Consider the following 57,671-nt stretch of genomic DNA (forward strand, 5'->3'; position numbering starts at 1 on the left):
CGGGATACAGATCGGCCAGATAGCAGCAAATGGCGGCGGTTTCTGTCACGACCGTATCGCCATGTGTGATGGTCGGCACCTTGCCAAGCGGATTGAGAGCAAGGAATTCCGGGGTTTGTCCATCTCCACCGCCAATGTCGAGAAGTTTGACATCAAACGGAATACCCAATTCGTGCAGCATCCAATGGACGGTGCCGCTGCGTGACGGAATGGCGTGATAAAAGGTCAAGTTCCGGTCTGATGACATTGAAGCTGCTCCTGCGTTTGCGCGTGTCATTCTTGCGATATGGAGCGGCAATTTCCCCTTGTTTCCCAATAATGTAAATCGCACGAAACGCAGGTTCCTGACAGCTATATGGCAGGAGGATGTCAGTCATCCATGCAAGGTGGCCGTATACCTGCAGCCCTTCATTATATTCATTAGAACTTAATAAAATCACCTTTGGGTTGTATAGTGTGTGCCAAAGCGACCCAAGAAAGATCGCTGGCATCACATTACTTACAGGGGCTTCTCATGACCAAACGCAGGCTCATCGTGTTTTTCGACGGCACTTGGCAGGAACCGGCCAATACGCCCCAACCAACCAATGTCGTCAAACTTCTGCGGGCCATTCCCAGCAGCGCCGGGGATGTCTCCCAGGTCGTGTTTTATGATCGTGGTGTTGGCACCGGCAATGTGGTGGATCGTTTGCGCGGCGGTGCATTTGGCAACGGGTTGCTTGAAAACGTTGTTGATGGCTATCGCTTCCTTGGGAACAACTATCAGCCCGGCGACGAGATATTTATATTCGGCTTTTCGCGCGGCGCCTTTACCGCGCGCAGCCTGGCCGGACTGATCGGTCTTTGCGGTCTTTTGAAGCCCCCCTATCTTGGTCATCCGCTTCAGGATGATATTGCAAAAATTGCCAGCTCGGATCTATCGACCGAGGCAAAACGCACCAAAATCTCGACCCTTGATATCGAAGCCCACAAGGACGTGCCGATTGAATGCGTTGGCGTTTGGGACACGGTCGGATCGCTTGGCATTCCCGGCGATTGGGGCCGTCTGGCAATTCCCAAGAACTACCATTTTCATGATGTGCAGCTTGGATCGAACGTGCGGGTTGCCCTGCATGCCATGGCGATTGATGAAAAACGCAGTGCGTTCTCGCCAACATTATGGGTCAAGAGAAAGGGCGCCAAACTGCCCGACAAACAAATTGTTGAACAAGTCTGGTTCCCCGGCGTGCACAGCAATGTCGGCGGGTCTTACGATGACTGCAGACTGTCCGATATCACGCTTGACTGGATGGCAAAGCGCGTAACCAAGCATACCGGCCTTAAACTGGATAACCCGTCACTGAAGGCGCACCTCTCCCCGGCGATTGACGGCCGCGGCTATGAAAGCCGGACGACAATGTACTTTTCGTCCCACGCCTATCCCTATCAGCGGCTTATCAATCAGATCGCGCCCGAAGAGAAAACCCTTCTCGACAAGCTTAGCCTGAAATGTCCAAAATTTGATCGTCGCAACATCATCCCGGCGGGCCTTGAGACCATCAACGAGGCGATCCATGTCAGCGCGCTGGAACGCTGGAACATCAGTACGGGGGTTTTGCATGACAATTCGAGCGAAGGGTCACTCGAACGCGTTCTGTATCGCCCACCGAACCTGAATGCGGTTTTCCACGCGCATTACGCGGGCAAGCACACCCCCAGCATCATCAACTGGAGCGGGGCGACCATGCGCAAAGACATTCCATGGCCCGGTCAATCAACTTTGGAATAGTTAAAGGCGTATCGTCTTCGATCAGAGGATTACTTCATCTCGGTCGCATATTTTGTGCAGTAAGCGGGTACGGTTCCGCCCCCCTCTGTCACATAGTAAGTTTTACCACCAATGACCGTTTTTTGTATTCCCTGACATTCTTCTGGAACACCACCAGTGGAGCAACCAGCCAGAATGACGGTAGCCGCCATGACACACACCACGCTTCTCATACTTTCCCCTGTCCGTTGATGGCGCACAATTTTGGCTCGAAAATATAAACCATACGCAACCTATGAAAGCAGCCCGGTGTTTGACAAGGGGTAATCTTACGGCGCTTGCAACCTGCCGCTATCGTTTATTTGATGTCCTCAGCACGATCCACGCCGCCACAAGTGTCAGCAAGGCCATGCCAAACCATGTCAGCGCATAGGTCAGGTGGTTGTTGGGGAAGCGAATTTTGGTCAGCCCACCAAGCGGCAGTTTCGCCGGGTTTTCAGCCCCGTCACCGTCGATGAAGTATGGGGCGACGTTGGTGGCATCCAAACCACGCTTGGTTGCCATCGCCTTTACATCACGTGAATACCAGCGTTCCTCGGACGGCACGTTATCGCGCATGAAGGTGCCAACCGGTTCGTTGATCCGAAGCAGGCCAGTTACGGTGACTTCGCCCTCGACCATGCCCTCCACCCGGGTATCGGGATTGCGCTTTTCGGTGGGAACGAAACCGCGGTTGATCATGACAATCGTGCCATCATCCCGGATCAACGGGGTCAGAACCCAATAACCCGCACCGTAATCAGTGGCGGTATAGACCTGACTTTCAAGATCGTTGCGATAGGTCCCCGTCACACGGACCTTGCGATATTCATCGCGTGCGCGGGTTACATTTTCCCAGTCATCACGCGCGGGTGCGGCAACCGCATCGCCATACACACGGGCATCAATCCGCTCGATCAGATCAAGCTTCCATGCCCGACGTTCGACCTGCCAATATCCAAGGGCACAGAACCCCGAAAACAGGATAGCGGCCAGCATCAGGACAACAATCCGGGTTGTCATCGAGGGGCCTTTTTTCGGGTTATCGGTTTCTTGAGCGGAAACGAGGTCGTCGGACATGCCGGGTTCTTTCAAATGGCGGTATCTTGGCGTTTAAACAAAAAGGGCGCGATCCCCCTACAGGTATCGCGCCCCCTTCACATATCAAGCAGTCCCTAGCCGAAGCTCGGGATCATGTCGTGATCCATCTGCGGCATCATGTTGGTGTTAAGGTGATACATCACCCACAGCGACCCGGCGATGGCAATCGCCACGATCACGATGGTGAAGATCAGCGCCAGCATGTTCCAGCCGCCTTCGGATTTGGTGTTCATGTGCAGGAAATAGACCATGTGAACCACGATCTGAATCACGCCAAGACCCATTACCCAAAGGGCGGTTGCAACCTTGCTGTCAAGAACACCGTCCATGACAAGCCAGAACGGGATCGCAGTCAGAATGACCGACAGGACGAACCCGATCACATAGCTTTTATAGGTGCCATGTGAGGCCCCACCATCATGATGGTCATCATGTGCGTGTGAATGTGCGCTCATCCCAGAACTCCCAGCAGATAAACAACGGAGAAGACACCGATCCAGACGACGTCAAGGAAGTGCCAGAACATCGACAGGCACATCAGACGGCGCTTGTTCTCAACGATCAGGCCACGCTGGGCGACCTGAACCATCAGGGTCACAAGCCAGATGATGCCAAAGGTCACATGCAAACCGTGGGTCGCCACCAGCGTGTAGAACGCCGAGAGGAAACCACTGCGCATCGGGGTCGCCCCCAGGCTCCAGAGGTGATGGAACTCATAGATTTCCAGCCCCACGAACGCGACGCCAAACAGGCCGGTAATCGCCAGCCAAATCTGCGTTCCCTTGATGCTGCCCTTTTCCATCGCCAGCATGGCAAAGCCATAGGTGATCGAGGAAAACAGCAACATCGACGTGTTGATCGCTACCAGTTCGAGATCAAACAGATCAGCAGGCGAAGGACCTGCGGCATAGTTCTGGCCAATAACGGCATAGGTTGCAAACAGAATCCCAAAGATGAGGCAATCGCTCATCAGATAGATCCAGAAGCCAAGCATCGTCCCGGTTTCCGGGTGATGCTCTTCTTTCAGGTAAAAGACCGGCATTTCGGTCTGTGCGGCAGTGTTATTCGCCATTGTCATTCCCTTACGCCTGCTGTTTTGCCAGAAGGGCAGTACGTTCGTCTTCGGTTTCCACGACTTCAGATGCCGGGATGTGATAATCGCGGTCATAGTTGAAGGTGTGGGCAATTGCACCGACAACCAGGGCAATGAAGCTTGCAATCACCAGCCACCAGATATGCCAGACCAGCGCGAAACCAAGAACAAGCGACAGAGCGGCAAGGATAAAGCCAGCGCCGGTATTTTTCGGCATATGGATATCCAGGAAGCCTTCCGTCGGACGGACATAACCACGTTTCTTCATGTCGGCCCATGCATCAAGATCATGGACAACCGGGGTAAAGGCAAAGTTGTAGGCTGGGGGCGGCGACGAAGTCGACCATTCCAGCGTACGACCATCCCCCCATGGGTCACCGGTTTCATCACGAAGCTTGTCACGTTTGATCACCGCAACAACGATCGACAGAATGAACGAACCGATCCCCCCGGCAATCAGAAGCGCACCAAAGGCGGCAATCACGAACCAGATCTGAAGCGACGGATCGTCAAATTGGCTCATGCGGCGGGTAATCCCCATCAGACCAAGAACATAAAGCGGCATGAAGGCGAAATAGAACCCGACAAGCCAGAGCCAGAAGGACATTTTGCCCCAGAACGGATCAAGCTTGTAGCCGTATGCTTTCGGGAACCAGTAAACGATACCGGCAAACATCCCGAACACCACACCGCCGATAATCACGTTATGGAAGTGCGCAATCAGGAACAGGCTGTTATGCAACACAAAGTCAGCAGGCGGAACGGCCAGCATAACACCCGTCATGCCACCGATCACAAAGGTCAGCATGAAACCAATGGTCCACAGCATCGGGACATCAAAATTGATGCGCCCCTTATACATCGTGAACAGCCAGTTAAAGACTTTCGCACCGGTCGGGATCGAGATGATCATGGTCGCGATACCAAAGAAGGCGTTCACGCTGGCACCCGAGCCCATGGTGAAGAAGTGATGCAACCAGACGACATAGGACAGGATGGTGATAACCACGGTGGCATAAACCATCGAGCTATACCCAAACAGACGCTTGCGCGAGAATGTCGACACAACTTCGGAAAACACACCAAACGCCGGCAGGATCAGGATGTAAACTTCCGGGTGCCCCCAAATCCAGATCAGGTTGATATACATCATGGCGTTACCGCCAAGATCGTTGGTGAAGAAGTTGGTGTCTGCGTAACGGTCAAGCCCAAGCAGAACCAGAACAGCGGTCAGAACCGGGAACGCAGCCACGATCAGAACGTTGGTGCAAAGTGCCGTCCAGGTAAAGACCGGCATTTTCATCATGGACATGCCCGGTGCGCGCATTTTGACGATGGTCACAACCAGATTGACCCCCGAAAGCAACGTCCCGACACCGGCAATCTGCAAGGCCCAGATATAATAATCGACCCCGACCCCCGGACTGTAGACAATGTCAGACAGCGGCGGATAGGCCAGCCAGCCGGTTTTCGCGAACTCACCGACAAACAGCGACACCATGATCAGCGCGGCACCACAGGTGGTCATCCAGAAGCTGAAATTATTCAGGAACGGGAACGCAACGTCACGCGCGCCGATTTGTAGCGGCACGACAAAGTTCATAAGCCCCGTCACCAGCGGCATGGCCACGAAGAAGATCATGATTACGCCGTGGGCGGTGAATATCTGATCGTAATGATCAGGGGGAAGGAAACCTTCCGAGCCGCCAAAAGCCATCGCCTGCTGGGCACGCATCATAAGCGCATCGGAGAAACCACGCAAAAGCATGACAAGCGCCAATATGATGTACATAATGCCGATTTTTTTGTGGTCAATCGACGTGATCCACTCGTTCCAGAGATATCCCCAGAGGCGGAAATAGGTGATACCGCCGACAACAGCGATACCGCCCAGAACCACCGCCGCAAACGTCACCACAAGGATCGGTTCATGGAACGGAAGTGAATCAAGTGACAGCCGGCCAAATATAAAATGTAAAAGGTCCGGATTAGAGAACATCGGATTACTCTTCTTTCAAATGCAGACAGGCATCGTAGCCGATGCCAAAACTGCGAAGGGCCGGTTGGCTTTTACCAACCGGCACTGCTTCAGAACCCTGTTGAAACACCTGACGGCGCAACACTCATGGCACGCGAGACCTGTTCATTGTCAAACAACGGCAGGTTCGCAAGTTCACCAGCCAAGCCACCTTCCGGTGCAGTGCAAAGCGTCGCAACGTAGGACTTGCTTTCGGGCAATGGCTGACTGCCACGCATCTGCGGCACGTCATAGGTCAAGGACATGACGTTATTGATACCGGCCAGACCGCCGCCACCATTTTCGTCAATATGCATCATCTCGTTCATGCACATTTTCGACTGGTCAACGCACATGTTGAGGATCGCGTTGTAAAGTTCCGGATCTACCGAGCTGAAGTACCGAACCGGTTCCTTGATGCTGGGTTTTTCAAGCTCAAGATATTGCGAACGCCCCAAAAGGTTTTCATCGGCCTTCACATTATCGACCCAGGCATCAAACCCGTCTTGGCTCAGCCCGTGGAACTTAAAGCGCATATGAGAGAACCCCTCACCGCTGTAGTTCCCCGAGAACCCGTCAAAAACACCTTCTTCATTGATTACGGCATGGAGTTTTGTTTCCATCCCCGCCATCGAATAAATCTGGCCCGCAAGAGCCGGAATGAAGAACGAGTTCATGATTCCCGAAGAGGTGATTTTGAACTGGATTGGCGTATCGACCGGAGCTGCGAGTTCGTTGACAGTCGCAATGCCCTGTTCCGGATACAGGAACAGCCATTTCCAATCGAGAGAAACGACTTCAATCACCATCGGCTCATGATCTTTTGGCAGTGGACGTTCAGCATCAATACGGTCGAGCGGACGATACGGATCAAGCGTATGGGTCGTAACCCACGTAATCGCGCCAAGGGCAATAATGATCACCAGCGGGGCAGACCAGATGACAACTTCCAATTTGGTGGAATGATGCCATTCGGGATCGTATTCCGCATCCTTGTTTCCCTGCCGGTATTTCCAGGCAAAGAAGACCGTCAATGCCATGACCGGAACAATGATCAGCAGCATCAGGATGGTTGATACGATAATAAGGTCGGCCTGCTGAGAGGCAATATCGCCCGACGGATCGATCACAACAAGGTTGCAACCGGCCAGAAGCGAGAACATTGAGGTCAATGCGACGCCACGTACAAGTTTTGAAAGCATGCGCTTCATACTTCCTCAGTCTCTGGAAGATGTTCTCACAGACAACCATATGCCTGCGAGCCGCATAGCGACCCACCAAAGATCGCCACGCGTCGTACCCTGCCGCACACGCATATAGGAATTATAATTCCAGACATCCACGGAAAGGGCACAAAGAAAGCAATTTTTTTTCAAAAAAATGCCAAATCGGAAATTCGCGGGAATTGCTATAGCTGCGTTGCAGCAATGTCAAGCTACCCGCGGCGCATAGCAGGGTCGTAATGACAATTATCATTCGGATGTAAACCACGCGTTGTGCGGTGCATCACAATAATTGACACTGACGTTTGCAATTCACATGTCTATAATTAGACTCGATCCAAAGTCGTATCGTTCTTCGAACCGGATTTGTGATCCAATCAAAAGCAGTGAGGGCCCAAATGGTCCGACAAGTGAATTAGGGAGAACGGCGTGAACCAAACGACAGAAAACTACGCGACCGCCACCTCTTCGGGTTTGGAACGCGACGCACGGCATCACAATGCCGACGCCACCAACGATCCGGGACAAATCGCGCTTGGCGTGATTATTGGCCGGACATCAGAATTTTTTGACTTTTTCGTCTATTGCATCGCATCGGTGCTGGTCTTCCCGCAATTGCTGTTTCCGGGTGAAACCGCATTGGTGGGGACGATGTATTCCTTTGCCATTTTCTCCTTGGCCTTTATCGCCCGCCCTGTCGGGTCGCTTGTCTTTATGACAGTCGACCGTGCACACGGGCGCGGAGTAAAGCTGACGATTGCCATGTTCCTGCTTGGCGGTTCCACCGCCGCGATGGCCTTCCTGCCAAGCTTTGAGTCCGCTGGCGTTCTTGCCATTTACCTGTTGTGTGCCTTCCGCTTCCTGCAGGGATTGGCATGGGGGGGTGCCTGGGATGGCCTGGCGTCGCTTCTGGCACTGAACGCACCGGATAACCGCAAGGGCTGGTACGCGATGATCCCGCAACTGGGCGCGCCGCTTGGCTTCATGCTGGCATCTTCGCTGTTTGCTTATTTGCTACTCACACTTCATCCCGACGACTTCCTGGCCTTTGGCTGGCGTTATGCATTCTTCGTCGCCTTTGCGATTAACGTGGTTGCGCTGTTTGCCCGCCTGCGTCTGGTGGCAACCTCCGAATTCGGGCATCTGCTTGAAAAGAATGAACTTGAGGCTGCCCGTGTCATCGACACACTCAAACATAACGGTCGTACCGTTGTGCTGGGTGCGCTGGTCCCGATGGTCAGCTACGCACTGTTCCATCTGGTAACCGTCTTTGCGCTGACTTGGGTTTATCTTTATGCCAACGGCAATCCGGGGCAGTTCCTGCTGACCCAGGGTGTTGGCGCGGTACTGTGTGCCTTCGGGATCATTGCATCAGGCTTTATCGCAGATGAACTTGGTCGTCGCAGGCTGCTTGGTTACAGTGCGGGGATCATCCTGTTGGGTGCGATCCTGACCCCGCTGCTGTACACCTATAACATCATCAATGAAGGCATGATTGTTCTGGGTGGCTTTGCGGTTCTTGGCCTGTGCTTTGGTCAGGCGGCCGGAACACTGGCATCCAACTTCAAGCGCGAATATCGCTACACCGGCTCGGCCCTGACCTCGGACCTTGCATGGCTGCTTGGTGCGGGCTTTGCGCCGCTGATCGCACTGTATCTGTGTGACAAGTTCGGTTTGGCCGGTGTTGGCGCGTACCTGCTTTCGGGCGCGATTGTCACGCTTCTGGTGCTGCAGTTCAACAAGCAGTTTGGTGCGAGAACCACCGACTAAGCTGTTTGACAGACCTGATACGCAAAACACCCCGGCTGATATCGCCGGGGTGTTTTTTTTGGGTGGGTGATAACGGCAACCTCAACCAGACGATCCCATCAGGTCAGATCAAAGGCACGTCCCCCAACATGCCGGTGAAACGTCGCACACAAGGTATTGCGGCGAAACCCTCTGGTGAGGTTGCCGCCTCCCTTAGGCGTAATTGGACGGGAACATCGCGCGTTTTGCTTCTTCGTCCATTTCGGTTTTAAAGGCGTGGTCCTTGCCGACATCGCGTGCACTCACCGCTGCGGGCAGGCAATTGATCGCATCAAACCAGCGTTTGATGTTCGGATACTTATCCCAGACATCCGGGTTCTTGTGAACGAACGGTGCCTTGTCGACCCAGCCCCAGGCAGAGATATCAACAATCGTCATCTCATCACCAACGATGAAATCACGACCTTCCAGATGATCTTCAAGCACCTGATAATGGCGGGCGATCTCGTTGCGATAACGGTTTACACCATAGTCATTGCCCTCGGGGGCGACATGCTGAAAATGTACCGCCTGACCTGAAAACGGACCAAGGCCAGTTGCGATGAACATCAGCCAGGACAGGAATTCACCCCGGTCTTCCGGCTGGCCAAGAAACTTGCCCGACTTCTCGGCGAGGTAAAGCAGGATCGCATTTGAATCAAATACCCGAACTTCCTTGCCGCCCGGTCCGTCGGTATCGACGATCGCCGGAACTTTGCCGTTCGGGTTAATCGCACGAAACGCGGGGTCATGCTGCTGGCCCTTGCGGGTATCGACCGGCAGGACCTCGTAGGGCAGCCCGGATGCTTCAAGCATCATCGAGATTTTCTGCGGGTTCGGGGTCGGGTGGTAATAGAACCGGATCATAAACGTCTCCTTACTGGCCATCACCATTACACAATGGCGTGACCAGACCTTGCCTTTTGGAATGATCGTTTTAAATTGACCGATTACATTCCGATTGGCAAGCTTCGATTATCGAAATCGCCATCACGAAAGCTTTGAAGGAGCCTTTGGTTCATGATTGATCTGTATTACTGGCCGACACCCAACGGCCATAAAATCACCCTGTTCCTTGAAGAAGCCGGCCTGGATTACAAGATTGTGCCGGTCAATATCGGTGCTGGTGACCAGTTCAAACCGGAATTTCTCGCCTTCTCGCCAAATAACCGCATGCCCGCCATCATTGATCACAATCCGGCAGATGGGGGTGAAGACATCACCGTGTTTGAATCCGGTGCAATCTTGCAGTACCTGGCGGAAAAAACCGGAAAGTTCCTGCCAAGTGACGTACGTGAACGCAAGACGGTGATGGAATGGCTGTTCTGGCAGATGGGTGGTCTTGGACCGATGGCCGGTCAGAACCATCATTTCGGCACCTATGCCCCGGAAAAGATCCCTTATGCCATTACGCGTTATGTCAACGAGACCAACCGCCTTTACGGGGTCCTGGACAAACGTCTTGAGGGACGCACCTTCATTGCCGGTGATGACTACACCATCGCTGACATGGCCTGCTACCCGTGGATTGTCAGCCATGAAAAGCAGCAGCAGGACCTGAATGAGTTCCCGAACCTGAAACGCTGGTTTGAAGCCATCGAGGCCCGACCGGCAACGATTGCTGCCTATAAGGCCGGCGAAGGTCTTAGAGCTGGTGAAATGAGTGAAGAGGACAAAAAAGTCCTGTTTGGCCAGACTGCCAAAACCACGAAATAAACCTCAATCACGCCAAACGCCCTGCATTGATATGATGCAGGGCGGTTTCATTTTCAGTGGCCAAAACAAACCAACAGTGATCGGCCGACGTGACGTTCGGCGTATATTTTCAAGCAGTTGCGCGAATTTTTGTCGCCGCTGCCTGACGACCAACCACGCAACGGGGATCATATGCGTCGAGACAATATCGCTTCGGACATGGTGAAAGACTGGCTATGTCGCATCGCTGAGGTCGCCCGCACGATCCTTGTCGTTCTGATCCCGACGCTTGCCATTTCATCTTGTGCCTTTCCGCCCGAGAGCGAACTTTATCAGCAGTCGCCCGATATACCGCCCTACAAACAAGACAGCTTCGACGAATATGTTGTGCAAACCCGTAACTGGATTGCCGAGCATCGCGTGTTTATCACTGACGACCACGAAACCGAGCTGGCACGCAATATCCCGTTTGAACTTGGACGCACCAACGAAAACAACCACACCGCAGAACGCGGTATTCTGTTTGTTCATGGCCTTGGTGCAAGCCCGTGGTATTTCCACGACATCGCAAGCGAAATGGCCCAGAACGGTTGGCTGGCGCGCTCCATGCTCCTGCCCGGTCACGGCACCCGACCGGCGGATCTCAGCATCCCGGATTATGCCGACTGGACCGCAGCGGTCGCCCATCAGGTCGCCTTGCTCGAGCGTGAAGTTGATGAAGTCTGGCTTGGCGGGTTTTCGACCGGCGGCAATCTTGTCACCAGCTACGCATCAGAGCATCCGGAGATCGAAGGATTGCTTCTGTTTTCACCGGGCATCTATTCCGATAATGGACTTTTGTTTCTGACCCCGGTGATCAAATACCTTTGGGACTGGATTGACGTCGACCCCGAAGACAATGCCATCAATTACCAGTCGCTTTCCTCCAAGGCGTCAGAACTTTATTACCGAACCGTTGCGGATGCGCAGGACCATCTTGAGGCCAAACCGTTTGATCGTCCGGTTCTCCTGACCATGAGTGCCGACGACAGTGTTCTGGCACCGGATGAAACATTGCGCGCGTTTGAGAAACGCTTCACCCATCCAAAATCACGCTTTATCTGGTATGATGACGCCAAGGCACCCAGCGATGACAACCGGGTGACAACGCTTAACAGCAGACTGCCCGATCAGCAGATCAGTACGTTTTCACATCTGAGCGTGCTGTTCTCACCTGCCAATCCGTATTACGGTGTGAAGGGAAGTTTTGTTTTTGTTGAAAACGGTCAGGAAGACATCGCCTTGCCTGATGACCTGTCGACCATATGGCGCAGTAGTTGGGGTTATACAGAGCCGGGCAAGTATCATGGCCGCCTGACCTGGAACCCCTATTTCGATGCATTGATCAACACCATCGGCGACGTCACCAACTAATGCCAGGGACCGGCTAGCATCATGACCGAAACCACACAGCAAACGATTGCGCCCCGCACCAACCATCGCACCCGGGTCTTTGCCCTGATTGCCTTTATGGTGTTGTGCCTGATCATTTCGGCATTTGGCGGTGCTGTCACGGCCACCAGCGTCAATGACTGGTATGCGGCGTTAAACAAGCCATTCTTCAACCCACCCGACTGGCTGTTTGCGCCGGTCTGGACCGTGATTTATTTCATGATCGCCTTTAGTGGCTGGCGGGTGTGGCTCAAGACAGGGATTGCAAACGCAAAAGGACCGTTTGGCCTGTATGCTGCGCAGCTTGCGCTTAATCTTGCGTGGTCATTCATGTTTTTTGGCGCGCAATCGCCGATCCTCGGCCTGATTGATGTTGTCATCCTGCTTGCGGTGATCATCGCCAATATGATCGCCTTCTGGAAAATTGATCGTCTGGCCGGGATCCTTTTGGTTCCCTATGCGCTTTGGGTAGCATTTGCGACCTTGCTGAACGCCGCCATCTGGCACCTTAATTAACTGCTGGGCTCAAGCGTGCCCTCGGCGCTTTCAGCCTTGGCCGCGCCATCGCTTTTGGACTGTTCGGCCTTGACCTGTGCGACGCTGTCCATACCAAGCCGACCGATCGACGGCAGACGCAAGGCCGGGCGGTTGAAATCAATCCCGAAATTCAGGCCAAGCAGGTTAAGTTCAATCCCTTCCTCAAGACCAAGCGACATGCCAAGCACACCCAGAAGGTTGGCCTGCACGCCCTGCCCGCTTGAAGACAATCCAACCGGATTGGTGATCGGGCGGTAATCCTTGCCAATCGCATTGGCTGGCATATCAAGGTTCAGTCCGGGCACCTCACGGCCGATATGGGCGATGAAGGTGTTGCTGTTTGGCCCGGGATAGCTGCGATATTCGCGTGGGAACGGATAGGATTTTATCGCTTCCTCGATCTCGGGGATCAGCTTTTCCGCCGCCGCGCCGCGATGATCGACAATCAGTTCCGGTTCCGAACCATACCAAAGACCATCCGGGATCGCGTAGTTCTGGCGCACCACATTACCACTGCCCCAGCCAACCACATCATAGCGGGTATAGCGGGTTTCACCGGCACGCTTGTAGATGATCCATGGATGCACCGCGAAATAGCTGCGCCAGCCAAATGTATCGGCCGCCATCACCATGACAATGGCCTGATCTCGATTGGCTTCGGCATCTGGTGCCACGCCCGAAGAATGGCGCGGCGCATTACGCCACGTATAGCGTTCCTTGGCTTTCTCCCCGGGTGGGTCTTCTGCGAGACTAATGCCAAAGGGCAGGACAAGAACGGCCAACAGACCAAGAAACAGGGTTTTGCCTTTACGCAAGGTCGATCCAATCAAACTAACAGGTCATGACTTTACTATTACGGTTAGAGCAAAGAAGTAGGATCAAAAAAAGGCAATGCAATCTTTTGTCAGCAAGGGAATAAACAGGCCCCGGCCCCAAACCGCTACGCCGGACCTAAGGCCAGGCAGCAAAGGTATCGTCACGGACCCGCTCAAGCGCACGTCGCAACCGGCGATAGGCCCCCGGTGCCTCACCCATGTAACGCTTGAAGAAGCGGCTGAAATAGGCCGGATCGCGAAACCCCAAGCCATAGGCAATCTGCGCCACCCCAAGCGGTGATTGTTCAAGTCGCATGCAAGCTTCGCGCAGCACCCGTTCATGGATAATGGTCAGGGGTGGCTTGCCCGTCGCACGCAATACCGCAGACCCCAATCTGCGTTCACTAATTCCAAGCGCCGTCGCGTAATCGGCAACATTCCAGTGTTCGCGAAAATGCAGTTCCAGCACCTGCAAAAATCGCTGAAAAGTGATCGAACCCGGACCATGCTGGTTGCGTTGCGCCATCACGCCTTCTGCCAGACGCAGAACCATGGTCAAGATGATCTGCAGATGCGCACCGATCACAAGACTGGCACCAAGCGCATTTCCCATCAGTTCAGATCGGATCGCTTCAAAGCTGCGCTCAAGCAACACTAGATTTTCGCTTTCATCTGGCGGAGCAACATTATGAACGGTGTCTGCCACAAAGCGCAGGGGCAAACCGTTGCCAGCCGCACCACTTGCAACGCCACTGCCATCACCACAGTGGCGTGCCACCAGATCTTCGGCGACAGACAACAAATAACCATTACTGCCCGGACTGACACTGAACCGCTGTGTTTCGCCAAGCGGCAACCAGACAAGGGCGGGTGCCTTGCAGGTAATCGTACCCTGACGCAAACCGATCTCGGCCTGTCCACCAAGCAACAGCACGGCATAACAGCGGTCCCGACGACCGGGATCATTCATCACCCAGGACTGTGCGGACAACGGATGGTCAAAGCGATCCATCACCGCCTGTGTCGTAACCGGCAGCAGATCCTCGAACGGGTTGTCGGTCAGTGTTTCTGAACGCGTAACCGGGCTTGAAACAGGAATTTGACGGGGAGGTTGATCAGCCATGCCTTTTTGTCGCGCATCTATTCCAAATGGTTATATGTAAAAATGTACAATTTTTCGTCTTAAATTGTCAATTTCGTCGTCTTTACATTGGAACGGTTCCATCGCTTACTAGGATTGCGGCCAAAGAAACCGTCAAAAGCAACAATACATATAAAGAATGCGTTCCCATTATTTTGCATATGCGAACTAATGGGCGGGAGGTTACGCCGGAGATTTACTTCACACTGTGAAGTAAATAACAGAATCTCTTTGCCTAAACTCCTGAAACTACGCGCAAACGGGAAAACCGTCTCTGCAAAAGAGATCAGGAGGAAAAGCATGCAAATCTCAGCAAAACTGCGCCTCGCGACCATTGCTGCGGCAACCACCGCCGTCATGAGCACCGCGACGCTGTTTGGGGCCAATGCCCAGGAAACATACCGTATCGGTTATGCCATCTCGAAAACCGGCCCGGCCGCCCCGGGCGCGGCAACCAGCACCATCCCCAACTATGAAATGTGGGTAAAGGAAATCAACGACGCTGGCGGTCTTCAGGTTGGTGACAAGAAACTCCCCATCGAAGTTGTTGAATATGATGATCGCTCAAGCTCTGAAGAAGCGGTGCGCGCAATTGAACGCCTGATCAACCAGGACAAGGTTGATTTCATTCTCTCGCCATGGGGGACGGGCCTTAACCTTGCCGTGGCACCGATCCTTGATCGTGCGGGCTATGCCCATCTTGCCGGCACGGCCGTGACCGACAAGGCACCGCAACTTGCCAAGCGCTGGACGAATTCCTATTGGCTGCTGGGTACTGGTGAACAATATGCGGTTGAGCTGGCCAAGTTCCTTGAAGGCCTGAAAGCCGACGGCAAGATCAATGACAAGGTCGCAATGATCGCCGTTGCCGACGGTTTTGGCATCGAACTTTCCAAGGCCGGTCGCGAAGCCCTTGAAGATCGTGACTTTGATCTTGTTTATGACAAGACCTATCCGCTGGGCTCGCAGGATCTTGCGACCATTGTCAATGACATCAAGGCGCTGGGTGCGGATACATTCGTTGCCTTTTCCTACCCGCCGGGCACCCTTGGCCTGACTGAACAGTCACGCGTTCTGGACTTTAATCCCAAGGTCTTCTATGCCGGTGTTGGCACCGCCTTCCCGCTTTATAAAAACCGTTTTGGTGACAATGCCGAAGGCGTCGTCAGCCTTGGTGGTGCGAGCGAGGATGATCCGAAAATCGCCGACTACATCAAACGCCACGTTGAGTTCGCAGAACGTGAGCCGGACCGTTGGGCATCCATCGTGAACTGGGCAACGCTTCAATCCCTGCAACAGGCCATTGAGCGCGCTGGCACAACCGACCGCGAAGCGATCAATGCCGAACTGGCCAAAGGCGGCTTTGACACCATCCTTGGCACCTATAAGCCGGGCGATCAGACCTTCTGGCAGGTCGGTCAGTGGCAGAATGGCAAGTTTGTTGGCCTTGCCCCGACCGACATGGAAGGCGCAGCCGAGCTCGTCTTCCCGAAACCTGAATGGAAGGCTGCGCAGTAAGCGCGCCACATAACGTCGTCGGGGTTCCTTACACACCCAAGCTCCCGGGAGCCCCGACGACCGTTTTGGATGAAGTGAATGTTTAGCTACGCACTCTTTTCCGGGATTACACTTGGCGGGATGTATGCCCTCGTCGCGATGGGTTTGACCCTGCAATATGGTGTTTCGCGCATCATGAACCTTGCCTATGGCGAGCTGGTGATTGTCGCATCCTTTGTTGCCTTTGTTTTCATGACCTCGGTCGGGATCAACCCGCTTGTCGGTCTGTTGATCATCATTCCCGCAAGCTTTGTGCTGAACTGGGTGATTTATCGCATTCTGCTGACCCCGCTAGTCGCACGCGCAAAGAACCGCGGCATGCTTGAAGTTGACAGTATTCTGGCCACGTTTGGCCTGCTGTTCATCGTTCAGGGTGTTTTGCTGGTCTGGTTCGGTGGCAATTATTACAGCTATGATTTTCTCAATAATGCCGTTGATATCTTTGGCGCGACGATTGCTGCCAACCGGCTTGTCGCCCTTGGCTTTGCGGTTGTCATCGGACTTGGCTTCTATCTGATCCTGACGCGTACCCGCATGGGAACGGCGCTGCGTGCAGTTGCGGTTGATCCGACCTCGGCCCGGCTGGTGGCGATCGATGTCAATTTCGCATCCTGCTTTGCCTTTGCCCTTGGCGGCGCAATGGCAGCCGTGGGCGGCGTTCTGGTCAGTATGTTTTTGACCTTCTCCACCTCGATGGGCGTTGTCTTTACCATGAAGGCGCTCATCGTTGTGATCATGGGCGGGGTTGGTAACATGCTGGGCGCGCTGATTGCCGGACTTATCCTTGGTGTCGCAGAAAGTCTGGTCGCGACCTATATCGATCCGGGCCTGACCATTGCCGTGACCTATGTGATCTTCCTGCTGGTACTGCTGATCAAGCCATCCGGTCTGTTCGGGAGGGCGACGTCATGAGCATGCTTAAACCCGATTTCATCAAGCCTGTCGGCCTTGGTGCGGTGATCTTTGCCGCCCTTGCTTTCATGCCCACCCTTGTTGACAGCTATTACATGTCACTTGCGATCAGTGTCGTCAGCTTTGCGATTCTCGCAACCGCATGGTCGATGTTCTCCGGCCCGACGCGCTATATCTCGCTTGCAACCGTGGTATTCTTTGGCATTGGTGCCTATACGGTTGCGGTTCTGGGGGAAGTTCTGCCCTTCCCGCTGGTGCTGGTGTGTGCGGGGCTTGCCGGGACGGTGATCGCTCTTCTGGTTGGCTTTTCCACGCTGCGTCTCGCAGGTGTGTATTTTGTGATCTTTACCTTCGGCCTGACCGAACTGGTCCGTCAGGTCGTCAGTTGGTACGAAGTCAACGTTACCCGCGAAATGGGGCGTTATGTCTTTCTTGATATCACCCAGAATGACATTTACTGGCAGCTGCTTGCCCTGTTTGCCGTACTACTGGTGACCGGGTTTATTCTGGGTCGATCACGACTTGGCTTTGCACTGCGCATCATTGGCGAGGATGAAACCGTCGCCAAGCATTGCGGCATTGATGTCACCCGGGTGAAAGTTGCGCTGTTTGTTCTGTCTGCCTTGTTCATGACACTGACCGGCGCCATCATGGCACCGCGCTGGACCTATATTGATCCGGTGATTGCCTTTAACCCGATGCTGTCATTCCAGGTTGTCATCATGGCACTTCTGGGTGGTCCGCGTCGCTTGCTGGGACCACTTTTGGGCGTCATTCCGCTGACCCTTCTGTTTGAGGTCCTGACCGCAAGCTTCCCGAACCATTTCAGCATCCTGCTTGGCTGCGTGTTCATGGTGATTGTCTATCTTCTGCCCGGCGGGGTTGTCGGATTGTATGAAAAGTACCGCGCACCGAAAAAGCGCGTGCTCGCAACCGATCAAAACGCCGAACCCGGGGGGAACGCAGCATGAATACCGAAATCCTTCTGTCGATTTCAGGGCTGCATAAGGCTTTTGGCGGGTTGATTGCCGTCAATCAGATGCAGTTCGATGTCCATCAGGGCGAAATCCTTGGTCTGCTTGGCCCCAACGGATCTGGCAAGACCACGGTGATGAACCTGATTTCAGGTGCTCTTCAATCCAATGACGGCAAGGTTGTCATCAGCGGCAAGGACATCACCAACCTGCCTGCGCACAAGATCAGCCATTCCGGCATTGCACGTACCTTCCAGTTGGTGCGTGTTCTGCCCGACCTTGATTGCGTGGAAAACATAGAAGCCGGTCTTGCATATCGGACCAAGCCGCTCTGGGGCGATGCCGCGCACGCTGCGGCCCTTGAATTGCTTGATCGTATCGGCCTTTCAAAACAGGCCCACATCCCGGCGGGTGATCTGACCTACATTGACCAGAAACGCCTTGAACTAGGGCGCGCGCTTGCCCTTCAACCCAAGCTGCTTTTGCTTGATGAATGGCTGGCCGGGTTAAATCCTTCCGAACTTCAGGATGGAATTGCCCTTGTGCGCAAGCTCAAGAACGAGGGGCTTACCATCATCATGGTTGAACATGTCATGGATGCGATCAGAAGCCTGTGTGATCGCTGTGTGGTGATGAATGCCGGGGCGAAAATCGCCGATGGCACACCAGATGAAGTGCTTTCCGATCCGGAAGTTGTCCGCGCCTATCTCGGAGACAGTCATGCTTGATATCAAAAACCTGTCTGTGTCCTATGGCAAGCACGCCGCCCTTCGCGAAGTCGACCTTACTGTCGACCGTGGCGAGATCGTTGTCATGCTGGGTGCCAATGGCGCAGGCAAAAGCAGCCTGCTCAAAGCCTGCGCGGGTTTGATCACACCCCATGACGGCACCCACATTGATCTTTCTGGCAACGAACTGACCGCCCTTTCGGCGCACAAGATTGTCGAAACGGGACTTGCCCTTGTCCCGGAAGGGCGCGGCATTTTCGGCGAACTGACCGTTCGTGAGAACCTTGCGCTTGGCGCCTTTGCCAAACGAGCACGGGCGGCTGAAAAGCAAAACCTTGATCGCGTTATTGATTTGTTCCCGAAGCTGGCTGAACGACTTGATCAGGCGGCTCGTACCATGAGTGGTGGCGAACAGCAGATGGTGGCCATTGGCCGTGCGCTGATGTCCAACCCGGATATTCTTCTGCTTGATGAGCCATCCCTTGGCTTGTCGCCGATCATGACCGGGGAATTGTTCAAGGCCCTTGCAGCCATTCGTAAAACCGGGGTTGGTGTGCTTCTGGTAGAACAGAACGCCCATCAATCCCTTGCCATATCAGATCGGGGATACCTGATCGAAAACGGGGCCATAACCGGGCAAGATACCGCCAAGGCCCTGCAATCCGACCCGGCTGTGCAAAAGGCATTCCTTGGCCTTGGGGCTGCGTGATGCAGCCTTTCGCCACCGCACAGCAACCCACAAGAAAGTCAGGAGAAACGTCATGAACGACACGAAATTGTTGATCAACAATCAGGACGTCAATGCGTCCAACAATCGTACTTTTGAACGCAAGAACCCGGTCACCGGTGAAGTTGCGACTGTGGCTGCTGCGGCCAATGCCGCCGATGCCCGCAAGGCGGCGGATGCAGCTGCCGCGGCCTTCCCGGAATGGTCAAAAATGGGGCCCGGCGCGCGGCGCAAGATCCTGCTCAAGGCTGCCGACATCATGGAAGCCAAGGGTGACGAATTCGGCCAGCTGGTTCTCGATGAAACCGGCAGCACGCGCATGTGGGGAGGTTTTAACGCCCACCTTGCCGCCAACATGCTGCGCGAAGCCGGTGGCATGACCACCCAAATTCAGGGCGATGTCATTCCGTCTGACACGCCAGGCCTGATGGCCATGGGCATTCGCCAACCGGTTGGCGTTGTTCTGGGTATCGCACCATGGAACGCGCCGGTGATTCTTGGCACGCGCGCGATTGCCATGCCGCTTGCATGCGGCAACACCGTCATCCTTAAGGCGTCCGAACTCTGCCCGGCCCTGCATCGCCTGATCGGTGATTGCCTGGTCGAGGCCGGCGCACCGGAAGGCGTTGTAAACGTCGTGACCAATGCGCCTGAAGACGCCCCGGAAATCGTTGAAACCCTGATTGCCCATCCGGCCGTGCGTCGCATCAACTTTACCGGCTCGACCCGCGTTGGGCGCATCATCGCCAAACTCGGCGCAGAACACCTTAAACCGGTTCTGCTTGAACTGGGTGGCAAGGCACCATTCCTCGTGCTTGACGATGCCGACCTTGACGAAGCGGTCAATGGTGCTGCCTTCGGTGCCTATATGAACCAGGGCCAGATTTGCATGTCGACCGAACGTCTGATCGTTGACAATGCGGTTGCCGATGACTTTGTTGCCAAACTGGCCGCCAAGGCCAAAACACTCACCGCTGGCGATCCGGCCAAGGCCGAAAACATCCTTGGCGGTGTTGTCAGTGTCGAGGCGGTCAATCGCATCGAGGAACTGGTCGAAGACGCCGTTTCCAAGGGTGCGAAACTGGTTGCCGGTTCTGGCAAGGCCAAGGATGGCGTGTTGATGGATGCGACCCTGCTTGATCATGTGACACCGGCGATGAAAATCTATTCCGAGGAAAGCTTCGGTCCGATTTGTGTCGTTATTCGTGCTGGCGATGAAGACGAGGCTGTGCGCATCGCCAATGACAGCGAATATGGTCTTTCCTCAGCGGTCTTCTCGACCAACATTCCGCGTGCGATGGAAGTTGCCAAACGCATTGAAAGCGGCATCTGCCACATCAACAGCCCGACCGTTCAGGACGAGGCACAGATGCCGTTTGGTGGTGTGAAGTCTTCGGGCTATGGCCGTTTCGGTTCACAGGCATCGATTGATGAATTCACCGAAATGCGCTGGATCACGGTTCAGAGCGGCAAGCGCCACTACCCGTTCTAAGCCACAAGAAGTGCAAGACCGTGCGGAACACCCGCGCGGTCTTCTCGTTATTCTGGGATACGCAGGGGGGAAGCCTGATTTGTGAGAATTGTTCCCTCACCAAATCAGGACCTGTGTGCGGGCCGTCAGATGCGTCATCTGGCGGCCCGCTTTTTATAATGAGCAGATCAGGCGCGCAGAACGGCCTGTATCAATACTTCAAGTGCGCTTGAAAATTTTGACCGGTCTTTCTGGGTAAAGGCGGCATTTCGCCCCTGCTCGCCGGTAACTTCGCGCATATGGGCAGCGATTTCACGGCCTGCCAGCGCATTGCCAATATTGGCCTCGGTAAATTCTTGACCATTGGCCTTCAGGACGCGGGCACCGATTTCGATCCCGCGCGATGCCAGCGGAATATCATTGGTAATGATCACATCACGTGCGCGCGCGTTTTCCGCAATCCAGTCATCGGCGGCATCGGGTTCCGGTGGGACAATCACGATTTTGATCAAAGGATTGCGTGACGGGCGAATGCCGCCGTTTGATACCATGATCATCTCGATCCGGTGGCGTTCAGCCACGCGTTCGCACTCTGCCTTGACCGGGCAGGCATCGGCATCAACCAGCAAACGGGGGCGGGTGTTTTCAGTATTTTCGTTCATGCCGCGATAATCGCCGGGACGCAACCAAAGTCAAGCCATCATCAACCCGGCCGGACCGGGTCCGAATGCTTTGCATCGCGCATCACGGCCAAAACCACTGCCCCGACAAAGGCAAACGCGCAGGCCATCAAAACGGTTGTCTGGAAATCAAAGGCACTGGCAACCACCCCGGTCAAAAGGTTGCCGATCAACCCGCCAACAAACAGCGTGCTGACATAGTAACTTGTCGCAACGCCGGGCTGATCGGTGGCGAAGTTTTGAACGAATGTCATGCTGATTCCGGCAAAGATACCGTAATAGATACCATCAAGGGCGGCGAGTGCGAGGACATCTACAAGGGTGGTCGCCTGATAAATCAGGCCAAAGAAAACCGCGCCCAGAAGGGCCGCGATCAGCATGCCTTTGCGCTCTCCCGTGTGTTTGATGAGCGAAGCACAGAAATAGATCACGACGACCTCAACAAAGCACTTCACGGTCAGCGCGAAGCCCGCCGAAGACGCGATCAAGCCAAGCTCGGTCGAGAAATAAAGCGGCATGGCCGAGACAAACACCACATTGGCCGCCCCGATAAAAAACACCGGCACACAGGCAAGCAAAAGCCCGACATTCAGCGGCACCTTACCACCCTGCGCCAGACTGTTGGGATGATGGGTTTTGAAGGCATTGGGCACGGTTAGCAGACAGATCGCAAACCAGATCAATGCCAACCCGGCAATGGCGTAATAGGTCGCCGAAAACCCGAATGCGCCATAAAAGGATAACGCCGCCGCTGGCCCGACCATCCAGCCAAGTGACGTCTGCATGCGCAGGAAGCCATTGAATTTGATGACGTCACGTTTTGTCTGTTCGGCAAACAAGCGGCCAAAGCTATACATCACCGAAAGCGCACCCGCCCCGACCCCAAGCAGGACCGAAACAACCGCCAGATAAATCCAATAAACCTGAAACGTCGCGAGCATGACCATCCCGGCGGTGAAACACAGGATGCTGGTCACCAATAAAATCTTGACCGGAATACCGCGATCAATCGCACGGCCAAATGTGCGGTTGGCAAGTAACGTGACGCTGACCTGAACAATCATCACCATGCTGAGCTTCCATGGCGGCTCCCCAAGGCCTTCGACCACGTAAAGCCCTGCCAAGGGCACCGCCCCGGATGACGTAAAAGCCCCCATCAAAAGCAGCCCCAACACCAGAAACGGATACCGGTCCAGCATCGCGACAACGGGACCATTACCGTTTGTCACATCGGTCTGTGTTGGGGATGTAGCATCATTATCCATCGGCACGATCAGATCCTGGAGGTTGCACGACCATCCGATCCTTCTAGCGCCTTGTTCTGAAATCACTAAGCCTTTCCGGCCCCTGGAAAGAAGATGTCACAAAAGCATCATCCAGACCGGCGGAAAAAACAAAACCCCCACCCGGTTTCCCGGATGGGGGTTTCGTTAATACGGTGTCCTTCACAAGGAAGGACAAGCCGAATTAGGCAGCGGTCAGGTCATCAGCCGAAACGCGACCCGAACGGGAGTCGGTGCGCAGTTCGTAGTTGATTTTGTCGCCTTCCTGCGGGTGGCCCATGCCAGCGCGTTCTACAGCGCTGATGTGCAGGAATACGTCATTTCCGCCTTCGTCCGGCTGAATGAAACCAAAACCTTTAGTTGCGTTGAACCATTTAACGGTACCAGTTGCCATCTTTAAATCTCCTATCGAGTATTGATTGGCGTTGTGACACACCCCGCGTGGGTGCGCCTATTTTTGTTCGGTCAATCAAATCAGGCGCGGTCACGCCGTCTCTGATTGTCCGAGGAAGTCTTGTGGCCTCCGCCGCCCGGCTGCCCGCCAGACTGGGATCCACGATGATTGCGGTTACGGTTTGCACCGCCGCTTTTACCTTGCGGTCTGGCATTCCGGGGACCTCTGCCCCCATTGCCATTCGCGCGGCGTTCTTCGGTGCTGCCCATAAAAGACAAACCGGAAGAAATTGAATTGTCGCCCTTTGACTGATCGCGACGATTGCCATCAGACGAGACACGCTTGGTCGGGCGTTTACGTCCGTCGTTGGAACGCGCACCATTTTCGGCGCCGTTGCCACGATCATTGGCGGATTTCGATTTCAGGCCACCCTTGTAGCGGCTTTTGGATTTTTCAAGCGCCGGGTTGGTCGCAGCTTGATCGCCAGAAGCAGCTTCGGCATTGCGGCCACCTTCGCCTTCGCGGCGCGGATTGGACTTGCCAGCTGCATCATTACGATCACGACGCGGTGCATTGCCACGTGCGTCTTGACGCTGACCACGACCATTGCCGCGGTTCCCACCAGCAGCACGACCACCGTTGCCACGACCCTGGCCACCGCCATTATTGCGGCGACCCTTGTTGGCTTCGCGTGCGATCTCGGACTGTGCTTCCTGCTCGGCAGCGGCCTTGGCATCACGACGATCAATGACGGGGATCGATTGACGGGTGGTTTTTTCAATATCGCGCAGAAGACCACGTTCCTCGTCATCACAAAAGGCGATGGCGGTACCACTTGCACCGCCGCGGGCGGTACGACCGATACGGTGCACATAGCTTTCCGGAACGTTCGGAAGTTCGAAGTTTACAACGTGGCTCACGCTATCAACATCAATACCGCGGGCGGCGATATCGGTTGCAACAAGCACACCGATCTGACCGTCCTTAAAGGCATTAAGCGCACGTTCACGCTGGTTCTGGCTTTTATTGCCGTGAATGGCAGCCGCACTGATTTTGTTGGCTTCCAGATGGCGTGCCACACGATCCGCCCCGCGCTTGGTGCGGGTAAAGACGAGGGTACGTTTGAAAACCGGATTATCAAGAAGCTCTGCCAGAAGCTGGCGCTTGCGGGTCCGTTCGATCAGGTAAACCGACTGTTCGACACGTTCCTGGGTGGTGGCAACCGGGGTTACCGACACCTTGACCGGGTCAGACAGCATATCACCTGCAAGCTGACCAATCTGTCCTGGCATGGTGGCCGAGAAGAACAGGTTCTGACGGTCGCGCGGCAACATCTTGATGATACGCTTGATCGGCGGCAAGAAGCCAAGATCAAGCATGTGATCGGCTTCATCAAGCACAACCACTTCAACATGTTTAAGGCTCAGCTTGCCGCTATCAACATGGTCGAGCAAACGACCAGGTGTCGCGACAAGAACCTCGACACCGGGGTTAATTGCCTTGATCTGCGGACCCGGGGCAACGCCACCAACAACGACAGCGGTGCGCACATTCAAAAAGCGGCCATAGGCACGGAAACTGTCGCCAATCTGGGCGGCAAGCTCACGCGTTGGCGCAAGAACAAGCACACGGCATGCCCCTTTGGGCGTGCGGGTCTCGGATTTGGAAAGACGGTCAAGGATAGGCAGCGCAAACGCCGCCGTCTTGCCGGTACCGGTCTGGGCGATCCCAAGCAGGTCTTTGCCTTCAAGAAGCGATGGGATCGACTGTTCTTGGATCGGGGTCGGCGCGTCATAGCCTTCTTGAGCAAGCGCGCGCAGGACCGGCTCGGCCAGGCCGAGTTCGGAAAACTGGGTCAAATAATGATAACTCGTGGATTAGAGGCTGCAGACAGCTGGGAAATGTCCCGGAAAAATAAAGTAATCAGGTCTGCGCCTTGCAGTTCTGGAAGCATCCGCGTAGCTGGACACCTCAATGCGTTCTTAGGTCAATCACTCGACAGTAGGGTCTTTTAATTCCCTCTACGCTTCTGGAGCGATCAAATATCGACCTCACCATGCGCAGAGTTTTATCCCCTTGTCAAACGGGATATTTGTTACAGCCCCGCGTTTTACGCACAACGGCACGGCAGATTTGCACTGCCGTGCCGTTAAAACCTCAGAACCACCGGGCCGTTTTGGCGTCAATACGCCGCACACGGGTTCCCCGCGCCACATGGATTATAGGCTGCACAGGGATTGGTTGCGGCACACGGATTGGCAACCGCCGGCGCACATGGGGACGCCGCACAGGGCGCCGCAGCGCATGGGTTAAAAGCAGCACACGGATTCCCCGCCGCACAGGGACTGCCAGCCGAGCAAGGATTATATGCCGCACAAGGGTTGGCGCTGCACGGTGCTGCCGCGCACGGATTTACCGAGCGAACCCCGCTTGGGCTGAAGGCCCCGCACGGGCTACTGACATTTCCCGCGCCGCAAGGATTATAGGCGGCACATGGATTGGCAGAACACGGACTTGCAGCACATGGACTTGCAGCACACGGATTCGCAGCGCAGGGATTATAGCCAGCGCCGCAAGGGTTACCCGCACACGGGTTGGCCGCACACGGATTATATCCCGCACCACATGGATTCGCACCGCACGGGTTATACCCGGCCGCGCATGGGTTGGCTGAACAAGGGTTCGCGGCACAAGGGTTCGCGGCACAAGGGTTTGCGGCGCACGGGTTGGCACCACACGGATTGCTGCCCGCACCCGGAAGTTTGACCGGGACCGGATTGGCAACAGCCGGGATGTTTGCGGTGTGGCTATAGTGATCAAGCGCAACGGCACCGGTTGCCGCAAGGAACACTGCGCCAAACAGAAGTGTGTTTTTCTCGCTCATTTCCGGAAACCATCCATTCCAAAGACAGGACGCAGTGCAATGCCAATCCAGCTACCGGCAAAGGCCAGGGCAAACCAAAGCCAGCCATGCACACTGCCCGAGGCGATCCCGCTAAAGAACGCGCCGATATTGCAACCAAATGCCAACCGCGCACCATAGCCCATCAGAAGCCCGCCAATGGCCGCCGCCAAAAGGGATGCGACAGGCACAGATACCTTTGGGGCGAATTTACCTGCCAGCGCCGCGGCAAAGGCAGCCCCGATCACGATGCCGAAATTCATCACCGATGTGTTGTCTTGCAGGACCGAGTTGCCAAGCGCACGCGCCGGACCACCCCAGTTCCAGAATTCCCAGGTCTCAACCGGAATCCCCATCACCTGTGCGATCTTCGCCCCCCAAAGGCCAAAGCCAAAGGTGATCGACCACGGATGACCGGCAATCAAAAGCGTCGCGACATTCAGCCCGGCCAGAAGCACCCCGGTCCAGATCATCGGCCACGGGCCGTGAATGAAGCGTGCCAGACCTTCACGTGGCGCAGTTGACACCACTTCAAGCCCGCCATGGGCACGCTTTTCAACAATAACCGTCAACAGCGCCACCAGTGCGAGACCACCAAAGGTCACCGCAAGACCACCGCCAACACCGTATTCGCGCCCAAGGCTCATCGGTGGCAAGGATGGCAGTTCCAGCCACATCGGCAAATGGGCCGTGCCGATGACAGCACCAACAATAAAGAAGACAAGTGTGACCAGCATGCGCGCACTACCGCCGCCAACCGTAAACAGCGTGCCAGAGCCACAACCCCCACCAAGCTGCATGCCAAGACCAAACAGAAACGCCCCGATCAGAACTGACATACCAACAGGCGCAACCGCACCAACGACCGATCCGCCCAGCGGACTACCAAGCGAAAGCATCGGAATGAAGGCCGCAGCCGCAATGCCGATCATCAAAAGCTGCGCACGCAGGGCACGGCCGCGCTTTTCAACGGAAAACCGCCGCCAGCCGCCGGTGAAGCCAAAGGATGCATGATAAAGCGCGATACCGAGCATCCCGCCAAGGCCATAAAGAACAGCCTGTTTCAGATCGACGGCCTGCGAAATTGCAATGCCGACAATGACAAACAGGACGGCGGTGATGGCGGCCGGTCCCTTGTCAAAGGTAAAACCCGGGGACACCGGATTTGCTTTTAGGGTCGTTTCAGACATGGTGAGGCTCAATAACCTGAAATCAGATACTTAAATGAAAACGGAACCGGGCGACCGGTTCCGTCCAGAATGTTCGCGGCTTGGTGGAAGCCGTATAGGTTATCCGGTTATTCCGGGATAACCATTTCACGGTTCGGATCCGCCGCCCATTCGGTCATGGAGCCATCATACATGGCCGTGTTCTTGTTGCCCATCACTTCGGAAAGACCGAACCACGCGACCGAGGCCCAATGACCAGTGTTGCAATAGGTGATTTCCTTGGCATCCTTGGAAACACCGGCATCCGCAACAAGGTTTTCAATCACATCAGCGGCAACAAAGGCACCGTCCTGATCGCTATAGAACTGCGACTGCGGGATGTTTTTTGCACCCGGAACGGCACCGGGACGGGCAACCACGCCACTTTTTGCCTGACCGGTGAACTGTGAAACCGGGCGGGCATCCACAAGCTCGACACCGTTTTCCCGCGCCTTCGCAACATCATCAGCGGTTGCAAGAAGTTCGGGGCGGAAATCAGCATTAAACGCCACGGCACGCGGTGAAACCGGGTCGGTCGAAACGGCCTTGCCTGCTGCAAGCCATGCGCGCTGACCACCATCAAGAATGGTCACCGCATCATGTCCCAGAACCTTGAAGGTCCAGTATACACGGGTGGCGGAGCCAAAGTCGGAGCTGTTTTGACCGGCGGGGACAACAACGACCTGCTTGTCATTGTCGATGCCCAGCGCACCGATGCGTTTGGAAATCACATCAACCGGCGGCAGCATGCCAACCACATTGTCGACTTTTGCACGCCAGCCAAATTTCCCATAGGGCGCATACACCGCACCGGGAATATGCCCGGCATCATAAGGATTGCCATCCTTGGTCATGGACCGGATATCAACAACAACCAGTGACGGGTTATCGAGATTTTCCTCGACCCAGTTGGCATCAACCAACGGCTTTTCGGTAAGGCGTTCGGCCTGCGCAGCACTTCCGGCAAAGACAAAAGTGACCGCTGCAACGGCAGAAAGAATAAGGGAACGCATGGGGCTGTCTCCAATGATCAATTCATCATGATTTTGTGCATCATACCTAATTCGTCACAGCGAAATGTCAATAGACTCAGTATAACACATAATATATGTATTAATGAATCAACACTTGCCGTACAGTGGCAACCTTCGGCCCGATTCAACGCCTAGGGACGCAGGTTATTCAAATAACGGGCAAATTCGCGTGCAAAGGAATCCTGGGTTTCCAGATTGCGCAAGGCGGGCGGCCGTGTGAGGAAGCCGTGCAGTGAGGCAATGATGAACTCGGCAACGGCAGATGGTTCGATATCGGTGCGCACGGTCTTGTTGAACTGGGCCTTGCCGATGTGCGATGCCAATCCGCGCCGCCAATAGCGATAAACACCATCGATACGCTTGCGCAGGTTTTCATCCAGCTCACCTGCCCCCGATGCCAAACGCGCCAAAGGGCATCCGCCCGCCAGCATGTCCGGGGCATTTTCACCGCCCAGCCGATCCACCTGCCCCATCAGAACCGGCAGGATATCATCTGCCCCTTCAAGGTCACTCAGCCAGACGTCATCCACATAGCCCGGCAGGCATTCCTCAATCACGGCGTTAACCAGTTTGGCCTTGCCCGAAAAGTGATGATACAGCGCACCTTTCGTACAGCCGCTTTGTTCAAGGATGTTGCTGATGGAAGCGCCCCCGAACCCCGCCCGGCGGATTTCACCAAAGGCCGCGTCGAGAAGCTTCTGGCGGGTGGCATCCGGATTGCGCACCCGTTTTGGCACCAGTGCCGTTTCAGACGAACCGTCCAGTTCCATGCTTTCGCCGACTTCCAAAACATCGTCGTCGGGATTTTCATCGGGACGCGAAATTCGGGAAAGGGCAGCAGAGAAACTGAATGGTTCTTTGGACATTGAGCCGTACTGTTTTGTTTTGAACCGGGGATAGGAACCCGTGTCTGTCACGTTCCACTGTTTTTTTCGTGACGTCAATAACACAGCGGTCCAATCGAGACCTCTGTATAGGGGTGATCGTCACGCAGCCCCTTGCAATTCAGATCAAAGCGTACTCTATTGTTTGCCCATGCCCTTTCGGGCCGAGCCCCAATCGTCCTTCGGATCGCAAATGCAGCTTGATTCCATCGCCTTCGTTGCAGCCGACACCAAAATCGCACAGGATGCGATGTACCGGCTAAAACATCGATACGGCCACATTGCCCCCGACAAGGCCGATGTGATTGTAGCCCTTGGTGGTGACGGGTTCATGCTTGAAACCCTGCACCGCTATATGGGGCGCAAGGTTCCGATTTACGGCATGAACCGGGGTACGGTCGGCTTCCTGATGAATGAATTCCGGGAAATGGATCTGACCGACCGCATTGCAGAGGCCCAGACAGTCGAACTCCATCCCCTTCAGATGGAAGCACATACTGTATCGGGCGAAAGCCTGTGTGCGCTTGCAATCAACGAAGTGTCGCTTCTGCGTGAAACCCGTCAGGCCGCCAAACTGCGCATCAAGGTCGATGGCGTTGAACGTTTGGCAGAACTGGTTTGCGACGGTGCGCTTGTGTGCACACCGGCGGGCAGCACGGCCTATAACCTGTCGGCACACGGTCCGATCCTGCCGATGGGAAGTGGTCTTTTGGCCCTGACCCCGATCAGCCCGTTTCGCCCCAGGCGCTGGCGCGGTGCGCTTTTGCCCCATGGTGCAGAAGTCGTCTTCCAGATCGAGAACCCCGAAAAGCGCCCGGTTTCGGCCGTTGCCGACTATACCGAGGTGCGCGATGTCTCCAGCGTGAAAATCCGCGAAGACCGCAGCATGAAGATCAAATTGCTGTTTGATCCGGAACACAATCTTGAAGAACGTATTCTCAAGGAACAATTCGTCGAATGACCTCCGCTCCGCTTGCCCCGTCGAACGATACCATTGAATGGTGCCGCAACCTGATCCGCCACCAGTCCGTCAGCATGACGCCAAATCTGGCGCTGATTGACGAGGTAAAGGCATTCCTTTACGGGTTGGGCTATGACACGCTGGTGGTGCGCGACCCGTCTGAGACCAAGGCCAATCTTTATGCCACCATCGGCCCGAAAGTGGATGGCGGCGTGATCCTGTCGGGCCATAGTGATGTGGTCCCGACCGAAGGCCAGAACTGGGCATCCGACCCGTACGAGATTGATATCCGCGACGAGAAGCTTTATGGCCGTGGCGCCTGTGACATGAAGGGTTTTCTGGCCTGCCTGCTGACCAAGGCGGAAGCCTTCAAGAATGCCGACCTTCGTGTACCAATCCATCTGGCTTTCACCTATGACGAGGAAGTCGGCTGCCTTGGTGTGCCCAGCCTGGTCGAGGCAATCAACAATCTGCCGCATAAACCGGCCATGTGTATTGTTGGCGAACCGACCGAGATGAAGGTCATTACCCAGCACAAGGGCAAGTTTTCAGCCCGTGCCCATTTCACGGGCCGTTCCGGGCATTCGTCGCTGCCCGCCGAAGGCGTCAATGCGGTTGAGTTTGCATCAGAATTCGTCGTCTTCCTGCGCAAGCTTGGTCGCAAGTGCCGTGAAGAAGGGCCGCATGATGATGAGTTTGAGCCAAACCACACCACCTTCCACACCGGCGTGATCAAGGGCGGCACACAGCTCAACATCATTCCGCAGAACTGTTTTGTTGATTTCGAATTCCGCAATCTGCCCAATGATGACCGCGAATCCCTGAAGGCAGAGATTTACGATTATGTCGAAAATACCCTGCAGCCCGAAATGCGCGAGATCTATCCAGATGTTGGCATCGAGATCGAAGTCATTTCCGATATGCCGGGCCTTGCCACCGGCGATGACGAGGAAGTCACCAAACTCGTCATGGCGCTGACCGGTGCGAACACCACAGGCAAGGTCAGCTTCGGCACAGAGGCCGGTGTGTTTTCCGCCCTTGGCGATATCCCCACGGTGGTTTGCGGCCCGGGCAGTATCGAACAGGCCCATAAACCAGACGAGTTCATCGAACTTGACCAACTGGGCCGTTGCGAAGTGTTCCTCGACAAGCTTCTGGCTGTATTGGTCAAGTAACCGAACGCGCGAAAATCCCACTTTTTGGCCGGCACTTCATCCCGGTACTTTATGAAGTAGATCGTTTGAATGCCGTGGCACCGGCATCAAGGATCAATTCGCGCGTTACGACATCATCGACAAGTCGGGCCAGGGTTATTGTACCGACAAGTAAGGCAAGTTTTTCGTATCCTTCCTGCTTGTCATCCCCATCCGCAAGCAATGCCGCGACGCGATCGACGCTGGCTGCGGCCTCTTTCTTTGCCGCACCATCGCCACGCCCAAGCTCCGCACCCAGTGCGGCAATCGGACAGCCTGTCCCCCTGCTTTCAACATGCTCCTGTGACAGGTATGTCGCGACATACCTTTTACGCTCCTCTTCCCGAGCGCCTTTGGTTTCAGGAACGTCCATTGCCCCGACCGACCTGTCGACCGCTTCCTGAAACGCGGCGCGAACCAGTTCGTCCTTGTTGGCGAAATGGCGATAGAACCCGCCATGAGTCATCCCGGCTGCTGTCATGACATCTGCCACACTGGTTGCTTCAACACCGTTCTCGCGGATAAGGCGTGCGGCCGCATCAAGAATGCGTTTGCGGGATTTCTTTTTTTCCGCTTCGGAAACACGCGGCATAGGGAACTCTCAAATTCGGGATTGACATTATAGATTTCGTATATCATCTAAATAAAAAGATGACAATCATCATCTATAATGGCGCGTGATAGCAAACGTGACCGTTGCGGCACCAAGACAGACAGCGTGCAACGGTTTCTGACGTTCGGAATAATTTGCTGGCATGCACCACAACAAAACGGAGTTACCAAAACCATGTTCGGTTTTTATGAGTTCTATGTGCATGCATTCGGGATCGGCATTCCACTTCTTGCTGTCGCGATTGCCAGCATGGGTGCATTTCGCGCTTCCCTGACAGCCAATCAAATCGCTGTATTTGTGACTGCCTCTGCAGTTGTCCTTGGGGCGTGGTTTGCTGCTGTCCTGCCGTTCTCTCGGTCGGGGGTTTTCAATGTCCCCGCCGAAATTGGCGACCCACCCTATGTCCTGATGTTTCTGTTCGGCGGCGCGACCCTGATCTGGGGCCTTGCCTGGCTGACACCGCTTGGCAGACGCATCACCGAAGCCACCCCCCTGAGTTCAATCGCCGCGTTTCAAATCCCGCGCATAATGGGTGGGCTGTTTCTGATCGGATGGATCGCCGGGGATATTCCAGCACTGTTTGCTTTGCCTGCGGGACTGGGAGACATTCTTGCCGGGATTGCCGGATGGCAAGCAAGTCGCGCACTTGCCAAAGGGGAACCGAATGCAAGATCCCTTCTGGCACGCGCGATCTTCATCGGGATCGCCGATTTCTTCTTTGCTGTCCTGTTTGGGATTATTACGTCACCGGGATTTGCCCATCTTTATGCACTGGATGCACCAAACATCATCAATGCCTATCCGCTTGCAATGTTCCCGGCGTTTTTCGTTCCGATTTTTCTTGGCTTCCATTTCATCGCAATCTCCCGACTACGTCAGGAATCCGCAATGGAATCAAAAGCGCACGCATGACCGCGCGCAAATAAATTGATCACGCCACAAACGGGCGGAGCACTTAAATGCTCCGCCCCTACCGTGTTTTGTTTGAACCGAAACGCCGATGAACGAACATACCCCGCGATGTCCATTCAAGGGTGGCGGAACTCTGCGGCCATATGTTGCAATTCATCCCACAGGGTGCTCGCAAAGCTGCGCAAAACAATAAGTTCGAAACTGTCATCCGCAGTACGGGTGATCATTGCGCCGATATGCCCGATCTGGGTCATGGTCGACTGACCAATTGCAAACATCTCTGGCGACAGATCGACCATGGTGCCCTTGGCCAGAACGCTCCGCGATGATGCGCCGAAAAGCACCATGCGTAATCGCCCATGCGTCTGATCGGCCAGAACGAACTGTTCAGGGATTTCGGCCTGAATTTCGGCAAGCCGACTATCCGATACATCAGCGCCACCAACCCAGAACCATTGATTTGGTGACGGGCTTCGCAGGTCGGTGCCAAGTTCCGGGGCAATTTTTACAAGTGCCTGCTTCAGGTCGACTTCATTGCTGTTGGCATCGCCCAGAACATGAAAGACAAAACCGTCCCTGATCGGAGCAAGGTTGATCGATGCCCCCGCGCCTGCCGCGTCATTGGACGGGAATGCGAAACGGTTTTCTAATGGATATTCATGCATGAAGTTTCTCATTTTCCGGATCAACGAAGGCAGGATCACACAGGATGCCGGTGACAGTCGTTCCGGCCAGACCATTCCAGATAACAACTTCCTCGCCGTGACGTTTGGGGCCGTTTTTAACCAGCGCCAAACCAACCGGATGCCCCAATGTCGGTGAATGACACATCGAGGTGACATAGCCCTGATCATTGGCAAGGCTGACATCGTCACCGGGATTAAGGATATGCGATCCGGTGGCGAACTTGTCAGACGGCGATTTCGGCTTGATCCCGACAAGCGACGGGCGTGATGGATCGACCAGCCCTTCGCGCAGGTTCATGACCCGGCCAATGAAATCATCCTTCTTGGCTGACACCATCCTGCCCATGCCCAGATCGGCAGGTGTGACCGTGCCGTTAATTTCAGCGTGCGTGACATGGCCCTTTTCAATCCGCATCACGCCAAGGGCCTCTGTGCCATATGGCGCAATACCGAATTCTTCGCCCGCTATCATAACGGCATCCGCAACGCTTTCGCCATATCCGGCAGGCACCGCGATTTCATAGGCGAGTTCGCCCGAGAACGAAATTCGGAACAACCGCCCCTTCAGGCGTCCCCCAAACATCGATACCTCGCGCGCAGCCAGGAACGGGAATGCCTCGTTCGAGATATCGTCATCAATGATTTTGGACAGCACCTCACGCGACCTGGGTCCGGCGACCGCCATCTGCGCCCATTGGTCGGTGGCGGATGCCAAACGGACATCCAACTCCGGCCACAGCACCTGCGCACAGAATTCCAGATGGGTCAAAACCCCGGCGGCAAGGGCCGTCGTCGTCGTCATGAAGTAATGATTTTCGCCAAGACAGCTTGTCGTGCCGTCATCGTATACAAAGCCATCCTCGCGCAGCATGATGCCATAGCGCGCCTTGCCCACCGGCAGTTTCAGGAAGGCATTGCAATAAACCCGGTTCAGGAACTCTGCCGCATCGGTGCCAAAAACCTCGATCTTGCCAAGGGTGGACACATCACAAATGCCGACCTTGGTTCGCACGGTATTGACTTCACGATCCACGCTATCACGCCAAAAGGTCTCGCCATCCTTCGGGAACCAGCTGGATCGGTACCAAAGCCCGGTTTCAACGAACTTTGCACCATGGCGTTCTGCCCAGCCATGCAGCGGTGATTTGCGCACCGGCTGAAAATCCATTCCCTTGGACGCCCCGACCAGCGCACCGAAACATACCGGCGTGTAAAACGGACGGAAGGTTGTTGTGCCGATTTCGCCGGGCGAAACACGCTTGTTTTCGGCCAGGATGCCAATGGCGTTTACATTCGATGTCTTGCCCTGATCCGTTGCCATACCATTGGTGGTATAGCGTTTGGCAAGTTCGACATGATCATAGCCTTCGCGCATGGCAAGCGTGATGTCGGATGCCGCAACGTCATTCTGGAAGTCAACAAACGCCTTGCCCTTGCTTGATGCCACCCGCCAGACCGGCTGGATGTGATCGACTGTTTCCGCGGTCTGCTCGACCCCCGGAAGTGATGCGGCCTCGCCCATCACACCCAGTTCCGCCAACGCCTTGACGGCGGCAACGCCACCGGCTGCAAAACAGGCAGCAATACCAGCTTTTCCGGCAACTGCCCCGCAAGGCGTCATGCCATCGGTCTTTTCCGGCGGCATGAAACCGATATGCGCGTCCGACCAGACAGGTTTGCCTCCGCGATGGCAGGCCAGATGCACAATCGGGCTGTACCCGCCTGATACGCCAAGGGCATCAACCGCAATCACTTCGTCACTGCCATCGTCATGGCGCACCGTGATCGACTTGATCGCCCTGCGACCCGCTGTATCACGCACCATCGCACCGGCAATCAGGCGCGCCTTGCCCGCGTAGTTAATGTTCGGGCAGGTGCGCGGATCAATGATCGCGGCAACCTCGATACCACGCGCCTCAAGGTCCACCGCGGTTTGATAGGCCTGACTGTTATTGGCAAACAACGCCACCCGTTTGCCCGGTGCCACGCCATAGGCATTCAAATAGGTGCGCATGGCCCCGGCCATCATCACACCGGGCCGATCATTGCCACCAAAGACAATCGGGCGTTCTTCCGCCCCGGTCGCCAGCACCACCTGTCGCGCGACAATCCGCCACAGACGTTCCATCGCACGGTGCGGGTTGATCTCGTTCTCTGGCAGATGCTTCTGCACCCGTTCGACCGCGCCAAACACCTGATCGTCATAGGCGGCAAAAACGGTGGTGCGTTTTCTGATCTCGACATTGGGAAGCGCGTGCAATTCACCAATGATATCGGCAAGCACCGTGTCGGCTGGTTTACCACCCACCGGGCTTCCTTCGGCCAGGAAACCACCGCCAGGTTGCGCCCCTTCATCAGCAATGATCACCCGCGCCCCGGCCCGCCCGGCCGTCAGGGCAGCAGCAAGCCCAGTTGGTCCTGCCCCGATCACCAAAAGATCACAATGCGCCCAGCATTTTTCGTAATAGCCGGGATCGGGATCATAGCTTGCCCGCCCCAAACCAGCAGCCTTGCGGATCAAGGGCTCATAGACCTTTTCCCAAAAGGCGGCTGGCCACATGAATGTCTTGTAATAGAACCCGGCGCCCAATAGCGGCCCAAGCAAACCGTTGGCCGCCCCGATATCAAAACTGACATTCGGCCAGCAGTTCTGCGATCGCGCCTCAAGACCGTCATACAGTTCTGCCATGGTCGCACGGGTATTGGGATCACGCCTCCCGTCACGCCCGATGGTCAGAAGGGCATTGGGTTCCGCCGCCCCGGCGGTCAGGATGCCGCGTGGCCGGTGATATTTGAAACTGCGGCCAACCAGCTGCTTGCCATTCGCCAAAAGGGCGGATGCCACCGTATCGCCGCCAATGCCACTCAGGGCTTCGCCGTTAAAGGTGAAGCGGCGCACATCACTGCGGTCAATCAGCGTACCGCCTTCAATCCGGAAACTGGTCATCGCGCACCCTCCGTCTTCAAGGTGCTTGCATCGACCACATCAGACGTTTCATGGGTCAGGGTATTACGGCTTAAAACCAGCCAGCGACGACAACCGCCCGCATGATGCCAGTATTCGCGATGTTCACCACGCGGGTTGTCGCGCAGGTAAACATGATCAAACCAAGTGGCTTCATCGGCACCGGCACTTGGGCGCGGAGCGGCGACTTCGCCGCGGATTGTGAATTCCTCGCGTGGGCGCAGGCCGCAATGAGGACATTTGACAAGACTACTCATTTCCAAACTTCCTCAATGCAGGTTCGCCTGGGCACCAACGCCCTTTTCGTCCAGAAGGTATCCGCGTGCAAAGCGGTCCATGCGAAATGCGGTTGCGGTTTCATGCGGCGTATCGGTTGCGAGCAAATGGGCAAAGCAATATCCCGACGCCGGGGTTGCCTTGAACCCGCCATAACACCAACCACCATTGAAATAGAGATTGCCAAGATGGGTGCGATCCATGATCGGCGATCCATCCATGCTCATATCCATGATCCCGCCCCAACTGCGCAGGATACGCACCCGGGAAAGTGCGGGTATCATCGCCATACCAGCCTCGGCCACATGTTCCACGCACGCAAGGTTTCCGCGCTGGGCGTAGGAATTATAGCCTTCGATATCCCCGCCAAACACAAGGCCACCCTTGTCAGATTGCGACACATAGAAATGCCCCGCACCAAATGTGACCACGGTATCGATGAACGGTTTCAATCCTTCGGACACAAAGGCCTGCAAGGCGTGGCTTTCAATCGGCAGGCGCATATCGACCATTTTGGCGACATGGCTTGAACTGCCTGCCACCGCCATGGCGAGTTTGTTGCACGTGATCGCACCGCGTGTGGTTTGAACCCCGGTGATTTGATTGCCATCGCGGTCAATGCCGGTGACTTCGCAATTCTGGATGATATCAACGCCGTTCTGATCGGCCCCGCGCGCAAAGCCCCACGCAACGGCGTCATGGCGCACCGTGCCGCCGCGCGCCTGCATCAGCCCGCCCATGATCGGGAAACGGGCATTCTCATAGTCCAGAAATGGCAGCTTTTCACGCAGCTGATCACGGTCAAGAAGTTCCGCATCCACCCCATGCAGACGCATGGCATTGCCACGCCGCGTGTAGGCATCGCGCTGGGCATCGGAATGGAACAGATTGATCACGCCGCGCTGGGACACCATGGCGTTGAAATTGAAATCCTGCTCAAGGCCTTCCCACAGTTTCATCGAAAACTCGTAGAACGGGTTGTTGCCTTCAAGCAGGTAGTTGGATCGAATGATCGTCGTATTCCGCCCGATATTCCCCGATCCGAGATAGCCCTTTTCAAGCACGGCAACATTGCGCACGCCAAACACCTTGGAAAGGTAGTAGGCGGTTGCCAATCCATGCCCGCCACCCCCGATGATGATCACATCGTAATGGGGTTTTGGATCCGGATTGCGCCATGCCGGCTTCCAGTTCTTGTTCTTGGAAAACGCATTGCCAAGCAATGACAGGGCTGAGTAACGCATCATCGATCTTTCGCTGTTGCCCGCATCGGTTATGTGCGGTCATGACCAATCAATCTTGACAGAGACGGGAATTGCAGCTTGTCTTATAAAGACATCGAATAACACAAATGCGACATCAGCATATTATTGTCGGGACAAAGGCCATCATGACAGCGGAAACCCAATCGAAGGCCATGCCTGCCGCGCGCGCCGGACAACCTGGCACCAAACCGGTTCCGGCGACGCAGCATATCGGGTTTATGCTTCTGCCCGACTTTGCCTTGATGTCCTATGCCTCGGCGATTGAGCCTTTGCGCGCAGCCAACCTTCTGGCCGGTCAACCGATCTACAAGGTTCTGAATTATTCTGCGACGGGCGGGAATGTCCTGTCCTCTTCCGGCACGATGGTCCCGACAACCCCGCTTTCCCAAGCCCCGACCAGCCTGCACACCCTTTTTGTCTGTGCTGGCGGACATCCGTCGCAATGGCAAGCACCGGGCATGCTGGGCAGTTTGCGGAAACTGGCATTGTGGGGCGTGCGCATGGGGGGCATTTCAAGCGGGGCTTATGTTCTGGCCGCTGCCGGGCTTCTGGGTCAGCGACGGTTTACCATCCATTGGGAACATGCCCCCGCCCTGATCGAAGCGTTTCCCGACCTGGAACCCGAACGCGCCCGCTTTGTCATTGACGCTGATCGTATCACGTGTGGTGGCGGGGTGGCCCCGCTGGACATGATGCATGCCATGATCGCCGAAAATCTTGGGTCGGATTTTGCCACCCGCGTCTCGGACTGGTATCTGCACACCCAGGTTGGGCAATCAGGCGGGTCGCAGCGCGCGTCGCTTGCCGAACGCTACAACCTGCATCATCCGGGATTGCTTCGGGTTCTTGAAAAGATGGAAACCACCATCGAGGACCCGAAAACCCGTGACGAGATGGCCCGGTTTGCTAGGCTTTCGACCCGCCAGCTTGATCGGCTATTTGATCAGCATCTGGGCAAGTCGTTTCTGGAAACCTATCGACAGGTTCGCCTTGAACACGCGCACAAGCTTCTGACGCAAAGTGCCCTGACCATTTCCGAAATCGCCTTTGCCACCGGTTTTTCCAACAGCAGCCATTTTTCGCGCAGCTACAAGACAGTTTATGGTGTGAAACCAAGCGAAGCACGCCGTCACTGACGCCGCACGGATCCCCGACGCCCTATCCAACCGACGGGCGCATTTCCAACGCCCAATTCCGACAGAATCGGCATAACGCCACGAGTCTGCATATTTGATATGCAGTCAATTCTGACGTCTATTTTTTGCGCAAATTCCTTATAATTCAATTTAGCGTTTTTATAATGCATTGTTTTTATTGATTTTATTGCATCGCACAACAAAAAACACATTATAACTTGTTCACTAGAAGGAATTGATTTTTAATAAAAGGAATGTCCATCGGGGGGCATTATGTGATGGAGAGACTAAAATGGAACAATCCGTACCAGAGTTGATGGCAAGGCTGGACAGCCTTGAAGCATCGCTCAGCATGGCAACGACCATCAATTCCGAAGTATTCTATTGGTGGTGTACTGCACTGATGCTTGCCATCCACGCAGGCTTCCTTGCGTATGAAATGGGTGCATCGCGCGCGAAGAACGCGCTGGCATCCGGCATGAAAAACCTGATCGCTTTCGCATTCCTGGTCCCGACCTTCTATTATGTAGGTTGGTGGATCTATCTTGCGTTTCCGACAGGCTTCACGATTTCCGACGGTTCCGAGGCAGGCCTGCCCTGGAGCGAATATATGGGGCCGAACCTGACCGATAACGCATCGGGCATTTTCTATGCGGCCTTCACGCTGTTTGCTGCAACCACCGCCTCGATCATGTCGGGCTCGGTGATCGAACGTATCCGTATTTCCGGCTTCACGATCCTTGCGATCTTCCTGGGCTCGGTTGTCTGGATTCTTGGCGCATCCTGGGGCTGGCACCCGGATGGCTGGCTCACCACCGAGTGGGGCCTGCATGACGTTGGCGCGGCGGGTGCCGTTCACACCGTGGCTGGCTTCTTTACCCTTGGTGTTCTGATCAACCTTGGTCCGCGTATCGGTCGCTTCAATGCCGATGGTTCGGTCAACAACATCGACGGTCACAACATGCCGATGTCGCTGATTGGCCTGATGCTTATCGTTATGGGCTTCTTCGGCTTCCTTGGCGGCTGCATCATCTATACCGGCGACACCTGGATGACCATTTACAACACCCCGGCAACCCTGTCGGCATTCGCATTCAACACCCTGATGGGCGTTGCAGGCGGCATGATCGGTGCGTATCTGGTCACCCGCGATCCGTTCTGGATGATGTCCGGTGCCCTGATCGGTGTGATCTCTTCTGCACCAGCACTTGACCTTTACTATCCGGGTCTTGCCTTCCTGGTCAGCTTCGGCGGCGGCTGTGTCATGCCGAAACTCAACGACATCCTGGTCGAGAAATTCAAAATCGACGATGCCGTTGGTGCTGTTGCCGTTCACGGCTTTGGCGGTGTCTGGGGCCTCGTGATGGCCGGTATCTTTGCGTCGGGTTACCCGAACGTTGCCGGTCCGGAGATCTCGTTTGTTGGTCAGCTTTCAAGTGCTGTCGTCTTCATGATCCTTGGCTTCGCACCGGGTTACGTTCTGTCCCTGGTTCTGAAGGTTGTTGGTCTGCTGCGCGTTTCTGAAAACGCAGAGCTGGCTGGCCTCGACAAGGCTGAAGTTCCGGCAAGCGCATATCCGGAAAGCTCTGTTCCGGCAGCGTTCACCAACGATCCGACTTCGCCGACCCCGGCCGAGTAATCGCGATCTGAATTATTCGAGACAAGGAAACTGAAAAATGAATACAGCTCCGCTTACAACCTGGGAAGGTGCAGAAGCTTACTTCACCTTCGCAGACAAGCCGGCACTGCTTGTTCTCTTCACGCTGGTTGGTATCGGTGTGTGCGTATGGACCATCGCTTCGATGGCCCGTCACGAGAGCAAAGCCTACAAAGACATGTAATCTGATTGACGTGAAGCAGGACCATTCTGCCCTGAACCTTAAGGTGCTGCTTCGCTCAACCGGCACAGCGAGAGGCCAGTATCAAAACTGGCCTCTCTGCCTTTGTGCAAAAGACGAAATATCCAAGAAGAATTCCGGCACGCCTGATCGGCATGCCAACAGGGGAAACAGGCCAACTCCCGATCCGGTTCTTCGGGCCATCTGACTTCCCGTCGCTTTCAGATCATTCACCGTACGAGGCCATAATGATCGATCTCACCCGTCCGCCGGAAACCTATCCTCATTCAGTCCGCGCCGCGCGTCCCAGTCGCATCATCAATGCAGGACGAACCGCCATGGCGCGCAACCGCGAACGCTATGAAATTCCCGGACGCGGTGCGATCATGATTTCCGTGCGCGCGGGCGATCAACTTGGTCTTCGAAACTGCGAAGGCATGCAAACCGTTGAATTGGTGGGCCTGACCACAGCCGGTAAACCCTGCCCTGGTATCTTTGATCAAATGCCCTACGGCGCGCCGCAAGGATTGATGGAGCTGCTGAACGCGCCGTTTGATAACAGCCTTGGCCGCTTTGCCCAAACGCTGCGCCGTCGTAACATCCGCCTTGAAGACTGTCGGGCGCAACGGCTGTTTGGAAATGGCAGCCCGCCGAGCGACACAGTGGAAATGACCGTGCATCTGGATGGCTTTGTCATCATTGCCACGCCTGCGCCACTGATGCAGATTGACGCGCACAACACCGCAACGCCGATCACCGCACTGGTCAAACGCGCCCATCATTCTGATAGCTACAGCTTTGCGCTGCCCGATCCGCTGGCCGATCCGGTGGTAGATTTGCGTGTTCATTCCTCGACCGCCGAGGCCTATGAAATCAAGGCCGGGGACTATATCCAGATTCTGGACGTCGACGGGCGGCAATGCACCGATTTTCAGTGCTTTGATGCGCGCAAACTTGACCGCGGCATACAGAACCCGCTGGATGTGACCACCACACGCACATTGATGGGCCACGCCTATCCAATGCCGGGTCTGCACGGCAAGTACTTTGATCAGGATATGGACCCGCTGGTCGAGGTCGTTCAGGACACCTGCGGACGTCATGACGCGTTTGCCATGGCCTGTGCGGCGAAATATTACGATGATATCGGCTATCCCGGCCACGTGAACTGCACGGACAACTTCAACGCAGCCCTTGCCATACATGGCGTTGATCCGCGACCCGGCTGGATGGCGATCAACTTCTTTTTCAACACTGGTATCGATGATCACGGCGTGATGTATGCCGATCAGCCCTGGTCGCGTCCGGGCGATTATGTGTTGCTGCGCGCAATGACGGACCTTGTCTGCGTCTCGTCAGCCTGCCCGGATGATACATCGGCGGCCAATGCGTGGAAACCGACCGACATCCATATCCGAAGCTATGACGGCAAAGAAAAATTCACCCATGCCGTTGCCTGGCGCCCGACTGCAGAGGCCGAAGCAAAAATGACCAAAGAAACTGCCTTCCACCCGCGTCTGAGTGAACTGACCCGCAACTTCGTCGAATATAAGGGCTTCTGGCTGGCGCATGAATATACCGGCCACGGCATGATCGAAGAATATTATGCCTGCCGTGAAAAGGCGGTGGTGATTGATCTGTCTGCTTTGCGCAAGTTTGAAATCACCGGACCTGACAGCGAAACGCTGATGCAATATTGCCTGACGCGCAATGTCAAAAAGCTTGGTATCGGACAGGTTGTCTATTCCGCGATGTGTTATCCGCATGGCGGCATGATTGATGATGGTACGCTGCTGCGTCTGGGTCAGGATAACTTCCGCTGGATTTGCGGTTATGACTACAGTGGCGTGTGGCTGCGTGAACAGGCCGAAAAGCTTGGCCTCCAGGTCCTGATCCGCTCATCAACCGATCAGATGCACAATATCGCCGTTCAAGGCCCCGAAAGCCGTGAGATCCTCCGCGAAGTGATCTGGACACCCGCGCATCAGCCCAAGTTTGATGAAGTCGACTGGTTCAAATTCACCATCGGCCGGATCGGTGACGCCAAAGGCGCACCTGTGGTCGTCTCACGCACCGGCTATACCGGCGAACTGGGCTACGAAGTTTGGTGCCACCCCAAGGACGCAGCCACCGTCTTTGACGCCGTCTGGGACGCGGGCAAGCCACACGGGCTGACGCCGATGGGGCTGGCCGCTCTTGATATGGTCCGTATCGAGGCGGGCCTGATCTTTGCCGATTATGAATTCTCCGATCAGACCGACCCGTTTGAAGCCGGGATCGGCTTTACCGTGCCGCTGAAGTCCAAGGAAGATGACTTTATCGGGCGTGATGCCCTGATCCGGCGCAAGGAACATCCATCGCACAAACTGGTAGGCATCGAGATTGATGGCAATGTCACGGTCGGCCATGGCGATTGCGTCCATATTGGCCGCGCCCAAATTGGCGTAATTACCAGTGCCGTCCGATCGCCCATTCTTGGCAAAAACATCGCCCTTGCCCGGGTCGACATTGCACATGCCGATATCGGGACAGAGGTCGAGATTGGCAAACTGGACGGCCATATGGTTCGCCTGCCCGCCACCATCACAGCCTTCCCGCATTACGACCCGAAAAAGGAAAAGCCACGGTCCTAGGGACTGTGGCATCCAGGCCCGAAAAGAAACCCCGCCGCCATAACGGCTGCGGGGGTGACTGCGAGTTTGGTTAAGGGAGACGGCGGGCTTCCGCCCGCTTCTTTAAAGGTCTTGCAATACGGCTGCCTATTCGGCAGCCGTTTTCTTTTCGATCTGCAAATAGGCTTCAAGGCTGTCATCAAGCTCGTCCAGCCACGGTGTGTGATGGGCCGGTGACATAGTGCCCGTCATCAGGGACCGATAGGACTTGTTGCGATAGCCCATGATGTCGTCGGCCTTGTCATGCTCCCACTCTTCGAAGGTCTTGTTCACCCCTTCGATGTCGAACATCGGATAGTCCGTCATTTCGATCAGATGGGCGGTGTAATCCCCCTGGAACCAGATCATGTCATGATCGTCTTTCAGGCCTTCCTCGCGATCCCGCCAGGCTTTGCTGTCGGCCTTCATCTCATCCTTCGAGGGCAGAGGAATGCGCCCCATGATGACATCGCGGGCAAACCATGCCTGCGCGTCAAACATGTTAAAGGTATAGAACTGGTCCTGCATGCCAAGATACATCATCTTCGGATTTTCTTCCCAGACGACACCCTTATAAAGGCCCAGCGGCCACAGGCGGTTATCTGTCTTCAGGCGCAGATCATCGGTCAGGAACGGGAAGTAATGCTGATAGCCGGTGCACAGAATGATCGCATCAACATCGCGCGATGAGCCATCCTTGAAATAGGCGGTATTGCCATCAACCTTGGTCAGAAGCGGCACTTCGGCCCAGTTATCAGGCCAGTCAAAACCGATCGGATTGGTCCGGTGGCTGACCGTGACGGATTTACAGCCATACTTGTAACATTGCGATCCGATATCCTCGGCCGAATAGGACGTGCCGATGATCAGGATATCCTTGTCCTTGAATTCCAGTGCATCGCGGAAATCATGGGCGTGCAGAACGCGCCCGCCAAAGGTATCAAAACCCGGAAATTCCGGCACATTCGGGGTCGAGAAATGACCATTGGCAACAATCACATGATCAAACTCCTCGGTCGAAACCACATCACTTTTCAGATCATGAGCCGTCACCAAAAATGTTTGGCTTTCCTCGTCAAACTCAACGGTGCGGACCGGTGTTCTGAAACGCACCCATGGCCGGACGTTGGCCTTTTCAACGCGCCCTTTGATGTAATCCCAAATCACCGCGCGCGGCGGATAGGATGCGATGGGTTTGCCAAAATGTTCCTCAAACGTGTAGTCGGCAAATTCAAGGCATTCCTTTGGCCCGTTTGACCACAAATAGCGATACATCGACCCATGGATCGGTTCGCCATATTCATCAAGACCGGTGCGCCAGGTGTAGTTCCACAAGCCACCCCAGTCTTCCTGACGTTCAAAACACACTATTTCGGGGATTTCGGCCCCTTTGGCGGCAGCAGATTGAAACGCACGCATCTGCGCCATGCCCGACGGACCGGCGCCAATAATCGCAACACGAAGTGTCATAGCCTTAATTCCCCAATAAAAGCGTTATTCGTTTCCTCCGTCCGGCTTTCTGCCGGTTCGTTTTTCAGGGTCAAAGCCCTAGTCGGGGAAAATCCCCGGTGACGTCGGCGCGCCGTCGTCAAATTGTGAAAGCCATTCGACCAGGATCGGGTGGTAGCGTGACAGCCCCTTGTAATCGACAAGTTCAGGCCGAAGATCACGCATCACACGATGCAGGCGACGCGCCCATTTCGGCTGGGTCACCACTTCGTTCATCGCCATCAGATATGTGCGAATGGGAAACAGGATCGCGTTGGAGCGCGGCAGACGCCAAAACGTCTGAAGCTCCACGCGCAGATGGATCTTTTCGCCGATATTCTCGGGCGTCACTGTCAGTTTGTCCGGGCCCCATTTGGGATAGTTTTCAGGGCTGGTATCCAGACGTGGATTAACGGTCAGCGTCCAGTTCAGGCGCCGCGATGGCTGGCCTTGTGGCAGGGTCAGAAGGAATTTCAGCGCACGCTGGAACACACCCAGTTCGTGGGCAAGCGGGACAGGCGCATGCCATTCAAAGAAATTCATGCCAATGTCGAAATCAAGCGACCAGTCGGCCTGTGCCGTGATGATCCCGGCATCCATCCAAAGATTGCCATCGCGTTGATCAAGGATAGCGTGATCGCCTTGAACCTGACGTCCGATATATTCCATCGGGTGGCAGGGCAGTGTCGAACTGTCACCAAAGGTAAAGGTATCGTCGATCTGAAGCGGCTTGTTGATCCAGTGCCAGCGATCACCATCCATGGTCAGTTTGAACAGATCAGGATAATCGCGCGCCTTGGACACCATCACGAGTTCAAGGAAATCCCACCCGGCGGTTTCCATATGCGGCAGGGCCTGGCACCGACCGGGATCCTCGGCCAGAACAAGGGCGCGGTCCTTCATTTCCGCGACGTAATGTTCATCAACATCGAACGCATTTTCAAACGGGCTGCCGGCACGCGCAGCATGATGCGGTTCGATATTGGTGGAATACATATATTCGTCTTCCGGGAACGGAAACGGAAAACGCGGAATGTTTGACGGGCTGTTGGCGTAGGTGAAATCACCGCGGAAGGTTTCGTCTTTAAACTGGATTGTCATGGCTGAAATCCCCTTTACAGATCAAGTTCAAGGCGTTTGCCACGGAACCGCGAAACACACGGCATGATCCGCTGCTTGGCTGCGCGCTGTTCTTCATCAAGCCAATGGTCGTTGTGCATGATCTCGCCGTCACAGGCGACGACAACCGTTTCGCATTGACCACATGCCCCGCCCCGGCACATGCAATTGATCGGGGTTCCCGATGCCTCGACCGCTTCAAGCAGGCTTTGCTCCGCACCCACCGTGATATCAATCCCGGCCTTGGCCAGATGCACTTCAAAGGGCTCGCCAACCGGCGGGGCCAGGAAGTGTTCAAAATGAACGTGTGCTGCAGGCCAACCAAGACTTGTGGCGGTTTCAACCACCCGTTCGATCATGCCCTTTGGGCCGCAAACATAAACGTGCGTGCCCAGTGGCTGACTGGATAGAAGGGTTTCGAAATCAACGCTTTCGCCCTGATCGTCGCAATAGCACGACACATGATCGCCAAAACGATCTGCAAGGCTGTCCATATAGGCCGCCTGAGATGCTGAACGCGCGGCATAGTGCAGTTCAAACGGCACGCCAAGTTTATCGGCCTGCGTCATCTGTGCGATGAACGGCGTGATGCCGATGCCGCCCGCAATCATCAGATGCTTTCTGGCGCGCAAGTCGAGCGCGAACAGATTGACCGGGGCAGAGATTTTCATCTGCATACCGGGTGTGACCTGTTCATGCATGAATTTCGATCCGCCACGCCCGGTATCGTCGCGACGTACTGAAATGGCATACTGGTCACGCTCGAACGGGGAACTCATCAACGAATAGGGATTTTTGCGTTTGGTGCCATCATCAAGCATCTCGACAACGATATGCGCCCCGCCCGAAAAGGCGGGCAGTTCATCGCCATTCACGTGCTTGAATTCGAACCGTTTAATGATCGGGTTGACCTCGACCACATTGCTGACGACAACCGGAATCAAATGATCGGACGCACTCATTTGAACACCTCCTTGATCTCGATTTCTTCAGACGGGTCTTCGGCATTGATGCAGCCCCCCTGAAACGCCGCCAGTCGACGTGAATAGTGATCGCGCACGAGCAGAAGCAAATCGCAAGACGGGCATTTGACCGGCTGCGTGGTGACATCCTCGATCATGGTTTTGCAATGAACACACTGGACACGACGTGCCAAACTGCCGCGATGCTCACACTGCACCGCTGTATGATCGAGGCCGCATGCTTCGCCCTTGGCAACGCCCTGCCCGACAAGGCCTTCGGTCCCGGCAAGATAAAGCTGGCTGCCCATCTTGGCGTCTGACAGCCATTCACCAAGCTTGGCGACGGCGTCGTCAATGGTCGGGAAATGTTCGAACCGGTTGGCGCCGAGCGCATAAAGTGACGTGATCAGCGCAGTTTCGCCCGGGGTCGGTACATACAGGATATGTACCTTTTCCATCATGTCGCGGGGCAATTCCTGCACGACCCGAATGACACATTCGGCACCGGATGCATCGGCCAGAAAATAATGCGCCAGACCGGGCACAATTTTTAACGCGCCATAGGTCGGGCGGGAGATAATGCTTTCTTCTATCAAACTCTCAGACATGGTAGCGGGTCCCATTCTGTCAGAAACCACAAGGATCAGGGCGTTTGATCCGGGGGCCTCTGACAGCCCCCGGTCGCCGACCTTAACCCTTGGCTGTTCTTTTCAATTTTTTGGGGTCATCAAATGGCATGGTATGGGCCATTCCGCCGAGCATGCCTTTTTCACCGGTCACTTCAAGACGCACACCCTGTTCGGCGCAATCGACCGCCAGACGGGCAATGGCCATGGTCTGATCCTTGAGCGGTGAATACATCGCACAGGTCACAACGCCGACCTTGGCCCCGTCCTTGAACACCTCGGCCCCTTCGGCCGGGACTTCCTTGCCATCAAACAGGATGCCAAAGATCTTGAAGCGTTCCTTGCCTTTCAGGCGGTAATGTTCCTCGGCACCGCGGAAACCGGTCTTGCCCGGGCTGACGGTGAAATCAAGGCCAAGCTCCCACAGGGTATCGCCCGGACCTTCGTTTTCGAACGGGTACATCTGCGAGTTATCATAGGGATAAAACAGCAGGTAACTTTCAACACGCAGCATATCAAGCGTGGTAAAGCGGGTCGGGATAATGCCCATATCCTTGCCCTCGGCAACGATGCGATCCCAGATCATTCCGGCATCCTGTGCGCGGCAGAAAATCTCATAACCACGTTCGCCGGTGTAACCCGTACGTGAAATCATCACAGGCGCGCCAAACAACTGGGTCTGTGTATGATGGAAATAGGGCAGATCGCGAATGCCCGGCACATATTCCGCCAGGTAATCCACCGCAAGCGGTCCTTGCAGTGACAAATCATGCAGGTTGTCATCAAAACGAACCGATACATCACGGCCAATCGCGGCCTTGGTCAGTTCTTCGTGGCCGGTGCCCGATCCGTGGACAACCATCCATGAATTCGGCCCCATGCGATAGATCACGCAGTCATCGGTGAACTTGCCCTGATCATTGAGCATGCAGGCATAGACCGATTTGCCCGGATAGATTTTTTCAACATTGCGCGTGGTGGCATAGTCGATCACGTGGGATGCGTGCGGGCCGGTGATATGAACCTTTTTCAGACCCGAAACATCCATGATCCCGGCTTTGGTACGGATCGCGATATATTCCTCATCCCAGTCCTTGTCATAGGTCCAGGCCGTGCCCATCCCGCTCCAGTCTTCAAGATTGGAACCAAGCGCACGATGCCGGTCGGCAAGGGCTGAAAATCTCCAGCTCGCAGTCATAATGATGGCCTCCTGATATGATTGCCTCTGCGCACAATCAGCGCGCTATTTTCGGCTTATTTTGTTCTATATTTTGGCGGCATCTTGTTCGCGAACGCAATAATTATTTTTCATTTTATTCAAATTTTATTCCTGCAAGGCTATTTTCTGCGGCATCGCAACAACTTCGCTTAAAGCCATTGGTATAGGGAATTGGGATTTTTATTTTCCCTGTAGTTGATAAATATTTCCTGCCAGTGTAAGTCATGCAGTGGCGTATAAGCGATCCGGGATGGCAAAAGTCCGGACCTCATACGACCGCCATAAAAGCAGGCCCGATCAACGGACCGTTTTGAGGAAACCAGAAACGAGCAGGACCCGCACCGGGAAAAACCGGTGACGGAGGACAAGCCAGAATGGCAAGCACCAATAAAAACCAAGCACCGCACACCACCGACAAAAGCGACCAAGGATCAGGCATGGATTCCATGAGCAAACCCGCCGCCCTCACCCAGGACCCGCACGCGCTTCGCGAACCAAAGGAAAACAATCTGGAAATCGCCATCGGCCATGAAGTCCGTGCGCTGCGCAAGAAACTGGGCATCACAATTTCCGACCTGGCCTCGGCAACGGGCATTTCAATGGGGATGCTGTCCAAGATAGAAAACGGTGTGACATCGCCATCCCTGACATCGCTTCAGGCACTGGCAAGTGCGCTGGGTGTGCCTCTGACTGATTTCTTCCGCCGCTATGAAGAGCCGCGCAATGCGGTCTTTGTCAAAGCCGGTGAAGGTATCGCGATCGAGCGCCGCGGCACACGTGCGGGCCATGAATACAACCTGCTGGGTCATATCGATAACAACACCAGCGGCGTTGTGGTTGAGCCGTATTTGCTGACCCTGACCGAGGAGTCGAGCAGCTTCCCCGCCTTCCAGCATGAAGGCATGGAGCTCATCTATATGCTTGAGGGTGAAGTCCGCTACCGCCATGGCGATCAGCTTTACTACATGAAAGAAGGCGACAGCCTGTTCTTTGATGCAGATGCCCGCCACGGACCGGAAGAACTTCTTTCATTTCCAATACGTTACCTGTCGATCATCTGCTATCCCGCCCGTGGATAAGCATTCACTCTGGTGAAAACATCAATTCACTGAGAAGAAATTTTTATTCTTCTTAGTTGATTCCGCATTCGCGAACAGGTAGTCTCCATTTCAGAAACAGAATGGAGACTGTCCTGCCATGTGCGGCATTGTTGGTTTATTCCTCAAAGATAAAAGTCTGGAACCGCAACTCGGCACTTTGTTGTCGGAAATGCTGGTGACCATGACCGACCGTGGTCCCGATAGCGCGGGCATCGCAATTTATGGTGCGGACCAGAATGATCTGGTCAAACTCACGATCCAGTCTCCGGCCCCGGAAACAGATTTTGCCGGACTGACCGAAGACCTGCGCAAGGCCGGGGTCACAAATGCATCGATCCTGCCGAAAAGCACCCATGCCGTCATAACGGTTTCAAGCGACCAGCTTGATGTGACCCGGACGGCCCTTGAAGAACTGCGCCCGGATGTCCGCATCATGGGAACCGGGAGCGCGATGGAAATCTACAAGGAAGTCGGCCTGCCCAAGGACGTGCTTGAACGTTTCAAGATTTCCGACATGACCGGCACCCATGGCATTGGCCATACCCGGATGGCCACCGAAAGTGCCGTCACCACCCTTGGTGCCCACCCCTTCTCGACCGGATCGGACCAGTGCCTGGTGCATAATGGTTCACTGTCAAACCACAACAACCTTCGCCGCGAACTGACCCGCGAAGGCATTCGCCTTGAAACCCAGAATGACTCAGAAGTCGCAGCGGCCTATCTGACCGGTGAAATGGCCAAGGGCAAGAACCTGGGAGAGGCACTGACCAGTGCGCTTGATGACCTTGATGGCTTCTTCACCTTTGTGGTTGGCACCAAATCGGGCTTTGGCGTTGTGCGCGATCCGATTGCCTGCAAACCAGCCGTGATGGCGGAAACCGATGCCTATGTCGCATTCGGGTCCGAATACCGCGCACTGGTCAACCTGCCGGGCATTGAAGACGCCAAGGTGTGGGAGCCGGAACCGGCCACCGTTTACTTCTGGGAACACTGATTAACACGAACCCTGTCGGCTGCTGCGATGGCGCGCCGACCCGACCGCTGACACATCGCGGTCAACTGAGGAAGGAACACACATGCCAGTGTTTGATCTTGCAACCACCGAACTGCGCGCGCTCAATCAGGCGCTTCATGCGCTTGATAAAAGTGGTGCGAACGAGGATTTCGAAGTCACCAATCCGCGTGGCTCGCATGCTGTTGCCGTTGGCATTGACGCACCCGTCAATGTCACGATTGACGGCAGTGTCGGCTATTACTGTGCGGGCATGAACGAACAGGCCACCATCACGGTCAAAGGCAATGCCGGCCCCGGTGTGGCGGAAAACATGATGTCGGGCAAAGTCGTGATCAAGGGCGATGCCAGCCAGTATGCCGGGGCCACCGCCCATGGCGGATTGCTGGTGATCGAAGGCAATGCATCCTCGCGCTGTGGCATTTCGATGAAAGGTGTCGATATCGTCGTCAAGGGCAATATCGGCCATATGTCGGCCTTCATGGCGCAGTCGGGCAACCTTGTTGTTCTGGGCGATGCCGGCGATGCGCTGGGTGATTCGCTTTATGAAGCGCGCCTTTTTGTGCGCGGCACGGTCAAAAGCCTCGGTGCCGATTGCGAGAAAAAGGAAATGCGGGCCGAACATATCGAACTGCTGACCAAGCTTCTTGCAGATGCAGGCATCACGGATGTGAAGCCCGAGGAATTCACGCGCTATGGCTCGGCCAGAACACTTTACAACTTCAGTGTCGATAATTTCGACGCCTATTGATGCGGCACGCTGAAAGCTGCGCAGCAAATCAAACTTGCGCATTTCAGCCCAAAGACAGGATCAGAACATGAGCTACAAAAATCCCGTTACGACGCCGCGTAAATCGGCAACGTTTGATGATTATACCCTTTCTGAAATCCGCCGGGCTGCTGCGACCGGCATTTACGACATCCGCGGTGGCGGCGCCAAACGCAAGGTCCCGCATTTCGACGACCTTTTGTTCCTTGGGGCATCCATGTCGCGTTACCCGCTCGAAGGCTACCGCGAGAAATGCGAAACCGCCGTCACGCTGGGTACGCGTTTTGCCAAGAAACCGATCGAACTTAAAATTCCGATCACCATTGCCGGTATGAGCTTTGGCTCCCTGTCCGGTCCGGCCAAGGAGGCGCTTGGACGCGGCGCATCTGCTGCTGGCACCTCGACCACCACGGGCGATGGCGGCATGACCGAGGAAGAGCGCGGCCATTCCACCCAGCTTGTTTATCAGTACCTGCCGTCACGCTATGGCATGAACCCGCGCGACCTGAAACGTGCCGATGCAATTGAGATTGTCATTGGTCAGGGCGCAAAACCGGGCGGCGGCGGTATGTTGCTGGGTCAGAAGATTTCAGACCGTGTTGCCGAAATGCGCAACCTGCCGATGGGCATTGATCAGCGATCCGCCTGCCGTCATCCCGACTGGACCGGCCCGGATGATCTTGAGATCAAAATTCAGGAAATCCGCGAAATCACCGATTGGGAAAAGCCGATCTTCATCAAGGTTGGTGGCGCACGCCCCTATTATGACGTGGCCCTTGCGGTCAAGGCCGGTGCCGATGTCATCGTGCTTGATGGTATGCAGGGTGGCACGGCAGCCACCCAGGAAGTCTTTATCGAACATGTCGGTCAGCCAACCCTTGCCTGCATCCGCCCGGCGGTAAAAGCATTGCAAGACATGGGCATGCACCGCAAAGTACAGCTGATCGTTTCGGGCGGCATCCGCAATGGTGCCGATGTTGCCAAGGCACTTGCCCTTGGCGCAGATGCTGTTTCCATCGGGACTGCGGCCCTTGTCGCGATTGGGGATAATGACCCGAAATGGGAAGAAGAATATAACGAACTTGGCACCACCGCTGGTGCCTATGACGATTGGCATGAAGGTCGTGATCCCGCAGGCATCACGACACAGGATGCCGACCTGATGAAGCGGGTTGACCCGATTGCCGCCGGGCGGCGACTGGCCAACTATCTGAAGGTCATGACCCTCGAAGCGCAAACAATTGCGCGCGCCTGCGGCAAAAATCATGTGCACAACCTCGAACCCGAGGATCTCTGCGCACTGAATATCGAAGCGGCCGCCATGGCTGGTGTACCGCTTGCCGGAACCAACTGGGTTCCGGGTCAGGGAGGATTCTAGAACAGTTAACGTACCACCGGACCCGGTGCGCCTTCTGGCGCGCCCGGGGAACCGATGGATATTGATAAAATTCGTCAGGGGACTTCGATGACCAAGGATCTATCAGCCTTTGCCCGGGAACGCGGCATCAAATACTTCATGATCAGCTTTACCGATCTGTTTGGCGGACAGCGCGCCAAACTTGTCCCGACCCAGGCAATTGCCGACATGCAGGAAGAAGGTGCGGGCTTTGCCGGTTTCGCCACATGGCTTGACCTCAGCCCGGCCCACCCCGACATGTTCGCCATTCCTGATCCGGATTCTGTCATCCAGTTGCCCTGGAAACCGGAAGTCGCATGGGTTGCCGCCGATTGCATCATGGAAGGCACACCGGTCGAACAGGCACCGCGCAACGTGCTGAAAGCGCAGATCGCCAAGGCGGCAGAACTTGGCCTGAATGTCAAAACCGGGGTTGAGGCGGAATTCTTCCTTGTCACCACCGACGGGTCGGAAATTTCCGACCCGGCCGATACGGCGGAAAAGCCCTGTTACGACCAGCAGGCTGTCATGCGCCGCTATGACGTCATCGCCGAGATTTGCGATTACATGCTTGAACTTGGTTGGGGTGCCTATCAGAACGACCATGAAGACGCCAATGGTCAGTTTGAAATGAACTGGGAATTTGATGACGCACTTAAAACTGCAGACAAGCATTCCTTTTTCAAGTTCATGGTCAAATCGATTGCTGAAAAACACGGTCTTCGCGCAACCTTCATGCCCAAGCCCTTCCCGGGCCTGACCGGCAATGGGTGTCATTGCCATGTTTCGGTCTGGGACAATGATGGTGCCAATGCCTTTGCCGATGACGACATGCCATTTGGCCTGTCAGCGAAGGGCAAGACTTTCCTTGGCGGGATCATGAAGCATGCCTCTGCCATGGCGGTGATCACCAACCCGACGGTCAATTCCTATAAGCGAATCAACGCCCCGCGCACCATGTCCGGTGCGACCTGGGCCCCGAACACCGTGACCTGGACGGGCAACAACCGTACACACATGGTGCGTGTGCCGGGACCGGGCCGTTTTGAACTGCGCCTGCCTGATGGCGCCACCAACCCGTATCTGCTTCAGGCCGTAATCATTGCCGCGGGTCTGGATGGCATGGCAACCAATGCCGATCCGGGACCGCATTACGATATCGACATGTATCAGGAAGGTCATCTGATCAAGGATGCGCCGCGTTTGCCGCTGAACCTGCTTGATGCCCTGCGCGAGATGGGATCAAACACAGATCTCCAACTTGCGATGGGCAAGGAATTCTCGAGTGCCTACCTCAAGCTCAAACAAACCGAGTGGAATTCTTATGTTTCTCACTTTTCCCGCTGGGAACGTGAGAACACACTTGATATTTAATGCTTCTGCCCGGCCTCATCTTATTCCCCGATGGACGGGGCCGGGCAATTTTGATTACAGCAAACGAGAAAGCCAAACGCGATGAAAAGCTACGTCCTGACCGTTTCCTGCGACTCTCAACGCGGGGTGGTTGCTGCTATTTCGACCTATTTGGCCGAACATGGCTGCAACATTACCGACAGCTCACAGTTTGACGACCAGGAAACCGGTCTGTTCTTTATGCGGGTCGCCTTCGTAAGCGAAGAAGGTGTTGATCAGGAAACGCTGGCCAAAGGCTTTGCGGGTCCGGCGTCAGAGCTTGGCATGACGTATGAGATCCACGACAGTTCCGAGAAGATGAAAGTTCTTCTGATGGTGTCGCGCTTTGGTCACTGCCTGAACGATCTGCTTTACCGCTGGAAAATCGGTGCACTGCCGATTGATATCGTTGGTGTGGTATCAAACCACCTTGATTATCAGAAGGTGGTCGTTAATCACGACATTCCGTTCCACCACATCCCGGTGACCAAGGATAACAAGCCGGAAGCCGAGAAAAAGCTGCTTGATCTCGTATCGGATTACGATGTCGAACTGATCGTTCTCGCACGCTACATGCAAGTCCTGTCAGACAGCCTGTGCAAGAAGATGAGCGGCAAGATCATCAACATTCATCATTCCTTCCTGCCAAGTTTCAAGGGTGCCAACCCGTATCGACAGGCCTATGTGCGCGGGGTCAAACTGATTGGGGCGACCGCACACTATGTGACCGCCGATCTTGATGAGGGTCCGATCATCGAGCAGGACATTGCGCGCATCACCCACGCCCAGAACTCTGCCGATTATGTGTCGATTGGCCGTGATGTTGAAAGCCAGGTGCTGGCACGTGCCGTCCACGCGCATATCCACCACCGTTCATTTATCAACGGCAACCGGACAATTGTTTTCCCGCCAAGTCCGGGAAGCTATGCATCAGAACGCATGGGCTAAGTGCCCCAGGATCAGCTCAAACGAAAACGCCCCGGCCAGACATGGCACGGGGCGTTTTCCGTTCTTGCATCAAGACCCGGTGGTGCTTAGCGCCAGGATTTGGTTGCACGCCGGTCCACAGCACGGGGAACAATGCCACGCGCAGCATTCCCGATAGCGTCAAGCACATTGCTTGCCGCAATATCGCACTGGCGATCTGCCATACGCTTGAACCGTTCGTCAAATAGCGGCTTGCGATCTGCGATTTCACGCGGGTCGGATGCTCGTTCCTGACCTTTTTTGAAGGCTTCGGGCTCCAACCAGTCAAGTGTCAACCTGGTCAAATCAAGGCGAAGCACGTCACCATCTTTGAGATAGCCGACCGCCCCACCTGTAAATGCCTCTGGCACCATATGGCCGATGCAGGCCCCTTTGGTCACCCCGGAATAACGGCCATCCGTAATCAGCATTGATGATGCTTCAAGGATGCGATGGTGTCGCAGGTTCTGGGACGGAGAGAACATTTCAGGCATGCCATATGCTTCTGGCCCCTGCCCGCCAATGACAAAGGCAAAGGACAGGTGCCCCTGCTCAAGCATGTCCTTTGGCGCATCCATATCCACGCGGTTTCCGCCATTTCGCTGAACGATGGCAGATATCAGATCTTCATCCACGCCATCGGTTTCAATCAGTCGGGAAATCAAATCCGGCGAGGCAAAATCCGCATTGCAGACGTGCTCGTTTTCGTAATAGCGCACGATGAATACGTGATCATCAAAGTGCGAAAGCAAATGATCACTCATGCCCGATGTCTTGACCGCACAGTTTTCAAAGAAGCTGCCCGTAAGAACATCAACACCTGAACGCTGCCGGACTGGTGTTGCGCGAATAACCGACGCATCACCAAGAGAGAGATCAACCGGGTTTTCAAGGTCGGCGATCCGCTCCGCCCAGGATTTGCCAAGGACAGTTGGCGCATCAAGGTCCATCGCAACCCCCAGATCGGCAAGAACACGATAGATGCTTTCCATGCCCCGATTTTTGCCTTCGGCCATTTGCTGCGCCAGAACAAAGGTATCGCGGTTTTCCGTCAGGCTGTGGGCGAAAATCTCGGGCACAGGTGTCTGGGTGCGGACATCCTGATAATCGTCAATCGAGATATCGAAACCGGCATAGCGCATCATGAAGGGCAAATGCAAAAGCATGTTGCTGCTTGAACCGGTTGCGTTGTGAATGCGCACAAAATTGGCGAAGTTGGCCTTAAGCAGGTTGCCGATGGCATATTCCGGCTTGTTGAAAACCCCGAACAGGGCATCAACCCCCGCTGCAACGGCCTCGAACGGCGGGACATCGGTCAGCAATTCCAGTTCAGGCGGGGTCAGACCAAAGGCCGCCAGCATGGTCCGCGAAGAATTTCCGGTCCCGTTAAAGGCACAGATACCGCCCTTTGAATCACAAGTCGCCGTCGCAAGCTCATCAAGCACCTTGCGTTCCTGCGCTGCGTCGATGATCCCAAGCAACCTTGCACGTTCGAGCAAACCGGCAAAAGCCTCGTCAGAGGTACATTGCAGGATATATCGCATGTTTTCGCGGATATCCGCGCCAAGGTCGTCATGCCCGGCTGCATCGGCGTCCGCTGCAATACGATCAAGCAACCGCCGGGTTCCATCGGGAATTTCACCGCCTTTAAGAACGTGGGATGGCGCAAACACCGCCCAGACCGGCGCCTGATCACCACGCCAGGCGCGTGCATGATCGGCCGCGGCCAAACCGGCAACCACCGC

General features: G+C 55.3%; 51 protein-coding genes (2 of these 51 cut by a window edge). 24 read left to right on the forward strand and 27 right to left on the reverse strand.

Translation table 11 applies throughout. From position 1 onward, the window contains the following. Positions 1–247, reverse strand: the 5' portion of a protein-coding gene (locus tag AUQ43_RS19545) for a glutathione S-transferase family protein (protein ID WP_062957987.1). It extends 392 nt beyond the left edge of the window; 247 of the gene's 639 nt are visible here — the first part of the coding sequence; it begins with the start codon at positions 245–247; the stop codon falls past the left edge of the window. Positions 248–514: 267 nt separating this feature from the next. On the opposite strand from AUQ43_RS19545, the gene AUQ43_RS19550 reads away from it, so the two are divergent. Beyond that, positions 515–1,768 (forward strand): DUF2235 domain-containing protein, encoded by a 1,254-nt coding sequence (locus AUQ43_RS19550; protein WP_062957988.1) that lies wholly within the window; start codon positions 515–517, stop codon positions 1,766–1,768. Positions 1,769–2,098: 330 nt separating this feature from the next. Here AUQ43_RS19550 and AUQ43_RS19555 read toward each other — a convergent pair whose 3' ends face one another. The 5 genes from AUQ43_RS19555 to cyoA all read right to left on the reverse strand — a co-directional run bounded on the left by AUQ43_RS19555 (position 2,099) and on the right by cyoA (position 7,199). Further along, positions 2,099–2,866 carry an SURF1 family protein gene (locus AUQ43_RS19555; protein WP_232310758.1) on the reverse strand — a complete coding sequence of 256 codons (768 nt, stop codon included), beginning with the start codon at positions 2,864–2,866 and terminating at the stop codon, positions 2,099–2,101. 95 nt (positions 2,867–2,961) lie between these two features. Next, a complete protein-coding gene (locus AUQ43_RS19560) occupies positions 2,962–3,342 on the reverse strand; it encodes a cytochrome o ubiquinol oxidase subunit IV (protein ID WP_062957989.1) in 381 nt (126 codons plus the stop codon). Next, positions 3,339–3,959, reverse strand: coding sequence for a cytochrome o ubiquinol oxidase subunit III (gene cyoC, locus AUQ43_RS19565; RefSeq protein ID WP_062957990.1), 621 nt, complete (start codon positions 3,957–3,959; stop codon positions 3,339–3,341). The genes AUQ43_RS19560 and cyoC overlap by 4 nt, the downstream gene beginning before the upstream one ends. A gap of 10 nt (positions 3,960–3,969) precedes the next feature. After that, positions 3,970–5,979 (reverse strand): cytochrome o ubiquinol oxidase subunit I, encoded by a 2,010-nt coding sequence (gene cyoB / locus AUQ43_RS19570; RefSeq protein ID WP_062957991.1) that lies wholly within the window; start codon positions 5,977–5,979, stop codon positions 3,970–3,972. An 89-nt stretch (positions 5,980–6,068) separates the two neighbouring features. Then, positions 6,069–7,199, reverse strand: a complete 1,131-nt coding sequence (gene cyoA, locus AUQ43_RS19575) for a ubiquinol oxidase subunit II (protein WP_165374901.1) — start codon at positions 7,197–7,199, stop codon at positions 6,069–6,071. Between the two features lie 450 nt (positions 7,200–7,649). On the opposite strand from cyoA, the gene AUQ43_RS19580 reads away from it, so the two are divergent. After that, complete coding sequence (locus tag AUQ43_RS19580) at positions 7,650–8,990, forward strand: MFS transporter (protein ID WP_062957992.1); 1,341 nt, start codon at positions 7,650–7,652, stop codon at positions 8,988–8,990. 192 nt (positions 8,991–9,182) lie between these two features. Here the strand turns inward: AUQ43_RS19580 and AUQ43_RS19585 are convergent, their stop codons facing one another. After that, entirely contained in the window at positions 9,183–9,875 is a 693-nt protein-coding gene (locus tag AUQ43_RS19585; protein WP_062958083.1) for a glutathione S-transferase family protein, read from the reverse strand. Positions 9,876–10,028: 153 nt separating this feature from the next. Here AUQ43_RS19585 and AUQ43_RS19590 point away from each other — a divergent pair, with 153 nt between their 5' ends. The 3 genes from AUQ43_RS19590 (at position 10,029) to AUQ43_RS19600 (ending at position 12,650) form a co-directional block, all read left to right on the forward strand. Next, positions 10,029–10,724, forward strand: coding sequence for a glutathione binding-like protein (locus AUQ43_RS19590; RefSeq protein ID WP_062957993.1), 696 nt, complete (start codon positions 10,029–10,031; stop codon positions 10,722–10,724). A gap of 171 nt (positions 10,725–10,895) precedes the next feature. Continuing rightward, on the forward strand, positions 10,896–12,116 hold the full coding sequence (locus AUQ43_RS19595) for a carboxylesterase (protein WP_147250488.1): 1,221 nt from the start codon (positions 10,896–10,898) through the stop codon (positions 12,114–12,116). Between the two features lie 21 nt (positions 12,117–12,137). Further along, the gene (locus AUQ43_RS19600; protein WP_084272177.1) at positions 12,138–12,650 is read left to right on the forward strand and encodes a TspO/MBR family protein; all 513 of its coding nucleotides are present in this window, start codon (positions 12,138–12,140) and stop codon (positions 12,648–12,650) included. On the opposite strand, the gene AUQ43_RS19605 is transcribed toward AUQ43_RS19600, so the two are convergent. Beyond that, on the reverse strand, positions 12,647–13,486 hold the full coding sequence (locus AUQ43_RS19605) for a DUF3750 domain-containing protein (protein WP_062958085.1): 840 nt from the start codon (positions 13,484–13,486) through the stop codon (positions 12,647–12,649). The two genes, AUQ43_RS19600 and AUQ43_RS19605, sit on opposite strands and share 4 nt — an antisense overlap. A gap of 136 nt (positions 13,487–13,622) precedes the next feature. Continuing rightward, positions 13,623–14,609 (reverse strand): helix-turn-helix domain-containing protein, encoded by a 987-nt coding sequence (locus AUQ43_RS19610; protein ID WP_084272179.1) that lies wholly within the window; start codon positions 14,607–14,609, stop codon positions 13,623–13,625. A 318-nt stretch (positions 14,610–14,927) separates the two neighbouring features. Here AUQ43_RS19610 and AUQ43_RS19620 point away from each other — a divergent pair, with 318 nt between their 5' ends. The 6 genes from AUQ43_RS19620 to AUQ43_RS19645 all read left to right on the forward strand — a co-directional run bounded on the left by AUQ43_RS19620 (position 14,928) and on the right by AUQ43_RS19645 (position 21,017). Continuing rightward, positions 14,928–16,145: an amino acid ABC transporter substrate-binding protein gene (locus tag AUQ43_RS19620; protein ID WP_084272180.1), complete on the forward strand. Its 1,218-nt coding sequence runs from the start codon at positions 14,928–14,930 to the stop codon at positions 16,143–16,145. Positions 16,146–16,223: 78 nt separating this feature from the next. Continuing rightward, on the forward strand, positions 16,224–17,096 hold the full coding sequence (locus tag AUQ43_RS19625; RefSeq protein WP_062957996.1) for a branched-chain amino acid ABC transporter permease: 873 nt from the start codon (positions 16,224–16,226) through the stop codon (positions 17,094–17,096). Then, a complete protein-coding gene (locus tag AUQ43_RS19630; protein WP_062957997.1) occupies positions 17,093–18,067 on the forward strand; it encodes a branched-chain amino acid ABC transporter permease in 975 nt (324 codons plus the stop codon). Before AUQ43_RS19625 ends, AUQ43_RS19630 begins: the two co-directional genes overlap by 4 nt. After that, positions 18,064–18,798, forward strand: a complete 735-nt coding sequence (locus tag AUQ43_RS19635; RefSeq protein ID WP_062957998.1) for an ABC transporter ATP-binding protein — start codon at positions 18,064–18,066, stop codon at positions 18,796–18,798. Before AUQ43_RS19630 ends, AUQ43_RS19635 begins: the two co-directional genes overlap by 4 nt. After that, positions 18,791–19,507, forward strand: a complete 717-nt coding sequence (locus tag AUQ43_RS19640; RefSeq protein WP_062957999.1) for an ABC transporter ATP-binding protein — start codon at positions 18,791–18,793, stop codon at positions 19,505–19,507. Before AUQ43_RS19635 ends, AUQ43_RS19640 begins: the two co-directional genes overlap by 8 nt. A gap of 52 nt (positions 19,508–19,559) precedes the next feature. Continuing rightward, entirely contained in the window at positions 19,560–21,017 is a 1,458-nt protein-coding gene (locus tag AUQ43_RS19645) for an aldehyde dehydrogenase (protein WP_062958000.1), read from the forward strand. Positions 21,018–21,184: 167 nt separating this feature from the next. Here AUQ43_RS19645 and AUQ43_RS19650 read toward each other — a convergent pair whose 3' ends face one another. The 7 genes from AUQ43_RS19650 to AUQ43_RS19685 form a co-directional block, all read right to left on the reverse strand. Beyond that, on the reverse strand, positions 21,185–21,658 hold the full coding sequence (locus AUQ43_RS19650) for a YaiI/YqxD family protein (protein ID WP_062958001.1): 474 nt from the start codon (positions 21,656–21,658) through the stop codon (positions 21,185–21,187). A 41-nt stretch (positions 21,659–21,699) separates the two neighbouring features. Continuing rightward, positions 21,700–22,941, reverse strand: a complete 1,242-nt coding sequence (locus tag AUQ43_RS19655; RefSeq protein WP_062958002.1) for an MFS transporter — start codon at positions 22,939–22,941, stop codon at positions 21,700–21,702. 202 nt (positions 22,942–23,143) lie between these two features. Further along, positions 23,144–23,353 (reverse strand): cold-shock protein, encoded by a 210-nt coding sequence (locus tag AUQ43_RS19660; protein ID WP_008892034.1) that lies wholly within the window; start codon positions 23,351–23,353, stop codon positions 23,144–23,146. 80 nt (positions 23,354–23,433) lie between these two features. Then, the gene (locus AUQ43_RS19665; protein WP_062958003.1) at positions 23,434–25,212 is read right to left on the reverse strand and encodes a DEAD/DEAH box helicase; all 1,779 of its coding nucleotides are present in this window, start codon (positions 25,210–25,212) and stop codon (positions 23,434–23,436) included. Positions 25,213–26,233: 1,021 nt separating this feature from the next. Continuing rightward, complete coding sequence (locus AUQ43_RS19675) at positions 26,234–27,445, reverse strand: YeeE/YedE family protein (RefSeq protein WP_062958005.1); 1,212 nt, start codon at positions 27,443–27,445, stop codon at positions 26,234–26,236. Between the two features lie 107 nt (positions 27,446–27,552). Beyond that, positions 27,553–28,476, reverse strand: a complete 924-nt coding sequence (locus tag AUQ43_RS19680) for a sulfurtransferase (protein WP_062958006.1) — start codon at positions 28,474–28,476, stop codon at positions 27,553–27,555. Positions 28,477–28,628: 152 nt separating this feature from the next. Next, positions 28,629–29,363, reverse strand: coding sequence for a TetR/AcrR family transcriptional regulator (locus AUQ43_RS19685; RefSeq protein WP_062958007.1), 735 nt, complete (start codon positions 29,361–29,363; stop codon positions 28,629–28,631). A gap of 211 nt (positions 29,364–29,574) precedes the next feature. On the opposite strand from AUQ43_RS19685, the gene AUQ43_RS19690 reads away from it, so the two are divergent. Together AUQ43_RS19690 and argE are read left to right on the forward strand one after the other, a co-directional pair. Beyond that, a complete protein-coding gene (locus AUQ43_RS19690) occupies positions 29,575–30,342 on the forward strand; it encodes an NAD kinase (RefSeq protein WP_062958008.1) in 768 nt (255 codons plus the stop codon). Next, positions 30,339–31,517, forward strand: coding sequence for an acetylornithine deacetylase (gene argE / locus AUQ43_RS19695; protein WP_062958009.1), 1,179 nt, complete (start codon positions 30,339–30,341; stop codon positions 31,515–31,517). The genes AUQ43_RS19690 and argE overlap by 4 nt, the downstream gene beginning before the upstream one ends. 49 nt (positions 31,518–31,566) lie before the next feature. On the opposite strand, the gene AUQ43_RS19700 is transcribed toward argE, so the two are convergent. Further along, positions 31,567–32,127, reverse strand: a complete 561-nt coding sequence (locus tag AUQ43_RS19700) for a TetR/AcrR family transcriptional regulator (RefSeq protein WP_062958010.1) — start codon at positions 32,125–32,127, stop codon at positions 31,567–31,569. Positions 32,128–32,322: 195 nt separating this feature from the next. On the opposite strand from AUQ43_RS19700, the gene AUQ43_RS19705 reads away from it, so the two are divergent. Further along, on the forward strand, positions 32,323–33,060 hold the full coding sequence (locus AUQ43_RS19705) for a hypothetical protein (protein ID WP_147250487.1): 738 nt from the start codon (positions 32,323–32,325) through the stop codon (positions 33,058–33,060). Positions 33,061–33,176: 116 nt separating this feature from the next. On the opposite strand, the gene AUQ43_RS19710 is transcribed toward AUQ43_RS19705, so the two are convergent. From AUQ43_RS19710 to AUQ43_RS19725, 4 genes are read right to left on the reverse strand one after another with little or no spacing between them, the layout of a single operon-like run. Next, positions 33,177–33,725 carry a sarcosine oxidase subunit gamma gene (locus AUQ43_RS19710; RefSeq protein ID WP_062958012.1) on the reverse strand — a complete coding sequence of 183 codons (549 nt, stop codon included), beginning with the start codon at positions 33,723–33,725 and terminating at the stop codon, positions 33,177–33,179. Then, positions 33,718–36,693, reverse strand: a complete 2,976-nt coding sequence (locus AUQ43_RS19715; RefSeq protein WP_062958013.1) for a sarcosine oxidase subunit alpha family protein — start codon at positions 36,691–36,693, stop codon at positions 33,718–33,720. The genes AUQ43_RS19710 and AUQ43_RS19715 overlap by 8 nt, the downstream gene beginning before the upstream one ends. Continuing rightward, entirely contained in the window at positions 36,690–36,968 is a 279-nt protein-coding gene (locus tag AUQ43_RS19720) for a sarcosine oxidase subunit delta (RefSeq protein ID WP_062958014.1), read from the reverse strand. The genes AUQ43_RS19715 and AUQ43_RS19720 overlap by 4 nt, the downstream gene beginning before the upstream one ends. A gap of 12 nt (positions 36,969–36,980) precedes the next feature. After that, the gene (locus AUQ43_RS19725) at positions 36,981–38,231 is read right to left on the reverse strand and encodes a sarcosine oxidase subunit beta family protein (RefSeq protein ID WP_062958015.1); all 1,251 of its coding nucleotides are present in this window, start codon (positions 38,229–38,231) and stop codon (positions 36,981–36,983) included. Positions 38,232–38,377: 146 nt separating this feature from the next. On the opposite strand from AUQ43_RS19725, the gene AUQ43_RS19730 reads away from it, so the two are divergent. The 4 genes from AUQ43_RS19730 to AUQ43_RS19740 all read left to right on the forward strand — a co-directional run bounded on the left by AUQ43_RS19730 (position 38,378) and on the right by AUQ43_RS19740 (position 43,859). Continuing rightward, positions 38,378–39,388, forward strand: a complete 1,011-nt coding sequence (locus tag AUQ43_RS19730; protein ID WP_198157192.1) for a GlxA family transcriptional regulator — start codon at positions 38,378–38,380, stop codon at positions 39,386–39,388. Positions 39,389–39,680: 292 nt separating this feature from the next. Continuing rightward, the gene (locus AUQ43_RS19735; protein WP_062958016.1) at positions 39,681–41,027 is read left to right on the forward strand and encodes an ammonium transporter; all 1,347 of its coding nucleotides are present in this window, start codon (positions 39,681–39,683) and stop codon (positions 41,025–41,027) included. A 37-nt stretch (positions 41,028–41,064) separates the two neighbouring features. After that, positions 41,065–41,229 (forward strand): hypothetical protein, encoded by a 165-nt coding sequence (locus tag AUQ43_RS20485; protein WP_181838592.1) that lies wholly within the window; start codon positions 41,065–41,067, stop codon positions 41,227–41,229. Between the two features lie 245 nt (positions 41,230–41,474). Continuing rightward, a complete protein-coding gene (locus tag AUQ43_RS19740) occupies positions 41,475–43,859 on the forward strand; it encodes a DUF1989 domain-containing protein (protein WP_062958017.1) in 2,385 nt (794 codons plus the stop codon). 126 nt (positions 43,860–43,985) lie between these two features. Here AUQ43_RS19740 and AUQ43_RS19745 read toward each other — a convergent pair whose 3' ends face one another. From AUQ43_RS19745 to AUQ43_RS19765, 5 genes are all read right to left on the reverse strand, one after another. Next, positions 43,986–45,347, reverse strand: a complete 1,362-nt coding sequence (locus AUQ43_RS19745; RefSeq protein WP_062958018.1) for an NAD(P)-binding domain-containing protein — start codon at positions 45,345–45,347, stop codon at positions 43,986–43,988. A gap of 78 nt (positions 45,348–45,425) precedes the next feature. Then, positions 45,426–46,466 carry a DUF3445 domain-containing protein gene (locus tag AUQ43_RS19750; protein WP_062958019.1) on the reverse strand — a complete coding sequence of 347 codons (1,041 nt, stop codon included), beginning with the start codon at positions 46,464–46,466 and terminating at the stop codon, positions 45,426–45,428. Positions 46,467–46,480: 14 nt separating this feature from the next. Continuing rightward, positions 46,481–47,446: a PDR/VanB family oxidoreductase gene (locus tag AUQ43_RS19755; RefSeq protein ID WP_062958020.1), complete on the reverse strand. Its 966-nt coding sequence runs from the start codon at positions 47,444–47,446 to the stop codon at positions 46,481–46,483. After that, positions 47,443–48,054 carry a dimethylamine monooxygenase subunit DmmA family protein gene (locus tag AUQ43_RS19760; RefSeq protein WP_062958021.1) on the reverse strand — a complete coding sequence of 204 codons (612 nt, stop codon included), beginning with the start codon at positions 48,052–48,054 and terminating at the stop codon, positions 47,443–47,445. Before AUQ43_RS19760 ends, AUQ43_RS19755 begins: the two co-directional genes overlap by 4 nt. An 82-nt stretch (positions 48,055–48,136) precedes the next feature. Then, the gene (locus AUQ43_RS19765) at positions 48,137–49,270 is read right to left on the reverse strand and encodes an aminomethyltransferase family protein (protein WP_062958022.1); all 1,134 of its coding nucleotides are present in this window, start codon (positions 49,268–49,270) and stop codon (positions 48,137–48,139) included. Positions 49,271–49,665: 395 nt separating this feature from the next. Between AUQ43_RS19765 and AUQ43_RS19770 the strand changes: the two genes are divergently transcribed. From AUQ43_RS19770 to purU, 6 genes are all read left to right on the forward strand, one after another. Beyond that, the gene (locus tag AUQ43_RS19770; RefSeq protein WP_198157193.1) at positions 49,666–50,370 is read left to right on the forward strand and encodes an XRE family transcriptional regulator; all 705 of its coding nucleotides are present in this window, start codon (positions 49,666–49,668) and stop codon (positions 50,368–50,370) included. 118 nt (positions 50,371–50,488) lie between these two features. After that, positions 50,489–51,385: a glutamine amidotransferase family protein gene (locus AUQ43_RS19775; protein WP_062958023.1), complete on the forward strand. Its 897-nt coding sequence runs from the start codon at positions 50,489–50,491 to the stop codon at positions 51,383–51,385. 82 nt (positions 51,386–51,467) lie between these two features. Next, complete coding sequence (locus AUQ43_RS19780; protein WP_062958024.1) at positions 51,468–52,154, forward strand: GXGXG domain-containing protein; 687 nt, start codon at positions 51,468–51,470, stop codon at positions 52,152–52,154. A gap of 67 nt (positions 52,155–52,221) precedes the next feature. After that, positions 52,222–53,550, forward strand: coding sequence for an FMN-binding glutamate synthase family protein (locus AUQ43_RS19785; protein ID WP_062958025.1), 1,329 nt, complete (start codon positions 52,222–52,224; stop codon positions 53,548–53,550). 54 nt (positions 53,551–53,604) lie between these two features. Beyond that, on the forward strand, positions 53,605–54,942 hold the full coding sequence (gene glnT / locus AUQ43_RS19790; protein ID WP_232310759.1) for a type III glutamate--ammonia ligase: 1,338 nt from the start codon (positions 53,605–53,607) through the stop codon (positions 54,940–54,942). 81 nt (positions 54,943–55,023) lie between these two features. Next, positions 55,024–55,908 (forward strand): formyltetrahydrofolate deformylase, encoded by an 885-nt coding sequence (gene purU / locus AUQ43_RS19795; RefSeq protein ID WP_062958026.1) that lies wholly within the window; start codon positions 55,024–55,026, stop codon positions 55,906–55,908. 86 nt (positions 55,909–55,994) lie between these two features. On the opposite strand, the gene AUQ43_RS19800 is transcribed toward purU, so the two are convergent. Continuing rightward, positions 55,995–57,671, reverse strand: partial view of a dihydroxy-acid dehydratase gene (locus AUQ43_RS19800; protein WP_062958027.1) — the 3' portion only. It continues 489 nt past the right edge of the window; only the last 1,677 of its 2,166 coding nucleotides appear in the window; its start codon lies off the right edge, out of view; it ends in the stop codon at positions 55,995–55,997.

It is taken from the genome of Thalassospira sp. MCCC 1A01148, from assembly GCF_001613795.1.
Lineage (GTDB): Bacteria > Pseudomonadota > Alphaproteobacteria > Rhodospirillales > Thalassospiraceae > Thalassospira.

Bases quoted from the DNA above. Each gene is read 5' to 3' on its own strand.
- AUQ43_RS19655 (WP_062958002.1), bottom strand. From the start codon at position 22,941: ATGGATAATGATGCTACATCCCCAACACAGACCGATGTGACAAACGGT.
- AUQ43_RS19685 (WP_062958007.1), bottom strand. From the start codon at position 29,363: ATGTCCAAAGAACCATTCAGTTTCTCTGCTGCCCTTTCCCGAATTTCG.
- AUQ43_RS19765 (WP_062958022.1), bottom strand. From the start codon at position 49,270: ATGACTGCGAGCTGGAGATTTTCAGCCCTTGCCGACCGGCATCGTGCG.
- AUQ43_RS19590 (WP_062957993.1), top strand. From the start codon at position 10,029: ATGATTGATCTGTATTACTGGCCGACACCCAACGGCCATAAAATCACC.
- AUQ43_RS19760 (WP_062958021.1), bottom strand. From the start codon at position 48,054: ATGTCTGAGAGTTTGATAGAAGAAAGCATTATCTCCCGCCCGACCTAT.
- argE (WP_062958009.1), top strand. From the start codon at position 30,339: ATGACCTCCGCTCCGCTTGCCCCGTCGAACGATACCATTGAATGGTGC.
- AUQ43_RS19610 (WP_084272179.1), bottom strand. From the start codon at position 14,609: ATGGCTGATCAACCTCCCCGTCAAATTCCTGTTTCAAGCCCGGTTACG.
- AUQ43_RS19700 (WP_062958010.1), bottom strand. From the start codon at position 32,127: ATGCCGCGTGTTTCCGAAGCGGAAAAAAAGAAATCCCGCAAACGCATT.
- AUQ43_RS19585 (WP_062958083.1), bottom strand. From the start codon at position 9,875: ATGATCCGGTTCTATTACCACCCGACCCCGAACCCGCAGAAAATCTCG.
- AUQ43_RS19595 (WP_147250488.1), top strand. From the start codon at position 10,896: ATGCGTCGAGACAATATCGCTTCGGACATGGTGAAAGACTGGCTATGT.
- AUQ43_RS19675 (WP_062958005.1), bottom strand. From the start codon at position 27,445: ATGTCTGAAACGACCCTAAAAGCAAATCCGGTGTCCCCGGGTTTTACC.
- glnT (WP_232310759.1), top strand. From the start codon at position 53,605: ATGGATATTGATAAAATTCGTCAGGGGACTTCGATGACCAAGGATCTA.
- AUQ43_RS19725 (WP_062958015.1), bottom strand. From the start codon at position 38,231: ATGCGTTACTCAGCCCTGTCATTGCTTGGCAATGCGTTTTCCAAGAAC.
- cyoA (WP_165374901.1), bottom strand. From the start codon at position 7,199: ATGCTTTCAAAACTTGTACGTGGCGTCGCATTGACCTCAATGTTCTCG.
- AUQ43_RS19560 (WP_062957989.1), bottom strand. From the start codon at position 3,342: ATGAGCGCACATTCACACGCACATGATGACCATCATGATGGTGGGGCC.
- AUQ43_RS19785 (WP_062958025.1), top strand. From the start codon at position 52,222: ATGAGCTACAAAAATCCCGTTACGACGCCGCGTAAATCGGCAACGTTT.
- AUQ43_RS19680 (WP_062958006.1), bottom strand. From the start codon at position 28,476: ATGCGTTCCCTTATTCTTTCTGCCGTTGCAGCGGTCACTTTTGTCTTT.
- cyoC (WP_062957990.1), bottom strand. From the start codon at position 3,959: ATGGCGAATAACACTGCCGCACAGACCGAAATGCCGGTCTTTTACCTG.
- AUQ43_RS19600 (WP_084272177.1), top strand. From the start codon at position 12,138: ATGACCGAAACCACACAGCAAACGATTGCGCCCCGCACCAACCATCGC.
- AUQ43_RS19755 (WP_062958020.1), bottom strand. From the start codon at position 47,446: ATGAGTGCGTCCGATCATTTGATTCCGGTTGTCGTCAGCAATGTGGTC.
- AUQ43_RS19710 (WP_062958012.1), bottom strand. From the start codon at position 33,725: ATGCATGAATATCCATTAGAAAACCGTTTCGCATTCCCGTCCAATGAC.
- AUQ43_RS19715 (WP_062958013.1), bottom strand. From the start codon at position 36,693: ATGACCAGTTTCCGGATTGAAGGCGGTACGCTGATTGACCGCAGTGAT.
- AUQ43_RS19650 (WP_062958001.1), bottom strand. From the start codon at position 21,658: ATGAACGAAAATACTGAAAACACCCGCCCCCGTTTGCTGGTTGATGCC.
- AUQ43_RS19620 (WP_084272180.1), top strand. From the start codon at position 14,928: ATGCAAATCTCAGCAAAACTGCGCCTCGCGACCATTGCTGCGGCAACC.
- AUQ43_RS19630 (WP_062957997.1), top strand. From the start codon at position 17,093: ATGAGCATGCTTAAACCCGATTTCATCAAGCCTGTCGGCCTTGGTGCG.
- AUQ43_RS19780 (WP_062958024.1), top strand. From the start codon at position 51,468: ATGCCAGTGTTTGATCTTGCAACCACCGAACTGCGCGCGCTCAATCAG.
- AUQ43_RS19640 (WP_062957999.1), top strand. From the start codon at position 18,791: ATGCTTGATATCAAAAACCTGTCTGTGTCCTATGGCAAGCACGCCGCC.
- AUQ43_RS19550 (WP_062957988.1), top strand. From the start codon at position 515: ATGACCAAACGCAGGCTCATCGTGTTTTTCGACGGCACTTGGCAGGAA.
- AUQ43_RS19730 (WP_198157192.1), top strand. From the start codon at position 38,378: ATGACAGCGGAAACCCAATCGAAGGCCATGCCTGCCGCGCGCGCCGGA.
- AUQ43_RS19740 (WP_062958017.1), top strand. From the start codon at position 41,475: ATGATCGATCTCACCCGTCCGCCGGAAACCTATCCTCATTCAGTCCGC.
- cyoB (WP_062957991.1), bottom strand. From the start codon at position 5,979: ATGTTCTCTAATCCGGACCTTTTACATTTTATATTTGGCCGGCTGTCA.
- AUQ43_RS19775 (WP_062958023.1), top strand. From the start codon at position 50,489: ATGTGCGGCATTGTTGGTTTATTCCTCAAAGATAAAAGTCTGGAACCG.
- AUQ43_RS19750 (WP_062958019.1), bottom strand. From the start codon at position 46,466: ATGACAATCCAGTTTAAAGACGAAACCTTCCGCGGTGATTTCACCTAC.
- AUQ43_RS20485 (WP_181838592.1), top strand. From the start codon at position 41,065: ATGAATACAGCTCCGCTTACAACCTGGGAAGGTGCAGAAGCTTACTTC.
- AUQ43_RS19690 (WP_062958008.1), top strand. From the start codon at position 29,575: ATGCAGCTTGATTCCATCGCCTTCGTTGCAGCCGACACCAAAATCGCA.
- AUQ43_RS19745 (WP_062958018.1), bottom strand. From the start codon at position 45,347: ATGACACTTCGTGTTGCGATTATTGGCGCCGGTCCGTCGGGCATGGCG.
- AUQ43_RS19555 (WP_232310758.1), bottom strand. From the start codon at position 2,866: ATGTCCGACGACCTCGTTTCCGCTCAAGAAACCGATAACCCGAAAAAA.
- AUQ43_RS19720 (WP_062958014.1), bottom strand. From the start codon at position 36,968: ATGAGTAGTCTTGTCAAATGTCCTCATTGCGGCCTGCGCCCACGCGAG.
- AUQ43_RS19645 (WP_062958000.1), top strand. From the start codon at position 19,560: ATGAACGACACGAAATTGTTGATCAACAATCAGGACGTCAATGCGTCC.
- AUQ43_RS19735 (WP_062958016.1), top strand. From the start codon at position 39,681: ATGGAACAATCCGTACCAGAGTTGATGGCAAGGCTGGACAGCCTTGAA.
- AUQ43_RS19660 (WP_008892034.1), bottom strand. From the start codon at position 23,353: ATGGCAACTGGTACCGTTAAATGGTTCAACGCAACTAAAGGTTTTGGT.
- AUQ43_RS19770 (WP_198157193.1), top strand. From the start codon at position 49,666: ATGGCAAGCACCAATAAAAACCAAGCACCGCACACCACCGACAAAAGC.
- AUQ43_RS19625 (WP_062957996.1), top strand. From the start codon at position 16,224: ATGTTTAGCTACGCACTCTTTTCCGGGATTACACTTGGCGGGATGTAT.
- purU (WP_062958026.1), top strand. From the start codon at position 55,024: ATGAAAAGCTACGTCCTGACCGTTTCCTGCGACTCTCAACGCGGGGTG.
- AUQ43_RS19635 (WP_062957998.1), top strand. From the start codon at position 18,064: ATGAATACCGAAATCCTTCTGTCGATTTCAGGGCTGCATAAGGCTTTT.
- AUQ43_RS19705 (WP_147250487.1), top strand. From the start codon at position 32,323: ATGTTCGGTTTTTATGAGTTCTATGTGCATGCATTCGGGATCGGCATT.